This is a genomic window from Vicingus serpentipes, from assembly GCF_007993035.1.
GTDB classification, from domain to species: Bacteria; Bacteroidota; Bacteroidia; order Flavobacteriales_E; family Vicingaceae; genus Vicingus; species Vicingus serpentipes.
In genome coordinates, this window is sequence record NZ_VOOS01000003.1 from 27,501 (window position 1) to 85,171 (window position 57,671).

General features: G+C 32.6%; 49 protein-coding genes, 2 tRNA genes and 5 rRNA genes (2 of these 56 cut by a window edge). 32 read left to right on the top strand and 24 right to left on the bottom strand.

Going from position 1 to position 57,671, the window contains the following annotated elements:
• The 8 genes from FRY74_RS06580 to FRY74_RS06615 all read left to right on the top strand — a co-directional run.
• Nucleotides 1-24: ribosomal RNA gene (locus FRY74_RS06580) — 23S ribosomal RNA — on the top strand; it begins 2,849 nt to the left of the window's first position.
• 58 nt (nucleotides 25-82) lie between these two features.
• Nucleotides 83-194 (top strand): 5S ribosomal RNA (gene rrf / locus FRY74_RS06585).
• Between the two features lie 514 nt (nucleotides 195-708).
• Nucleotides 709-2,234 (top strand): 16S ribosomal RNA (locus tag FRY74_RS06590).
• Between the two features lie 122 nt (nucleotides 2,235-2,356).
• Nucleotides 2,357-2,430, top strand: a tRNA-Ile gene (locus FRY74_RS06595).
• 11 nt (nucleotides 2,431-2,441) lie between these two features.
• Nucleotides 2,442-2,515 (top strand) — tRNA-Ala (locus FRY74_RS06600).
• A gap of 72 nt (nucleotides 2,516-2,587) precedes the next feature.
• Nucleotides 2,588-5,460: ribosomal RNA gene (locus FRY74_RS06605) — 23S ribosomal RNA — on the top strand.
• Between the two features lie 58 nt (nucleotides 5,461-5,518).
• Nucleotides 5,519-5,630: ribosomal RNA gene (gene rrf / locus FRY74_RS06610) — 5S ribosomal RNA — on the top strand.
• Together the 16S, 23S and 5S rRNA genes with 2 tRNA genes alongside form the textbook arrangement of a ribosomal RNA operon.
• 56 nt (nucleotides 5,631-5,686) lie before the next feature.
• Entirely contained in the window at nucleotides 5,687-7,468 is a 1,782-nt protein-coding gene (locus FRY74_RS06615) for a putative porin (protein ID WP_147099832.1), read from the top strand.
• On the opposite strand, the gene FRY74_RS06620 is transcribed toward FRY74_RS06615, so the two are convergent.
• Entirely contained in the window at nucleotides 7,465-8,733 is a 1,269-nt protein-coding gene (locus tag FRY74_RS06620; protein ID WP_147099834.1) for an asparagine synthetase B, read from the bottom strand. The genes FRY74_RS06615 and FRY74_RS06620 overlap by 4 nt on opposite strands.
• Before the next feature lie 17 nt (nucleotides 8,734-8,750).
• Complete coding sequence (gene dnaB, locus FRY74_RS06625; RefSeq protein WP_189765259.1) at nucleotides 8,751-10,307, bottom strand: replicative DNA helicase; 1,557 nt, start codon at nucleotides 10,305-10,307, stop codon at nucleotides 8,751-8,753.
• A gap of 184 nt (nucleotides 10,308-10,491) precedes the next feature.
• Between dnaB and FRY74_RS06630 the strand changes: the two genes are divergently transcribed.
• Nucleotides 10,492-11,784 carry an Ig-like domain-containing protein gene (locus FRY74_RS06630; RefSeq protein ID WP_147099837.1) on the top strand — a complete coding sequence of 431 codons (1,293 nt, stop codon included), beginning with the start codon at nucleotides 10,492-10,494 and terminating at the stop codon, nucleotides 11,782-11,784.
• Nucleotides 11,785-11,789: 5 nt separating this feature from the next.
• On the opposite strand, the gene FRY74_RS06635 is transcribed toward FRY74_RS06630, so the two are convergent.
• Entirely contained in the window at nucleotides 11,790-12,746 is a 957-nt protein-coding gene (locus FRY74_RS06635) for an acetyl-CoA carboxylase carboxyltransferase subunit alpha (protein ID WP_147099838.1), read from the bottom strand.
• A gap of 111 nt (nucleotides 12,747-12,857) precedes the next feature.
• Between FRY74_RS06635 and ispE the strand changes: the two genes are divergently transcribed.
• Complete coding sequence (gene ispE, locus FRY74_RS06640) at nucleotides 12,858-13,622, top strand: 4-(cytidine 5'-diphospho)-2-C-methyl-D-erythritol kinase (protein ID WP_147099840.1); 765 nt, start codon at nucleotides 12,858-12,860, stop codon at nucleotides 13,620-13,622.
• Nucleotides 13,623-13,624: 2 nt separating this feature from the next.
• On the opposite strand, the gene FRY74_RS06645 is transcribed toward ispE, so the two are convergent.
• On the bottom strand, nucleotides 13,625-14,701 hold the full coding sequence (locus tag FRY74_RS06645; RefSeq protein ID WP_147099842.1) for an LptF/LptG family permease: 1,077 nt from the start codon (nucleotides 14,699-14,701) through the stop codon (nucleotides 13,625-13,627).
• 1 nt (nucleotide 14,702) lies between these two features.
• Nucleotides 14,703-15,833 (bottom strand): tRNA guanosine(34) transglycosylase Tgt, encoded by a 1,131-nt coding sequence (gene tgt, locus FRY74_RS06650; RefSeq protein WP_147099843.1) that lies wholly within the window; start codon nucleotides 15,831-15,833, stop codon nucleotides 14,703-14,705.
• A 148-nt stretch (nucleotides 15,834-15,981) separates the two neighbouring features.
• On the opposite strand from tgt, the gene FRY74_RS06655 reads away from it, so the two are divergent.
• Genes FRY74_RS06655 through rsmG form a run of 3 tightly spaced genes read left to right on the top strand, consistent with a single transcriptional unit; the run spans nucleotide 15,982 to nucleotide 18,384 of the window.
• Nucleotides 15,982-17,133, top strand: coding sequence for a glycosyltransferase (locus FRY74_RS06655; protein WP_147099845.1), 1,152 nt, complete (start codon nucleotides 15,982-15,984; stop codon nucleotides 17,131-17,133).
• Nucleotides 17,124-17,732, top strand: a complete 609-nt coding sequence (locus tag FRY74_RS06660) for an RNA polymerase sigma factor (protein ID WP_147099846.1) — start codon at nucleotides 17,124-17,126, stop codon at nucleotides 17,730-17,732. The genes FRY74_RS06655 and FRY74_RS06660 overlap by 10 nt, the downstream gene beginning before the upstream one ends.
• A 13-nt stretch (nucleotides 17,733-17,745) precedes the next feature.
• Nucleotides 17,746-18,384, top strand: a complete 639-nt coding sequence (gene rsmG, locus FRY74_RS06665; RefSeq protein WP_147099848.1) for a 16S rRNA (guanine(527)-N(7))-methyltransferase RsmG — start codon at nucleotides 17,746-17,748, stop codon at nucleotides 18,382-18,384.
• A gap of 4 nt (nucleotides 18,385-18,388) precedes the next feature.
• Here the strand turns inward: rsmG and FRY74_RS06670 are convergent, their stop codons facing one another.
• Both FRY74_RS06670 and hemH read right to left on the bottom strand, forming a co-directional pair.
• On the bottom strand, nucleotides 18,389-19,153 hold the full coding sequence (locus FRY74_RS06670) for a YdcF family protein (protein ID WP_147099850.1): 765 nt from the start codon (nucleotides 19,151-19,153) through the stop codon (nucleotides 18,389-18,391).
• Nucleotides 19,153-20,175, bottom strand: coding sequence for a ferrochelatase (gene hemH, locus FRY74_RS06675; RefSeq protein ID WP_147099852.1), 1,023 nt, complete (start codon nucleotides 20,173-20,175; stop codon nucleotides 19,153-19,155). The genes FRY74_RS06670 and hemH overlap by 1 nt, the downstream gene beginning before the upstream one ends.
• 60 nt (nucleotides 20,176-20,235) lie before the next feature.
• Between hemH and FRY74_RS06680 the strand changes: the two genes are divergently transcribed.
• Nucleotides 20,236-20,796, top strand: a complete 561-nt coding sequence (locus FRY74_RS06680; protein ID WP_147099854.1) for a CopD family protein — start codon at nucleotides 20,236-20,238, stop codon at nucleotides 20,794-20,796.
• Here FRY74_RS06680 and FRY74_RS06685 read toward each other — a convergent pair.
• From FRY74_RS06685 to FRY74_RS06700, 4 genes are read right to left on the bottom strand one after another with little or no spacing between them, the layout of a single operon-like run.
• Nucleotides 20,793-21,674, bottom strand: a complete 882-nt coding sequence (locus FRY74_RS06685; protein ID WP_223265841.1) for a UbiA family prenyltransferase — start codon at nucleotides 21,672-21,674, stop codon at nucleotides 20,793-20,795. The genes FRY74_RS06680 and FRY74_RS06685 overlap by 4 nt on opposite strands.
• 11 nt (nucleotides 21,675-21,685) lie before the next feature.
• The gene (locus FRY74_RS06690; RefSeq protein ID WP_170227971.1) at nucleotides 21,686-22,369 is read right to left on the bottom strand and encodes a hypothetical protein; all 684 of its coding nucleotides are present in this window, start codon (nucleotides 22,367-22,369) and stop codon (nucleotides 21,686-21,688) included.
• Entirely contained in the window at nucleotides 22,357-22,989 is a 633-nt protein-coding gene (locus FRY74_RS06695; RefSeq protein ID WP_147099860.1) for a leucine-rich repeat domain-containing protein, read from the bottom strand. The genes FRY74_RS06690 and FRY74_RS06695 overlap by 13 nt, the downstream gene beginning before the upstream one ends.
• A complete protein-coding gene (locus FRY74_RS06700; protein ID WP_147099861.1) occupies nucleotides 22,949-23,875 on the bottom strand; it encodes a bifunctional riboflavin kinase/FAD synthetase in 927 nt (308 codons plus the stop codon). Before FRY74_RS06700 ends, FRY74_RS06695 begins: the two co-directional genes overlap by 41 nt.
• Nucleotides 23,876-24,060: 185 nt before the next feature.
• Between FRY74_RS06700 and atpD the strand changes: the two genes are divergently transcribed.
• Nucleotides 24,061-25,563 carry a F0F1 ATP synthase subunit beta gene (gene atpD / locus FRY74_RS06705; protein ID WP_147099863.1) on the top strand — a complete coding sequence of 501 codons (1,503 nt, stop codon included), beginning with the start codon at nucleotides 24,061-24,063 and terminating at the stop codon, nucleotides 25,561-25,563.
• 28 nt (nucleotides 25,564-25,591) lie between these two features.
• Nucleotides 25,592-25,828 carry an ATP synthase F1 subunit epsilon gene (gene atpC / locus FRY74_RS06710; protein ID WP_147099865.1) on the top strand — a complete coding sequence of 79 codons (237 nt, stop codon included), beginning with the start codon at nucleotides 25,592-25,594 and terminating at the stop codon, nucleotides 25,826-25,828.
• Nucleotides 25,829-25,882: 54 nt separating this feature from the next.
• On the opposite strand, the gene FRY74_RS06715 is transcribed toward atpC, so the two are convergent.
• Entirely contained in the window at nucleotides 25,883-26,308 is a 426-nt protein-coding gene (locus FRY74_RS06715; RefSeq protein WP_147099866.1) for a hypothetical protein, read from the bottom strand.
• Nucleotides 26,309-26,396: 88 nt separating this feature from the next.
• On the opposite strand from FRY74_RS06715, the gene mfd reads away from it, so the two are divergent.
• From mfd to FRY74_RS06730, 3 genes are all read left to right on the top strand, one after another.
• The gene (mfd, locus tag FRY74_RS06720) at nucleotides 26,397-29,750 is read left to right on the top strand and encodes a transcription-repair coupling factor (protein ID WP_147099868.1); all 3,354 of its coding nucleotides are present in this window, start codon (nucleotides 26,397-26,399) and stop codon (nucleotides 29,748-29,750) included.
• Between the two features lie 224 nt (nucleotides 29,751-29,974).
• Complete coding sequence (locus FRY74_RS06725) at nucleotides 29,975-30,301, top strand: hypothetical protein (RefSeq protein ID WP_223265842.1); 327 nt, start codon at nucleotides 29,975-29,977, stop codon at nucleotides 30,299-30,301.
• Complete coding sequence (locus tag FRY74_RS06730) at nucleotides 30,298-30,498, top strand: helix-turn-helix transcriptional regulator (RefSeq protein ID WP_147099873.1); 201 nt, start codon at nucleotides 30,298-30,300, stop codon at nucleotides 30,496-30,498. The genes FRY74_RS06725 and FRY74_RS06730 overlap by 4 nt, the downstream gene beginning before the upstream one ends.
• A 7-nt stretch (nucleotides 30,499-30,505) precedes the next feature.
• Here FRY74_RS06730 and FRY74_RS06735 read toward each other — a convergent pair whose 3' ends face one another.
• From FRY74_RS06735 to FRY74_RS06745, 3 genes are all read right to left on the bottom strand, one after another.
• Nucleotides 30,506-31,435, bottom strand: coding sequence for an alpha/beta fold hydrolase (locus FRY74_RS06735; RefSeq protein ID WP_147099874.1), 930 nt, complete (start codon nucleotides 31,433-31,435; stop codon nucleotides 30,506-30,508).
• 12 nt (nucleotides 31,436-31,447) lie between these two features.
• A complete protein-coding gene (locus FRY74_RS06740) occupies nucleotides 31,448-32,134 on the bottom strand; it encodes a spondin domain-containing protein (RefSeq protein ID WP_147099876.1) in 687 nt (228 codons plus the stop codon).
• Nucleotides 32,135-32,238: 104 nt separating this feature from the next.
• On the bottom strand, nucleotides 32,239-32,430 hold the full coding sequence (locus FRY74_RS06745) for a cold-shock protein (protein WP_147099878.1): 192 nt from the start codon (nucleotides 32,428-32,430) through the stop codon (nucleotides 32,239-32,241).
• 177 nt (nucleotides 32,431-32,607) lie between these two features.
• Here FRY74_RS06745 and FRY74_RS06750 point away from each other — a divergent pair, with 177 nt between their 5' ends.
• Nucleotides 32,608-33,873, top strand: coding sequence for a cation:proton antiporter domain-containing protein (locus FRY74_RS06750; RefSeq protein WP_147099879.1), 1,266 nt, complete (start codon nucleotides 32,608-32,610; stop codon nucleotides 33,871-33,873).
• 52 nt (nucleotides 33,874-33,925) lie between these two features.
• Here FRY74_RS06750 and mscL read toward each other — a convergent pair whose 3' ends face one another.
• Nucleotides 33,926-34,363, bottom strand: coding sequence for a large-conductance mechanosensitive channel protein MscL (gene mscL, locus FRY74_RS06755; protein WP_147099880.1), 438 nt, complete (start codon nucleotides 34,361-34,363; stop codon nucleotides 33,926-33,928).
• A gap of 107 nt (nucleotides 34,364-34,470) precedes the next feature.
• On the opposite strand from mscL, the gene FRY74_RS06760 reads away from it, so the two are divergent.
• From FRY74_RS06760 to FRY74_RS06795, 8 genes are all read left to right on the top strand, one after another.
• Nucleotides 34,471-35,760: an aminopeptidase P family protein gene (locus FRY74_RS06760; RefSeq protein ID WP_147099881.1), complete on the top strand. Its 1,290-nt coding sequence runs from the start codon at nucleotides 34,471-34,473 to the stop codon at nucleotides 35,758-35,760.
• A gap of 3 nt (nucleotides 35,761-35,763) precedes the next feature.
• The gene (locus tag FRY74_RS06765) at nucleotides 35,764-36,552 is read left to right on the top strand and encodes an alpha/beta fold hydrolase (RefSeq protein ID WP_147099882.1); all 789 of its coding nucleotides are present in this window, start codon (nucleotides 35,764-35,766) and stop codon (nucleotides 36,550-36,552) included.
• A gap of 47 nt (nucleotides 36,553-36,599) precedes the next feature.
• A complete protein-coding gene (gene pcaF / locus FRY74_RS06770) occupies nucleotides 36,600-37,808 on the top strand; it encodes a 3-oxoadipyl-CoA thiolase (protein WP_147099883.1) in 1,209 nt (402 codons plus the stop codon).
• A 4-nt stretch (nucleotides 37,809-37,812) separates the two neighbouring features.
• Nucleotides 37,813-40,014, top strand: a complete 2,202-nt coding sequence (locus FRY74_RS06775) for a RelA/SpoT family protein (RefSeq protein WP_147099884.1) — start codon at nucleotides 37,813-37,815, stop codon at nucleotides 40,012-40,014.
• 76 nt (nucleotides 40,015-40,090) lie between these two features.
• Complete coding sequence (locus FRY74_RS06780; protein WP_147099885.1) at nucleotides 40,091-40,534, top strand: Fur family transcriptional regulator; 444 nt, start codon at nucleotides 40,091-40,093, stop codon at nucleotides 40,532-40,534.
• Entirely contained in the window at nucleotides 40,535-40,894 is a 360-nt protein-coding gene (locus FRY74_RS06785) for an STAS domain-containing protein (protein WP_147099886.1), read from the top strand.
• Nucleotides 40,884-42,170: an adenylosuccinate synthase gene (locus FRY74_RS06790; protein WP_147099887.1), complete on the top strand. Its 1,287-nt coding sequence runs from the start codon at nucleotides 40,884-40,886 to the stop codon at nucleotides 42,168-42,170. Before FRY74_RS06785 ends, FRY74_RS06790 begins: the two co-directional genes overlap by 11 nt.
• A 17-nt stretch (nucleotides 42,171-42,187) precedes the next feature.
• A complete protein-coding gene (locus FRY74_RS06795) occupies nucleotides 42,188-43,771 on the top strand; it encodes an OstA-like protein (RefSeq protein WP_147099888.1) in 1,584 nt (527 codons plus the stop codon).
• A 132-nt stretch (nucleotides 43,772-43,903) separates the two neighbouring features.
• Here FRY74_RS06795 and FRY74_RS06800 read toward each other — a convergent pair whose 3' ends face one another.
• The 4 genes from FRY74_RS06800 to FRY74_RS06815 form a co-directional block, all read right to left on the bottom strand.
• Nucleotides 43,904-45,229 (bottom strand): hypothetical protein, encoded by a 1,326-nt coding sequence (locus tag FRY74_RS06800; RefSeq protein WP_147099889.1) that lies wholly within the window; start codon nucleotides 45,227-45,229, stop codon nucleotides 43,904-43,906.
• 201 nt (nucleotides 45,230-45,430) lie between these two features.
• Nucleotides 45,431-46,438 carry a LamG-like jellyroll fold domain-containing protein gene (locus FRY74_RS06805; protein ID WP_147099891.1) on the bottom strand — a complete coding sequence of 336 codons (1,008 nt, stop codon included), beginning with the start codon at nucleotides 46,436-46,438 and terminating at the stop codon, nucleotides 45,431-45,433.
• Nucleotides 46,439-46,542: 104 nt separating this feature from the next.
• The gene (locus FRY74_RS06810; protein ID WP_147099893.1) at nucleotides 46,543-47,289 is read right to left on the bottom strand and encodes a LytR/AlgR family response regulator transcription factor; all 747 of its coding nucleotides are present in this window, start codon (nucleotides 47,287-47,289) and stop codon (nucleotides 46,543-46,545) included.
• An 85-nt stretch (nucleotides 47,290-47,374) separates the two neighbouring features.
• Nucleotides 47,375-50,254, bottom strand: coding sequence for a sensor histidine kinase (locus FRY74_RS06815; RefSeq protein WP_147099895.1), 2,880 nt, complete (start codon nucleotides 50,252-50,254; stop codon nucleotides 47,375-47,377).
• Nucleotides 50,255-50,310: 56 nt separating this feature from the next.
• Here FRY74_RS06815 and FRY74_RS06820 point away from each other — a divergent pair, with 56 nt between their 5' ends.
• The 4 genes from FRY74_RS06820 (at nucleotide 50,311) to FRY74_RS06835 (ending at nucleotide 54,303) form a co-directional block, all read left to right on the top strand.
• Complete coding sequence (locus FRY74_RS06820) at nucleotides 50,311-50,907, top strand: acyltransferase (protein WP_147099897.1); 597 nt, start codon at nucleotides 50,311-50,313, stop codon at nucleotides 50,905-50,907.
• Nucleotides 50,904-51,725, top strand: a complete 822-nt coding sequence (locus FRY74_RS06825; RefSeq protein ID WP_147099898.1) for a PorV/PorQ family protein — start codon at nucleotides 50,904-50,906, stop codon at nucleotides 51,723-51,725. Before FRY74_RS06820 ends, FRY74_RS06825 begins: the two co-directional genes overlap by 4 nt.
• 72 nt (nucleotides 51,726-51,797) lie before the next feature.
• The gene (locus tag FRY74_RS06830) at nucleotides 51,798-53,858 is read left to right on the top strand and encodes a helix-hairpin-helix domain-containing protein (protein WP_170227972.1); all 2,061 of its coding nucleotides are present in this window, start codon (nucleotides 51,798-51,800) and stop codon (nucleotides 53,856-53,858) included.
• Nucleotides 53,859-53,913: 55 nt separating this feature from the next.
• A complete protein-coding gene (locus tag FRY74_RS06835) occupies nucleotides 53,914-54,303 on the top strand; it encodes a Spy/CpxP family protein refolding chaperone (RefSeq protein WP_147099902.1) in 390 nt (129 codons plus the stop codon).
• A gap of 35 nt (nucleotides 54,304-54,338) precedes the next feature.
• Here FRY74_RS06835 and pth read toward each other — a convergent pair whose 3' ends face one another.
• The 4 genes from pth to FRY74_RS06855 all read right to left on the bottom strand — a co-directional run.
• Nucleotides 54,339-54,902, bottom strand: coding sequence for an aminoacyl-tRNA hydrolase (pth, locus tag FRY74_RS06840; RefSeq protein WP_147099904.1), 564 nt, complete (start codon nucleotides 54,900-54,902; stop codon nucleotides 54,339-54,341).
• 8 nt (nucleotides 54,903-54,910) lie between these two features.
• Complete coding sequence (locus FRY74_RS06845; RefSeq protein WP_147099906.1) at nucleotides 54,911-55,537, bottom strand: 50S ribosomal protein L25/general stress protein Ctc; 627 nt, start codon at nucleotides 55,535-55,537, stop codon at nucleotides 54,911-54,913.
• Between the two features lie 20 nt (nucleotides 55,538-55,557).
• Complete coding sequence (locus FRY74_RS06850; protein ID WP_189765253.1) at nucleotides 55,558-56,493, bottom strand: ribose-phosphate pyrophosphokinase; 936 nt, start codon at nucleotides 56,491-56,493, stop codon at nucleotides 55,558-55,560.
• Between the two features lie 122 nt (nucleotides 56,494-56,615).
• Nucleotides 56,616-57,671 carry the 3' portion of a hypothetical protein gene (locus tag FRY74_RS06855; RefSeq protein ID WP_147099910.1) on the bottom strand. 579 nt of this gene lie beyond the right edge of the window, so 1,056 of the gene's 1,635 nt are visible here — the last part of the coding sequence; its start codon lies beyond the right edge, outside the window; it ends in the stop codon at nucleotides 56,616-56,618.

Genomic DNA, 57,671 nt, shown 5'->3' on the forward strand with positions numbered 1-57,671 from the left:
CTAATTACCCGTGAGCTTTCTAACACTCTAATAAATTTTACTTATAATTTCTTTCAATTTTTGTCATCTCATATTTATGATTTATGGTGATTATAGCGGCGGGGATCACCTCTTCCCATTCCGAACAGAGCAGTTAAGCCCGCTAGCGCAGATGGTACTAAGGTAACACTTGGGAGAGTATGTCGTCGCCAATTTTTAATTAAGCCCCTTTCAACTAGATTGGGGCTTTTTTGCATTACAAGTCTACAGGTTTTATTCAATAAAATTTTGGTAGTATATAAAAGGTGATTAGTTTTGCCGACCCTTTCAGAACAGTGGTTTTGGGTTGTATAAAGGGAATGAAATGATGAAGCGTTAGTAGGATTAAAAAACTTTTAAAATTTATGTAAATAAGTTTGGAGGTTGAATAAATAGTTCTACTTTTGCATCCGCTTTTGAGACAATGGTTTTGGTGTTAGAAATAAAGTTTAAAAATAATTTAGATTTTATTTGGAGAGATTAAAAATAATTGTACATTTGCACCCCTCTAAAGAGAAAATGTTCTCGATAAGAGTTTAAAAAGATAGATTAAAATATAGTTCTCTATATTATATATAGTGTTCTTTGAAAAAATTGAAGTAAGATAAATTAAAAAAAAAGGTAAGTATCCTTGAGTAGAATAATTTCTATCCAATGTGAAGCAATTTTTAACAACATTAAAAATTAATTACAACGGAGAGTTTGATCCTGGCTCAGGATGAACGCTAGCGGCAGGCCTAACACATGCAAGTCGAACGGTAACAGAGAAGAGCTTGCTCTTTTGCTGACGAGTGGCGCACGGGTGCGTAACGCGTATGCAACTTACCCCTAACTGGAGGATAGCCTTTCGAAAGGAAGAATAATACTCCATAATATTTCTCTATGGCATCATAGAGTTCTTAAAGCTTTGGCGGTTAGGGATAGGCATGCGTTCTATTAGTTAGTTGGTGAGGTAACGGCTCACCAAGACCTCGATAGATAGGGGGCCTGAGAGGGTTATCCCCCACACTGGTACTGAGACACGGACCAGACTCCTACGGGAGGCAGCAGTGAGGAATATTGGTCAATGGACGAAAGTCTGAACCAGCCATGCCGCGTGCAGGATGACGGCCCTATGGGTTGTAAACTGCTTTTATATAGGAAGAAACCCCTCTACGTGTAGAGGGCTGACGGTACTATACGAATAAGGACCGGCTAACTCCGTGCCAGCAGCCGCGGTAATACGGAGGGTCCAAGCGTTATCCGGATTCATTGGGTTTAAAGGGTCCGCAGGCGGGAAGATAAGTCAGTGGTGAAAGCCTACAGCTCAACTGTAGAACTGCCATTGATACTGTTTTTCTTGAATATAGATGAAGTGGGCGGAATGTGTCATGTAGCGGTGAAATGCATAGATATGACACAGAACACCGATTGCGAAGGCAGCTCACTAAACTATTATTGACGCTCATGGACGAAAGCGTGGGGAGCGAACAGGATTAGATACCCTGGTAGTCCACGCCGTAAACGATGATTACTCGGTGCTAGCGATATACTGTTAGTGCCTAAGCGAAAGTGATAAGTAATCCACCTGGGGAGTACGGTCGCAAGATTGAAACTCAAAGGAATTGACGGGGGCCCGCACAAGCGGTGGAGCATGTGGTTTAATTCGATGATACGCGAGGAACCTTACCTGGGCTTAAATGTATTTTGACAGATCTGGAAACAGATTTTTCTTCGGACAATTTACAAGGTGCTGCATGGTTGTCGTCAGCTCGTGCTGTGAGGTGTCGGGTTAAGTCCCATAACGAGCGCAACCCCTATCTTTAGTTGCCAGCGAGTAATGTCGGGGACTCTAAAGAAACTGCCGGTGCAAACCGTGAGGAAGGTGGGGATGACGTCAAATCATCACGGCCCTTACGTCCAGGGCTACACACGTGCTACAATGGTGCATACAAAGGGCAGCTATCTGGTGACAGAATGCTAATCTCTAAAGTGCATCTCAGTTCGGATCGAAGTCTGCAACTCGACTTCGTGAAGCTGGAATCGCTAGTAATCGCGTATCAGCCATGACGCGGTGAATACGTTCCCGGGCCTTGTACACACCGCCCGTCAAGCCATGGAAGCTGGGGGTGCCTGAAGTCGGTAACCGCAAGGAGCTGCCTAGGGTAAAACTAGTAACTGGGGCTAAGTCGTAACAAGGTAGCCGTACCGGAAGGTGCGGCTGGAACACCTCCTTTTTAGAGAAGGTTGTTTCAATCTCAATTTATTGAGATGGTACTTATCTTTTTTTTATCTTCTTCATTTTTTTACCCAAAACAAGCTCAGTTAGGGCTTTTAGCCTACAAGCTTAGATTTTTATAGTCCTATAGCTCAGTTGGTTAGAGCGCTACACTGATAATGTAGAGGTCCGCAGTTCAAATCTGCGTGGGACTACAACTTGTATTGGGGGATTAGCTCAGCTGGCTAGAGCGCCTGCCTTGCACGCAGGAGGTCATCGGTTCGACTCCGATATTCTCCACATTCCTAAATTGTTAGGAAATGTTCTTTGACATCTTGAAAGAAATTATAATTAAAATTTATTAAATTAGTTAAGAAAGTAACTAAGAGCGTACGGCGGATGCCTTGGCTCTCAGAGGCGATGAAGGACGTGATAAGCTGCGATAAGCTACGATTAGGTGCAAATAACCTTTAAGTCGTAGATTTCCGAATGGGGCAACCCAGCTGGTTGAAGACCAGTTATCCCGCAAGGGAAGCTAACCCGGAGAACTGAAACATCTAAGTACCCGGAGGAATAGAAAACAATAGTGATTCCCCTAGTAGCGGCGAGCGAACGGGGATTAGCCCAAACCATTAATGTTTCGGCATTAGTGGGGTTGTAGGACTGCAACGTGGACTTTAAAATGATAGTAGAATCTTCTGGAAAGTTGAACGATACAGGGTGATAGTCCCGTAAACGAAATCATTTTAATACCTAGCAGTATCCTGAGTAGCACGGAGCACGTGAAATTCTGTGTGAATCTGCCAGAACCATCTGGTAAGGCTAAATACTCCTGAGAGACCGATAGTGAACTAGTACCGTGAGGGAAAGGTGAAAAGTACCCTGAACAAGGGAGTGAAATAGATCCTGAAACCGTACGCTTACAAGCGGAGGGAGCGCAAGTGACCTCGTGCCTTTTGCATAATGATCCTACGAGTTACTCCTCACTAGCAAGGTTAAGGACTTCAGGTCCGCAGCCGAAGCGAAAGCAAGTCTGAATAGGGCGTTTAGTTAGTGGGGGTAGACGCGAAACTTGGTGATCTACCCATGAGCAGGTTGAAGTTGCAGTAACATGCAATGGAGGACCGAACCAATATACGTTGAAAAGTGTTTGGATGACTTGTGGGTAGGGGTGAAAGGCCAATCAAACTGAGAGATAGCTCGTACTCCCCGAAATGCATTTAGGTGCAGCGTTGTAATTTATAGTCATAGAGGTAGAGCTACTGATTGGGCTAGGGGGCTTCACCGCCTACCAACCCCTAATAAACTCCGAATGCTATGACTTTTATACAGCAGTGAGGGCATGGGTGCTAAGGTCCATGTCCGAGAGGGAAAGAACCCAGACCATCAGCTAAGGTCCCTAAATATATGCTAAGTTGACCTAACGTGGTCCGATTGCTTTGACAGCTAGGATGTTGGCTTGGAAGCAGCCATTCATTTAAAGAGTGCGTAACAGCTCACTAGTCGAGCGATTGGGCGTGGATAATAATCGGGCATAAGCATATTACCGAAGCTATGGACTTGCAGTTTACTGCAATTGGTAGGGGAGCATTCTAGTTGCACTGAAGGTGTATCGTAAGGTATGCTGGAGCGGCTAGAAAAGAAAATGTAGGAATAAGTAACGATAAAGCAGGCGAGAAACCTGCTCGCCGATAGACTAAGGTTTCCTGATCAACGCTAATCGGATCAGGGTTAGTCGGGACCTAACGCGAACCCGAAAGGGGTAGTGGATGGATAACTGGTTAATATTCCAGTACTAGCATATATTGCGATGGGGTGACGGAGTAGTGAAAGGACTGCGAACTGACGGAATAGTTCGTTAAAGAGTGTAGGTATTGGGACTGTAGGAAAATCCGCAGACCTAGCTGAACTTGATAGTACCAAGAGCTTTCGAGCAATTGGATAATGTCCCTAATCAGACTTCCTAGAAAAACCTCTAAGCTTCAGATATATGCTACTCGTACCATAAACCGACACAGGTGGTCAAGATGAGTATTCTAAGGCGCTCGAGTGATTCATGGTTAAGGAACTAGGCAAAATCGCCTCGTAACTTCGGGAGAAGAGGCGCCCTCAGCAATGAGGGCCGCAGTGAAAAGGCCCAGGCAACTGTTTATCAAAAACACATGGCTTTGCTAAATCGAAAGATGACGTATAAGGCCTGACACCTGCCCGGTGCTGGAAGGTTAAAAGGAGGTGTTATCTTCGGAGAAGCACTGAATTGAAGCCCCAGTAAACGGCGGCCGTAACTATAACGGTCCTAAGGTAGCGAAATTCCTTGTCGGGTAAGTTCCGACCTGCACGAATGGTGTAATGATCTGGGCACTGTCTCAACCATGAGCTCGGTGAAATTGTAGTCTCGGTGAAGATGCCGGGTACCCGCAACGGGACGAAAAGACCCCGTGAACCTTTACTATAGCTTCGCATTGACTTTGGGTAAATGATGTGTAGGATAGGTGGGAGACTTTGAAGCAGCATCGCCAGGTGTTGTGGAGTCATCCTTGAAATACCACCCTTTATTTGCTTGGAGTCTAACATATTCGTATGAACAGTGCGTGGTGGGTAGTTTGACTGGGGTGGTCGCCTCCAAAAGAGTAACGGAGGCTTCTAAAGGTGTCCTCAGTACGCTTGGTAACCGTACGTAGAGTGCAATAGCATAAGGACGCTTGACTGTGAGACAGACAAGTCGAGCAGGGACGAAAGTCGAGTATAGTGATCCGGTGGTTCCGTATGGAAGGGCCATCGCTCAAAGGATAAAAGGTACTCCGGGGATAACAGGCTGATGATTCCCAAGAGCTCATATCGACGGAATCGTTTGGCACCTCGATGTCGGCTCGTCACATCCTGGGGCTGGAGAAGGTCCCAAGGGTTGGGCTGTTCGCCCATTAAAGTGGCACGCGAGCTGGGTTCAGAACGTCGTGAGACAGTTCGGTCTCTATCTGTTGTGGGCGTTGGAAATTTGAGAGGATTTGACTCTAGTACGAGAGGACCGAGTTGAACGAACCTCTGGTTTATCTGTTGTGGCGCCAGCTGCATTGCAGAGTAGCTACGTTCGGATTGGATAAGCACTGAAAGCATATAAGTGCGAAGCCAGCCTCAAGATGAGATTTCCCTTAAGGGTCGTTAAAGATGATGACGTTGATAGGTTGCAGGTGTAAAGGCAGTAATGTCATAGCCGAGCAATACTAATTACCCGTGAGCTTTCTAACACTCTAATAAATTTTACTTATAATTTCTTTCAATTTTTGTCATCTCATATTTATGATTTATGGTGATTATAGCGGCGGGGATCACCTCTTCCCATTCCGAACAGAGCAGTTAAGCCCGCTAGCGCAGATGGTACTAAGGTAACACTTGGGAGAGTATGTCGTCGCCAATTTTTAATTAAGCCCCTTTCAACTAGATTGGGGCTTTTTTATTACTTTCGTTTTCCTAATGAAACAATACTTTTTTATATTATTCATATTTAATCTTTTTACTGTTAATGCACAACAGGAGACCGATTCTCTTGCTCAAACTAATAAAGAATATGAAACTGTATTGTTTAATGATAATAATTTTCTAGACATTCTTTTTTACAAACATTTTAATAATACACCTATTTCAAATCTAGGGACATACGGTTCTTCGTTTTATTTTCCTACTACATATAATCTTGATAATCAAAAAAATGTTTTTGCTCCCACTTCGGTAAAAGATAAACTATTTAAGCTTGAAGGGTTTAAACCCTTTACCAACTTAACGTGGATTAATGCAGGACGAAGAGAACAAATATTATCCTTAAACCATATACAGAAATTTGGAAAGTTAGCTTCACTGCATTTTAATTATAAAAGAGTTAGTTCCCCAGGTATTTATATTAATCAAGAAGCAAATCAAAATTTATTTACAGGAGATTTTCGTTTCAATACGGATAATAATTTATATCAATTAAGACTAGCTGCAGAAATTGATAGAATAGAAAATCAAGAAAATGGAGGTTTAGCAGATATCACTGATTTTGAAAAAGATAGTTTAGGCAGAAGAAGTTTATATACAGTAAATAATGAACAATCGTATTATACGTTGAAACAAACGAATGTTGAAGTTAGTCAACGATTAAATTTTATAAACTCAAAAATTGATTCAATACGTAGTAATAAAGTTTATGTTGGTTTAGAAAATGAGTATAATACAAAACGTAGAAGTTATTTTGATTACGATATCAGTTCTCCGATTTACGCCGAAACTTATTTAGATTCTACTTCTAAATTTTGGGTTGACTCTACCTTTGCTAAGTATTTTAGAAATACGATTAACTTGGGGTTTGATAACGGAAAATTTAGTGTTCAAGGAAGTTTTGATTATTACCAACATGAATATAATCAGTTTATGGGTATAGACTCTAATTTTAATTCTTTTTATGCTGGATTAATGATTGGTTATAAAACTAATAAGACAATAACAAATGCAAACTTTAGCTATGGATTAAATGGATATAATGCTGATGATGTGAATTCTTCTATTCATGTTAAGTATAAGCCAACAGAAATTCTTACAATTGGTTTAGAAGGAAGTTATAAATTAATTGAACCAGAGTTGTATTATAAAAACTTTATATCAAACCATTTTAAATGGATAAATGATAGTTTAGAAAAAGAGCAAACAATATATTTTGGAGCTAAAGTTAAACTTGAAAAATATAGATTAACTCTTTTTGCAAATGCCAAGTTGAGAGATAATTTTATGTATTTCGATACATTGGTAAACTTGATACAACATGATTTTGCAACTAACAATATTTCTTTGGGAGTTGAAAAAGATTACCGTATTTATAAATTTCATTTTAAAACAGCCTTAATTTATCAAATAACTTCTGATGATGTTATTATGCCTTTACCAAATATAGTAGCAAGGCAAGTAGTGTATTATGAGAATAAGCTTTTTAAAAGAAGCTTAAAAGTTAGAGTTGGTGCTAATGCTAGTTTTACTTCTGATTATTACGCTTATGAATTTATGCCAAGTATTTCTCAATTTTATGCGCAAAACAAAAATGAAATAGGAGCTTATCCTTATGTTGATTTTTTTATTAGTACGCATTTAAAAAGAGCACAAGTATTTTTTAAGTGGGAACATATTAATGCAGGTATGTCAGGATATTCTTATTTGCTAACCCCAACAACTCCTGCACACGATAGGTCGTTTAAATTTGGAGTAAGTTGGAATATGTTTGATTAAGTCTTTTGCTTCTTTTTCTTAGCTGCAGGAAATAATACATTGTTTAGGATTAAACGATAAGCTGCCGAATTTGGATGCAAGTTTAAATCGGTAGGAGGGTCACCAACCATGTGGCGGTAATCAGCAGGGTCATGACCACCATAAAAAGTCCAAGTACCTTTCCCCATTTCTCCATGTATGTATTTAGCAGCGTTTAAACTTTTGTTTTCACCCATTACAAGTGTGCTTGATTTTAAAAATTGCTTATTGTACGAGGTTGTTTGACCAAAAAAGCCTTTAATTAATGTTTCATGGTTTTGGCATAACATGGTTGGAACAGGGTCCCATTTTGCTGAAAAATCAAATAAGGTAAAATTGTCTAATTTTTCAGGTGTTTTAGCATGTGTTTCGGTAGCGTCTATATTAGAAAATTCATATTCTAAAGGATTAGTTTTTAGCGTAAAATCCTTGAAAGCAAAAGTTTTACTGTAATCTAATTTAGAATTATAATCAGGAGTCGTTCCATCGCCATCAAACATGGCTTCACAAATATCTATATTCTCAGCTGCTAAAGCAATATCAAGAGCATCTGTTCCGGAGCACATAGCAAATAAGAAACCTCCACCCATGGTAAATTCTTTTATTTTTTTTGCGACACCTAATTTTAGTTCCGAAACTTTACTAAAACCTAGTTTGCTTGCTGTTTCTTCGTTGTATCTTACTTGTTCTTTGTACCATGCTGCACTTCTATATCTTGCATAAAACTTTCCATATTGCCCCGTAAAATCTTCGTGATGCAAGTGTAACCAATCATAAAGCGGTAATTTGTCCTGAATTATTTCATCATCATAAATTACATCGTAAGGAATTTCAGCATAGGTTAAAACTAGAGTTACAGCATCATCCCAAGGTTGTTTGTTTTTTGGTGAATAAACAGCAACTTTTGGAACTTTTTCTAATTTCACGACATCCATATTTACCTCAGGATCGGCAATTTGTTGTAAAATAGCTGTTGACTTAACATCAGCAATTACTTCAAATGTTACACCTCTAATTATTAATTCTTCTTCTATGGCTTTAATGTGTTTTATCATAAAACTTCCACCTCGGTAATTTAATAACCAATTGATATCTACTTGATTTTCTAAAATCCAAAAAGCTACGCCATAAGCTTTTAAATGATTTTTTTGAACATTATCCATAGGGATAAGCAAATAGGTAGCGTTTGCTTTAAATGAAAGAAACACTAGTATTAGCAGGGTAATTAATTTGTTCTTAAAATGCATTTTTTTGTTTTAACCCCTTAAAAAGGTGCATCATTATCATCATTATCGAAATCAAAATCATCGTTATCATTCATTCGTGAAGCACGTGTGATTGTCCCTTGATTTTCAAAATCAGTGCCAACAGGCATTGTAGCAAAATTTCCGTCGTCTAAATCATTGTTGTAAAATGCACTTTTATCAAGGTCTTCAAATTTTGCTAATTCGTTAATGAATCTTAATTGTACATCACAAACCGCACCATTTCTATGCTTGGCAATAATAATATTGGCAATACCAACAGTAGAGTTTCCATCTTCATCCTCTGTTATTCCATAATAATCCGGGCGGTGAAGAAACTGAACCATATCAGCATCTTGCTCAATAGAACCAGATTCCCTTAAATCTGAAAGCATAGGTTTTTTATCTCCACCTCTAGTTTCTACGGCTCTACTTAATTGAGATAAGGCTAAAACAGGAATGTTCAATTCTTTTGCAATACTTTTTAATGATCGAGAAATTGTACTAATTTCTTGCTCACGGTTTCCACCTTTGTGGTCTCCTCCAGCAGTCATTAATTGTAAATAATCAATTATTAATAATTGTATATTATGTTGAGCTTTTAGTCTTCGTGCTTTTGCTCTAAGTTCAAATACTGATAAACCAGCTGTGTCATCAATAAAAATAGGAGCCTCTGCTAATCCAGTAATTCTACTGTGAATTTGTTGTATTTCGTCATTTCTTAAGTTTCCACTTCTTAGCTTTTCAGAAGAAATTTCTGATTCAGCAGAAATTAAACGTGTAACCAATTGAACAGAAGACATCTCTAGTGAAAAAAAGGCAACAGGCATTTTAAAATCTACAGCTGCATTTCTCATTAACGAAAGCACAAAAGATGTTTTTCCCATTGCAGGTCGAGCTGCAATAATTACTAAATCTGAAGGTTGCCAACCAGAAGTAACTCTGTCTAAAGCGGTAAATCCAGAAGCAACACCAATAACTCCTTCTTCTTGATTTTTTGCAGTTTCTATCTTTTTAATCGATTCACGAATTAAATCAGACATGCTGTCGTAACTTTTATTTAAGTTACCTTCTGCAACAGCAAATAAATTACTTTCAGCTTTATCTAACAATGTAAAAACATCGGTAGTTTCATCGTAAGCTTCTGTAATAATGTTTGATGATATTCTTATTAACTCTCGTTGTATATATTTTTGTGCAATAACACGAGCATGAAATTCAATATTAGCAGCAGAGGCTACGCGGTTTGTTAATTGAGTTATGTAATATGCTCCACCAACTATATCAAGCTCGCCTTTTTGTTTTAAATCTTGTGTTACGGTTAATATATCTATAGGCTCAGATCTAGTAAATAAATCTTGAATACAAGCAAATATTTTTTGATGAGCATCTTTATAAAAACTTTTAGCTTGTAAAATATCTATAGCCGTATTTACAGCTTCTTTTTCAAGCATTAAAGCTCCCAATACAGCTTCTTCTAAATCAACTGCCTGTGGAGGTAATTTTCCATGTGTATTAGGAATATTACTTGTTGACGAAGCTGGCTTCGTTCTTTTCCTTCCTGATGTTTTATCCATTTCGCTCATAACTCAAAGATACTTATTTACATTGTTATTGTTTAAATGAAACGAGATTTTAAAACTCATATTTTGCCAACTTATTAGCTTGCTTTATAATAAAGAAGAAAGTAGTCTTTTTAACTCGTTATAAACAGCTTTTCAACAAGTTGTTAAGTGTAGATTAAAAGGTTAATTTTATACCATGAGAAACACACTAAATTGGATTTTTGCGTTATTACTTGTTGTTTTTAATTCATGCAATAAGGATTTGAGTGATGAATCAATTCCAACAATTTACATTGCTTCTCCATCTCAAGGACAATATTTTTCAGTAGGAGATACCATTTATATTCAGGGAAATGTTAGTGACAATAATAGTTTAACTAATATAAGTATTTCGTTAAATGATGATAATAATATTTCTACTGGAAACAGTATTAATTTGAATTTAAATTCGGGAAATTATGTATTGAATGAAAAACTAATTTTAGATAATCCTCAAATGGCTTCAGGAAAGTATAGCTTAGCAATTACTGTAAATGATGGCATTAACTCTACTTCTAAGTTTGTTGAACTAAATATTAATGAATTTCCTAAAAGAAGAAATGGATTTGTTTTGTTTAGTAATAATGGAACTTCAACAAATATTGTTAAACTAGATAGTTTGAATAATGCCTCAATGCTATATAATGTAAATGGTGATTTTTTAAATGGAGTAGTAAACTCGATTAATCAAGAAGTAATTAGTTCTGGAAATTTATCGGGCAATTTAACTGCTTATAACTTAAGCACAGGTATGATTTCATGGAGTTTAAATAATAATGCAAGTGGTTTTGCTCATTTTACAGGACTGGCAGCTAATGAAAATCAGACTTTTGTAGGATATTTCAATCAAAATATACAAAGTTACTTGAAGTCAGGTATTCCTAATTTTAGTGCTCAAGCATTAACTAATTTTTATACTGAACAGCTTTCTGTTCACAATGGAAGTCTGTTAGTTACTGAGCAAAAGCACAAGACTATTGCTGAGATTCGTTTAGTAGCTTATTATTTAGCAACCGGATTAGAAAAGCAAAACACAATAATTAATGAAGATGTTATTGATATGTATTCCTTATCAAATAACGAGCTAGTTGTTTTTACTAATAATGCAATTAATGGTAAAATTCAAGTTTTTGATATTGCTCAAAATTCAATATGGCAACCATTTCTTTTAAATGCAGGACTTATTGAAGATTGTACAGAGATTAGTTTAGGGAAATATTTAATTATTCAGAATGGAGATTTGATTCTAGTTAATTATAACAATTTTACTAAAACAATTTATTTAAGTGGAATAAATGCTCAAAAAGTGAAGTACGATTATTTAACTAATCAACTTGGAGTAATAAGTGGTTCCGAATTATCGGTTTATGATTATTCCTCTAAAATAAAAATGACCTCTTATATTAATTCAGAGGCCATTTCAGATTTTGATATTTGGTATAATAAATAAGTTAATTATTCACCAACAGCGCCCATTGCGCAGAATTTTTTAATTCGAGAAGCAACTAATTTATCCTTATCAGTTTCTTTTAATTTCGCTAAATGCTTTAAGATTTCCTTTTTAACTATTTCAAAAGTTTTATCTGGATTAGTGTGAGCTCCACCGATTGGTTCTTTAATAATGCCATCAATAAGTTTATTTTCTAGCATGTCATTTGCTGTTAATTTTAATGCTTCGGCAGCTCTTTCTTTAAAATCCCAGCTTCTCCATAAAATAGAAGAACAAGATTCTGGAGATATTACTGAATACCATGTATTTTCAAGCATTAAAACTTTGTCGCCAATACCAATTCCTAACGCACCACCAGATGCTCCTTCACCAATAACAATAACAATAATAGGAACCTCTAATTGAGACATTTCTAATAAGTTTCTTGCAATTGCCTCTCCTTGCCCTCTTTCTTCAGCTTCTAATCCAGGAAAAGCACCAGGGGTATCAACCAAACAAACTACAGGTTTATTAAACTTCTCAGCCATTTTCATTAACCTTAAGGCCTTTCTGTAGCCTTCAGGATTTGGCATTCCAAAGTTTCTGTACTGACGCATCTTGGTATTGATTCCTTTTTGTTGACCAATAAACATCACTGTTTGACCGTCAATACTACCAAAACCACCAACCATGGCCTTGTCATCTTTTACCGTTCTATCGCCATGTAACTCAATAAATTCACCATCAGTAATGGCTTTAATATATGCTAAAGTGTATGGTCTTTCTGGGTGTCTAGATACTTGAACTTTTTGCCAAGGAGTAAGATTACTATAAATTTCTTTTCTAGTTTCAACTAGTTTTTTTTCAATCTCGTTGATAATTTTAGAAGTGTCAACCCCTTTATCTACTTGTAGTTTTACATTTTCAGCTAACTGATCTTCTAAAACTTTTATTGGTTCTTCAAAATCTAAATATACTGCCATCTTTTTCCAATAATTAATAATAGGCTAAATTACAAAATTAGTTTACTTTCCATTATTGTTATTTGTATTTTTGGATTAAAACAGAAGAATAATCGATAAATAAAGAGTAGAATGGTCTTGTTTCCAAATGCAAAAATTAATATTGGGTTAAATGTTACTGAGAAGCGTAATGATGGTTTTCATAACATTGAGAGTATATTTTATCCTGTTTTTGAATTATATGATGTGCTCGAAATTGTAAAATGTGAAGAGCTAAAATTTACAAGTACAGGAATTGAAATACCAGGAAGCAAAAAAGACAATTTATGTTTAAAAGCTTATCAATTATTAAAGCAAGATTTTAATATTTCCCCTGTACACATTTACTTACTAAAAGTTATTCCTATTGGAGCTGGATTGGGTGGAGGTTCTGCTGATGCAGCATTTACTCTAAAAGGATTAAATGACTTATTTGATTTAAAATTAACTGATGAACAATTAATTTCTTATGCCCAAAAATTAGGGAGTGATTGTGCTTTTTTTATAAAAAACAAACCAGTTTTTGCTTTTAATAAAGGGGATGAATTTAAGGATATAGAATTAGATTTATTAACTTTTGAAATAAAAATAGAATATCCAAACATACATATCGGCACAGCTGAAGCTTATGCAGGAATTCACCCAAAAGAACCCGTTAAAAACATTAAATCATTAATAGCAGTAGCACCTATTGAAAACTGGAAAGAAACGATTAAAAATGATTTTGAAGAGTCTATTTTTCCGAATCATCCTGAAATTAAAGAATTGAAAGAAAAAATGTATAAAAATGGTGCCGTATACGCTTCAATGACAGGAAGTGGGTCTGCTGTTTATGGTGTTTTTGAAAGAAGTGAATAACCTTACTTTGGAGCTTTTTTCAATAAGTATAAAGCCAACACACTGTATAATACATTAGGAATCCAGACGGCAATCATGGCTGGCATACCTGCATTTTTAGCAAAAGTAGCGGATACTTGCATAAATAAGATGTAAGAAAAACTTATTAATAATCCTATCCCAATATGTAACCCAATTCCGCCTCTTACTTTACGGCTCGATAATGAAACACCTATAACTGTGAGCACAAAAGTTGCGAATGGATAAGCCATTCGTTTTTGCTTTTCAATTTCACAATCTACAGCAAAACGAGAGCCTTTAAATTTTTCTTCTTCGATGAGTTTGTTTAGAGCAAAAAAGTCTTTAGTTTCAATAAAGTTATCCCTTCTTCTAAATTCTTCGGGTTTAAAATTAAGTATGGTGTCTTTTGTGTATCCTTTATTTATAGTTTCATTTAACCCGTTAATATGACGTTCTACATAATTAGAAATTTGCCACTGATTAGAAACACTATCCCACCTTACATTATCAGAAAGTAATTTGTAAGATAATTCTCCATCTTTAAAAGATTCGATTGAAAAATTAATCCCTAAGTTTAAATCCACATTATAATTAGTCATATAAATATAAGTGCTCGAATCAATTTGTAAATGGATGTTATGAGCATTGTTTCTAAATTTATTTCGATAGTAAACTTCCTCGAATGCTAAACGTTCTTTATTCGCATCTGGAATTAAAAAATTATTTAAATAAAAAGAAAGAATTGCCAGCACACCGGCAGATAATAAGAAGGGGCGAAGTAACCTTTTAAAACTAACTCCACCACTAAGTATTGCAACAATTTCAGAGTTGCTTGCCATTTTTGAAGTAAAGAAAATTACTGCAATAAAAATAAAAAGGGGGCTAAACTGATTTACCAAATAGGGTACAAAATTGAAGTAATAATCAACTATAATTGCTTTTACAGGAGCTTTACGCTCTATAAAATCTCTCATTTTTTCTGATAAATCGAATACAACGATTACAGGAATTATAAGAATTAATGAGAAGAAGAATGTCCCCAAAAACTTTTTGATGATATATAGGTCAATTTTTTTCAACTTATAGTTTTTGGCCTAATTGTTTAACCATTTTCGCTTTCCAGTCATAAAATGTTCCAGCTAAAATTTGTTCTCTAGCTTCAGTTACTAGCCACAAATAAAAAGCTAAATTGTGTATCGTAGCAATTTGAGCACCTAAAATTTCTTTCGAAATAATTAAATGACGTAAATAAGCTTTGCTGTAAAAGCTGTCAACATAACTTGTGCCATCTGGGTCTATAGGACTAAGATCATTTTCCCATTTTTTATTTTTAATGTTAATGGTACCTTGACTGGTAAATAACATCCCATTTCTAGCATTTCGGGTAGGCATTACACAATCAAACATGTCAATTCCTAAAGCAATGTTTTCTAATAAATTAATAGGTGTTCCAACTCCCATTAAGTAGCGAGGTTTGTCTTCAGGTAAAATGTTGGTAACCACTTCACACATTTCATACATTTCATCATCAGGTTCACCAACAGATAGCCCACCAATAGCATTTCCTTCTCGTTCAAAACTTGCAATTTTTTCAGCAGACTGCTTTCTTAAATCTTTGTAGGTACTACCTTGAACAATAGGAAACAACGTTTGGTCATAACCATATAGTGGCTCTGTTGAATCAAAACGCTCACAACAACGCTTTAACCAACGATGGGTCATGTGCATTGAGTTTTTAGCGTATTTGTAATCGCAAGGATAAGGAGTGCACTCATCAAAAGCCATAATTATATCAGCGCCAATAGTTCGCTGAATATCCATCACATATTCTGGAGTAAATAAATGTTTTGAGCCATCAATATGTGAAGAAAATGTTGCGCCTTCTTCTTTAATTTTTCTTCTGCCCGAAAGTGAATAAACTTGGTAGCCACCACTGTCTGTTAAAATTGGTTTGTCCCAGTTTATAAATTTATGTAGCCCTCCAGCCGATTTTAATATGTCTAACTTTGGACGTAGATACAAATGGTAAGTATTGCCTAATATTATTTGCGCCTTAATATCGTCTTTAATTTCATGTTGATGAACCCCCTTAACAGTTCCTGCTGTTCCAACAGGCATAAAAATGGGTGTTTTTATTTCTCCATGAGCAGTTGTGATTGTTCCCGCACGAGCTTTACTATTAATATCTTTTTTTTCTAATTTAAAATCCATGTTGTTTGGTTGCCAATTGATTAAAGCTTTTTTAGGGCGAAAAATCAATTGTTATTAACTAATTGTGTTTAAAAACTTGGCCAAAGATAATTATTTAGCCAATAGTAAGAGGTTACTTTTGAAGCAGTAATTAATTTGAAAAGAAATAATGTTTAACAACCTTTCCGATAACTTCTTATTCATTGAGTTTAATGATGTTTTTGATTATTTAGTTTTGGGGTTTTTAATTATTGCTTTTATCCAATTAATGATTTATTTATTCATTTTTTCTCGCTTGGCATTTTTCAAAAATAAAAATGAAACTTCAAATAAAAGTGAGCCTATATCTGTAATTATTTGTGCTAAAAATGAGAGAGATAATTTATTAAAATTTTTACCAGACTTTTTAAATCAAGATTATCCAAATTTTGAAGTAATTGTTGTTAACGACCACTCTGTAGATGATACCGAAGATGTATTGAAGGCCTATACAATGCAGTTTAAGCATTTAAAAGTTGTTAATGTTCCAGACAATGACCGCTTTTATGGGAGCAAGAAATTTGCATTAACCTTAGGGATAAAAGCTGCTCAATACGATAATGTTTTGTTAACTGATGCTGATTGCAAGCCTGCTTCAAAAAAATGGATTCAATTGATGTCAGAATATGCTGCCAATAAAAAAATTATACTAGGTTTTGGCGCTTATGAAAAGCAAAAAGGTTTATTAAATAAATTGATTCGTTTTGATACCCTTTTTACGGCAACTCAATATTTATCTTTTGCACTTTTAAAATTGCCATATATGGGGGTTGGAAGAAATTTAGCTTATAACAAGGAGTTGTTTTTTTCAGTTAAAGGCTTCTCTTCTCATCAGCATATTTTATCCGGAGATGATGACTTGTTTGTAAATGAAGTTGCTAACTCTAAAAACACTCAAATTGTAATTGAAGAAGAAGCCCATACAGTATCGGTACCAAAAGCAACATTTAAATTATGGCTAAGGCAAAAAAAACGTCATTTTTCTACTGGAAAATATTACAAATTTGGACATAAGTTGATGTTAAGCATTTATCCACTTACGTTATTAATTTTTGTCTTGTTATTTATTAGCTTGGTCATTCAACAAATTTCTATTCATCTAATAGTTGGGGTATTCCTGCTTAGATTATTAATACAATTGCTTATATTTATAAAAATAGAAAAAAGGTTGGGTAGCAAAGATTTATGGTTTTTAGCTCCAATTTTAGAATTGTTTTTCATGTTTTTTAATCCTTTATTATTAATTTCAAACTTTATAAAAAAGAACACTAAATGGAGTTAAACTCAAATTTATCACCTAAAGCTCAAATAGATTTTGATTTGGTTGTTAGAGCTCGTGAATCTCAAGATGAGAGAGCTTATGCTGAGTTAATGACAAAGTATAGAGATGCTATCTTTTTTATGATGTTGAAAATGGTTAAGAACAATGACGATGCTGATGATTTAACAATTGAGGCATTTGGAAAGGCTTTTAATCGATTACATCAATACACTCCTAACTATGCTTTTAGTACATGGTTGTTTCGTATTGCAACCAATAATTGTATCGATTTTATCAGAAAAAAGAAAATGGTAACATTTTCTATTGATAAAGAATTTGGAGATGAAGAAGGTGGTGGAGTAACTTTTGAAATAAGAGATGAGCGTTTAGATCCTGAAGAACGATTTATTAGAAAGCAGAAGATTAGAATTATGCGTGAAATTGTGGAACACTTAAAACCACGTTATAAGAATTTAATTGTATTGCGTTATTTTAGAGAGTTGTCGTATGATGAAATTGCTGAAGAAACAGAATTGCCTATAGGAACTGTTAAAGCTCAATTGTTTAGAGCAAGAGAGCAGCTATACAACTTAATTCAGCATAAAAAAGGAAATTTTTAAGATTATCTCTTTTATGAGTTCATCAATTAAAAACATCACAAAATATTTTCCAGATTTATCTGAAGTGCAAATTGCTCAATTTGAAAAACTAGAGGAATTATATAAGTTTTGGAATGCTCAAATTAATGTTGTTTCTAGAAAAGATATTGATGAACTTTATGTGAAGCATGTACTACATTCATTAGCCATTTCCAAAGTAGTGAACTTTAAAAAAGGGACTAAAATTTTAGATGTAGGCACGGGTGGAGGGTTTCCAGGTATTCCATTAGCAATATTGTATCCAGAGTGCGATTTTTTGTTAGTTGACTCTATCGGTAAAAAGATTAAAGTAGTAAATGAAGTTGCTTTAGGACTTGGGTTAACGAATGTAAAAGGAAAACATGCCAGAGCAGAAGAAATAAAAGACCAATTTGATTTTGTAGTAACCCGAGCCGTAACTCGAATAAATAATTTTATTCCTTGGGTAAAAGGAAAGTTAAGTCCCGAAAGTTTTAATGATATTAAAAATGGAATACTCTTTTTAAAAGGAGGAGACTTGGCGGAGGAAATTGCTGAAAGTGGTAAAAAAGTGGAGTTATATCCAATACCTAATTATTTTTCAGAAGATTTTTTTGAAACAAAAGTGGTAGTTTACACTCGCGTAAAGAAGTGATTTTTTAGCAGTAGCCCATTATTTTATAAGTCGTAAACCCAATCCATTCTTTAATTAGCATTTGCCATCTTCTTAGACTATCTGAGTCAGGTATAAACAAATGATCAAATAGAAATTTGCGGGGACCAGATTGGTGGTCAACACTAAATGGGGTGATAGATAATCCAACTTTTGTAAAACAACTTTTAGCTCTAGGCATGTGGAAAGCAGATGTTACTAACAGGTAATTCCCATTTTTATATTCGTTGTTTAAAATTTTAGCACTGTATACAGCATTTTCTCTGGTGTTTATCGATTCACTTTCAATAATTAAATCTTTTTCAGGTATGCCAATATCTAATAAATAAGATTTAATGAATAAAGCTTCTTTTTCGTTGGGGTTCATTAGTTGTCCAGAACCACTGCTTATCATTATTTTTTTTGCTTTACCAGTTTTATAAAGTTTTATTCCTGCCATTAACCTATCTGTTGCTGAATGAAATTGTATTAAGTTTTGTTTTGAATCAAAATTGCTAAATCCTCCTAGAACAATTACTACATCGTAGGTTTTAGTTATATCGCTATAAGTTATACTTCTATCTTCATAAGCTCTTACAAATTCATCTGCAATAAAAGCATTTGAAAAAAAGTAAAAGCAAATTAATGAAGCCCAAAGTAGCCTTTTTTTAAGGATGTCTTTTTTTGTTAGAATTCCCCATAATAACAATCCAAAAATCCATACAATGGGAGTAGTTAGAAAAAATAATATCTTAGATAAGAAGAAAAACATTACTTGGTAGCTAGTTGCTCCAAAGCTTCAATCCATAATGGGCTTTCGTTTAAACTTTCTACCAATTGCCAGTTTTCGCCACCATTCTCATGGAAAATTTCTTTAAACTCTTCGCCAACTTCAATAGTTGTTTCAAGGCAGTCAGCAATAAATGAAGGAGAAAAAGCTAAAACGCTCTTGATACCGTTTTTTGGAAAATCTGCAGTTACAATATCAGAGTATGGTTTTAACCATGGATCACGTGCGCGAGTTTCTAAACGAGATTGAAAAGCTGTTTGATACTCTCCTTCTTTTAAATTCATTGCCTTGGCAATTAAGCGAGTCGTTTCATAACATTGAGCTCTATAGCATAATGTGTTTTTAGTAGAGTATATTGAACAACAATTATCATCTAATTTACAATGTCCATTATCACAGTCTTTTAAAATGTGGCGTTCAGGTATCCCATGATAACTAAATAATACCTTGTCATATTTTCCAGTACTCCAGTGTTTTAGTCCGTTTTCAGCAAAAGCTTCAATAAATTTAGGATTTGAAACAAAATTTTCAACAAATCTAACTTTTGTGTTAAAGTTTATTTTTTTCAATTCTTCTTTTACTTTTTCAATACTTGATTTAGTACTTGATGAAGCATATTGAGGATATAGAGGTATAACGACTAAATCTGTAATGTTTTGAGATTTTAATTTTTTTAGCACACTATTAATAGATGGGCTTTGGTAACGCATTGCAAGTTCAACAGTATAATCGTTTCCTAATTTATTTTGCAATAAACCTTTAACTTTCTTTCCGTAATGAAATAAAGGTGAGCCGTTTTCCGTCCATAATTCTTGGTATATTTTAGCAGATTTAGGGCCTCTAAATGGCGAGATAATTAAATGAATTAATAACCAACGAGCAATGTATGGTAAATCAATTACATATTTATCCATTAAAAATTCACGTAAATATTTTCTTACATCACTAACAGATGGACTGTCAGGTGTTCCAAGATTGACTAGTAAAACTCCTTTTTTTTGCATTTCACAAAAGTACTTACAATTGCACTTTTATGTATAAATTCGTTGAGTAAATATTTACTTATGGACTATTTTTATTTAAAAGCATTACACATCATTTTTGTAGTTACCTGGTTTGCAGGCCTTTTTTACATAGTTAGACTATTTGTATATCATGTGGAAGCCGAAGGAGAAGAGGAGAATGCTAAGGTTGTTTTACAAAAGCAATATAAGTTAATGAGTAAGCGTTTGTGGTATGGAATTACTTGGCCATCAGCAATTATTACTGCAATTTTTGCCTTTTGGTTGCTGTTTGGAACAGAAGTAGGTAAGTCATATCTTTTAAGTCCATGGATGCATATTAAACTAACTTTTGTTGTAGCTCTTTATGTGTATCATTTTTTATGTCATCGAATATTTGTACAGCTTCAAAATAATCAAATTAAATATTCATCATTTAAACTTCGAATATGGAATGAAGTTGCTACTGTTTTGCTTTTTGCAATTGTGTTTTTGGTGGTTTTAAAAAATAATATTGGCTGGGTTTGGGGAGTTGTAGGTTTGTTGTTGTTTTCTGTTTTATTAATGATGGGTATTAAAATTTACAAAAAGAAACGAGAAAAGACACAAGAAAAAATAGACTAGTATTCAAATATTAATACAGCTAGATACATCAATACCATTGTCCCTTCAATTAGTCCAGAAAAGAATAATTCTGGTCGTTTTGGTGAAGAAAACGCTATCAATATTCCTGTAATAAAAAGGGCAATACTTGTGGCTGTAAATTGCTCGTAAGAAATATGATTTAAATTTAATTGGTAGTATTTTAAAATCATAAACACAACTAATAAAAGCTCAGAAAGTACAATTGTTTTTTTTACGCCAATTTTAGCAGGAATTGTTTTAACATTTGCAGCTAAATCATATCTTAAATCTCTGATGTCAAATGGCAATGTAATCGCAAGAATAAAAAGAAACTGTTCGGTAATTAATAATATAAAATTTTGATTGTAATCAAACATATCATTACTGTGGTTTAAAAAGGGGAGAGCGGTTGTAACAAAAGACCAAACGATAGCAATTATTATTATTTTAATGTAAGGGTAGTTTCTCAAAGCAATTTTTTTTCCATTAAGGTTAAAAAACGGAACAACATAAAAAATAGATAAAAATGCTAACGGAGCTATAAATTTTAATAGTTGAAAGGACAAGAAGAATAGCATTATTATGCATGTTATACTTGCTAAAATAGATGTTAGGAGCAGGATTTTTCTGTTGCGTACTATCCAACTTAATCTTATCCCAATCTGTTTACCTAAAAGCTCACTGTAATTTATTCGTAAAATTCGTTGAATATTATATGTGAAATAAGTTGCGCAAAAAACAAATATTAGTAGGAAGTATTTATTTTTTTGAGGTAATTCTAATAATATATATGATTGATGAGTAAGAAGTGTTACGCATAATGAAACAAAGATGTTGCTATATATTACAGAACGAATTAAAAAAATTAAAGCTCTCAAAAATAAAGTTGCTAGTTAATAATTAATCCAACTAAGAAGCCAGCAGCAGTTCCAATTATACTGCTTTTTAGTGCGTTTTGAGTTCGTTTGCTTCTCGCTACCCTTTCGTAGCCTCTTAAGTATTCATCATCTTTAATGTGATCGGTATTAGTTAGTTTTTTTTGTTTTAACCGAGTAGGAAAAGGAAGGGTAAGTGTTGTGTAAACTAATGGAGCAGTAACATAAATAAAGGATTGATCTTTTTGCATTAAATATCCGGCAGCGCCACCAATAATTAATCCAGTAATGTTGGCTACGGGTGAAGAAAATGATTCGTAGGCTCCACGCTCACCATAAACAAACATTTTCATATCTTCAACTTTTAAAAAATTTCCTTCTAAAGTGTCAAATTTGTAGATTACATTTTCGGTATTGTTTTGGTTGTAAGAAAATAAGCGATAAGTGTCAACTGTAAATTCTTTGTTTTTGGTGTCTTTAAAAGTAAGTTCGTAATTGTTTTTAGAAAGTATTGAGCCTTCAACTTCTTTGCCATTTAAGAATAATAATTTATCTTGAGCTTGAAGGTTTTCACCTAAAAGCATAGCAATTAAAAGTGTTAAAATTAGATAGGTTTTGTTCATCAATTCAATATACGGAATAAGACCTTTTTTAGTTGGTTTTGCACAAATGTAATTATATAGTTTTAGAAACCACAATTACACGATTTCGAAAAATGAATTTTTGTTTCGGGCAATAATTCTTTAATTTTTTTATGCTCTTCAGGACTCATTAAGATAACCCTCATGTCAATTTCTTTAAGCGATCCGCTTAATAGTTCAATTTCTGCAGGTAAAAAACCAATATCATTTCCCCAAACATCTAAAAAAGTTAATTTTTTTAAATTACTAATTTCTGAAGGTAAAGAGGTTAGTTCATTTTGGTTAAGAATTAGTGTTTTTAATTCAGTTAACAGTCCTAATTCTTCAGGTATTGAAGGGATTTTGTTGTTAGAGAAATTTAATTCTTGAAGATGTGGAAAGATTGAAATTTTACGAGGAAAATAAATCAATTTATTTCGACTAGCATCTAAGGCTTGTAAATTTTTAAAATTATAGATTTCTTCAGGCAATTCATTTAGCTTCATTTTTTTTAAAGAAAGCTTATAAACTTTTAAAGGGTCTATTTTTAAAGCTTGTTCTAATGTGAGTTCTTTAATTGTATCTAAAGCTTCTTTTTCAAAAGCTTGGGCATTAACCTCTAAGCTAATAGAAATAAAAATAAAAGCAGGTAAAATTTTAGCTAAGAAGCTGTACAGAAGTTTTTTTGTCAATTTCAAGTTGTTGTTTTAATTCATCAAGTTTATCAAATTTCTGTTCATCTCTAATACGATCAATAAACTCAATTCTAATTTCATTATTATATATGTTAGCATTAAAGTTAAAAATATTTACCTCAATAGTAATGTCGTTGCCGTTTAAAGTAGGACGATTACCAATATTAAGCATTCCGTTGTATTTTATCTTGTTAAGAATAATGTTTACAGCATAAACACCGTTTGCAGGAATAAGCTTATACCATTCTTTAACTTTAATATTTGCAGTAGGAAATCCGATTTCTCTACCAATTTTTTCTCCTTCAACAACCGTACCCTTTATAAAATAATGGTACCCTAAAAACTGATTAGCAGCTTTAATATTTCCATTGTTTAAGGAGTTTCTAACTTTAGTAGAGCTAATGTTTATTTGCTCAATATCTTGAGCTGGAATTTCTTCAACTTCAAATCCGTATAAAGGACCAAATTCTTTTAAATGTATAAAAGAACCTTCTCTGTTTCGTCCAAAGTGGTGGTCGTAACCAATAACTAATTTGTGAGTATTTAATTTAGAAACAAGAATATCTCTAACAAACTCAATAGAACTTAATCGAGAAAATTCTTTCGAAAAAGGATGGATGATTAAATGATCAATACCTGATTTTTTTAATAATTCAATTCGTTCGTCAATTGTGTTTAATAATCTTAAATCGGTGTTTTCTGGTTGTAAAACCATTCTTGGATGAGGAAAAAAAGTTAAGAGAACTGTTTCACCTCCAAAATTTTGAGCAGCTTGTTTTAGTTTGTTTAAAATAACATTGTGTCCAAGATGAACGCCATCAAATGTTCCAGTAGTAGTTACCGATTTATTTGTAGCTTTAAATTCGTCAATGTTGTAATAAATTTTCACTTGAAAATAAGTGTGTTTAAAAATTATAAATTCAATTACTTTAAGGGCTACAAATATCTATATTTAATTCAACTCAACATAGAAAAAAATATATTAATAAAACCTTTGTTTTTTATCGATAAATTATACTACTTTTGCAGCCGATAAAAAGACATTAAAATACTTAAATATAAAATCTTAAAAAGATGTCAAACAAGACCGGAAAAATAACTCAAATAATCGGGCCAGTAATCGACGTTAGTTTTGAAAACGCTGATCAACTACCTGATATTTTAGATGCGTTGATTATAACGAAAGATAACGGACAAAAAATTGTTCTTGAATGTCAACAACATGTTGGAGAAGATGTGGTAAGAGCCATAGCAATGGATGCTAGTGATGGATTAAGAAGGGGGATGGATGTAATTGCTACAGGAGAGCCAATTATTATGCCTAAAGGAGATCAAATTAGAGGTCGTTTATTCAATGTAATCGGAGAGGCTATTGACGGTATTGGAGAGGTTTCTAAAGAAGGTGGTTACGCTATTCACAGAGATCCACCTAAGTTTGAAGACTTAACAACTTCTACTGAAGTTTTATTTACAGGTATTAAAGTAATCGATTTAATTGAGCCTTATTCTAAAGGTGGTAAAATTGGTTTGTTTGGTGGTGCTGGTGTTGGTAAAACGGTATTAATTATGGAATTAATTAATAACATTGCTAAAGGTCACTCAGGATTATCTGTATTTGCTGGAGTAGGAGAGAGAACAAGAGAAGGGAATGACTTGTTGAGAGAGATGATTGAGTCTGGTGTAATTAAATATGGTAAAGAATTTGAAGAATCGATGTCACAAGGTGGATGGGATTTATCTAAAGTAGATAAAGAAGGTCTATCAGAATCGATGGCAACATTAGTTTTCGGACAAATGAATGAGCCTCCAGGAGCAAGAGCAAGAGTTGCTTTATCTGGATTAACATTAGCTGAATATTTTAGAGATGGTGAAGGAGATGGTAAAGGGAAAGATATCTTATTCTTTATTGATAATATCTTTAGATTTACACAAGCAGGTTCTGAAGTATCAGCATTATTAGGGCGTATGCCTTCTGCGGTAGGTTACCAACCTACATTAGCTTCTGAAATGGGAGCAATGCAAGAGCGTATTACTTCAACTAAATCTGGTTCAATTACATCTGTACAAGCAGTATATGTTCCTGCGGATGATTTAACGGATCCAGCTCCAGCTACAACGTTTGCTCACTTAGATGCCACGACTGTACTTTCTCGTAAAATTGCAGAGTTAGGTATTTATCCAGCGGTTGATCCATTGGATTCTACTTCAAGAATTTTATCTCCAGATGTAGTTGGTCATGAACATTATGATACAGCTCAAAGAGTTAAAGAAACTTTACAACGATACAAAGAGTTACAAGACATTATTGCAATTTTAGGTATGGATGAATTATCTGAAGAAGATAAATTGACTGTACATAGAGCAAGACGTGTTCAACGTTTCTTATCACAACCTTTCCACGTAGCTGAGCAGTTTACTGGATTAAAAGGTGTGTTAGTATCAATTGAAGATACAATTAAAGGGTTTAACATGATTATGGATGGAGAAGTTGATCAATATCCTGAGGCAGCATTTAACTTAGTAGGTTCTATTGAAGAAGCTATTGAGAAAGGACAAAAAATGCTTGCTGAAGTTTAATATCCTTTTAATTTAAAAAATTTATACAATGCAATTAGAAATAATAACACCAGAAAAGAAAATTTACAGTGGAGATGTAACTGCGGTAAACTTACCTGGTTCTGATGGTTCATTTGGTTTGTTAGAAAATCACGCTCCAATAATTTCAACATTAAAAGTTGGAACAATTAAAGTGTTTGAAAAAGACAATAGTGAAAAGTCATTTGATGTGAAAGGTGGCGTTATTGAAATGAATAACAATAAAATTATTGTTTTAGCAGAGTAAATTAATTTTTATAGATAGTAAGTAAAAAAGCCAAACTTATATGTTTGGCTTTTTTTATTCATAATTATACTGTTCGTAGGTTATCGATTTTGTTACTTTTTTCCTGAGTCCTTTTGGTAATTCTCCTGTATTTCGATATTCGGTTAACACATTTACTAATTTCTTTTTTCTATACTTAATTAATGTATAAGAGCCATGTAAAAACATAGGAATGCTAACAACTGATAGCCCAGCTCCAATTACAGGAAAAATTAAAAAGACACCAGCAGTAATGGGTAAAAATGACATTTCACCTTTTGCATTATTATCTTTTTTATCAAAAAAGATTTCGATAACAGCAGCAGAAGTATCGTTTATAGAATATTTTCCTAAAAAATCGGAATAAGTTAATTTCCTAGCTTTAACCTCGGTACTGTCAGACCCAGCGAAGCTTTTTATTGCAATAAGGCATAGCAGTAAAATAAGAAGGAATTTATTCATTAAGTAATTTTTTAGCTAAAGTAGAAACTTAAATTAAAATATCCATAACTCATTTCATACAAACTGATTAAATATTAATTTCGCTGTAATGAATATTCCTGAGTTAAAAGCACTTTTTAATAAAGCAAAGCACACCGAATTAATTGTTAGTCAACTTCAAAATAATGAGTTGTCGCATATTCACTTGCAAGGAATGGTTGGTTCTTCTCCTGCTTTTGTAGGTAATGCTTTATATCATAATTTCCCAGTCAATCAATTATTCATTTTAAATGATAAAGAAGAAGCGGCTTATTTTTATAATGATTTAGAGCATATTGTTGGAGAGGAAAAGGTGTTATTTTTTCCGGCATCATATAAGGTAGCCTATCAAATAGAAGAAACGGATAATGCCAATATTTTATTAAGAGCTGAGGTTTTAAATGCTTTAACCAAGAAAAGTAGCACTAAAATCATAGTGACATTTCCTGATGCGTTATCGGAAAAAGTAGTAACTAAAAAGAATTTAGAACAAAATACGTTTAGAATTAACGAGGGAGATGAACTTTCGATTGAGTTTATAAATGATGTATTATTTGAATACGGTTTTGAACGAGAAGATTTTGTGGTTGAACCTGGTCAATTTGCCATTCGAGGTGGAATAGTAGATGTTTTCTCGTTTAGTAATGATAATCCTTATCGAATAGAGTTTTTTGGAGATGAGGTGGAATCAATAAGAACTTTCGATCCAGTTTCTCAATTAAGTATTCAAACTTATAAGCGATTAGCGATTATTCCAAATGTTCAAACTACATTATTAAAAGAAAGTAGAGAAAGCTTTTTGGATTTTATGCCTAAAAATACGGTGTTGTGGTGTAAAGATATTCAACTAACGGCTAACCAAATTCAAAAAGACTTTGATAAAGCTTTAACCGCTTATAAAGAAGTTGAAAATTCTCCTTTACAACATTTAAAACCTGAAGAAATATTTTCTGATAAAGAAAGTTTTTTAAGGGAGATAGTACAAAAAAATATTATTGAATTTGGAACGCAGTTTTATACCAAATCAGATTTAACGATTGTATATCATCAAAAACCACAACCAAGTTTTAATAAAAACTTTACCTTGCTTCACGATGATATTCAAGCAAAAAAAGAAGATGGTTTTACAAACATCATCTTATCTGATAATACTAAACAAGTTGAGCGTTTAGAAGCAATATTCGAAGACATAGGCAAAGAGCTAGCTGTAAGTTCTATTTTGCTACCCTTGCATGAAGGTTTTTTAGATGAGGATTTAAAACTTAGTTGTTATACCGATCACCAAATATTTAATCGTTATCAACGATTTAAATTAAAAGATGCTTACAATAAAAAGAATGAAGCACTTACATTAAAAGAACTTCATGGCTTGTCGCCTGGCGATTTTATAACACACATCGATCACGGTGTTGGACGATTTTCGGGATTAGAGAAAATTGATGTGAATGGAAAAATGCAAGAAGCCATTCGTATTATCTATTCTGATAACGATTTGCTTTATGTAAATATTCATTCATTACATAAAATAACCAAGTTTGTTGGTAAGGATGGAACACCACCTAAAGTACATCGACTAGGTTCTAATACATGGCAAAAAACGAAGCAAAAAGCAAAATCTAAAATTAAAGAAGTAGCTTTTGATTTAATAAAATTATATGCCAAGCGTAAAGCAAACAAAGGCTTTCAGTTTTCTCCTGATACATACCTACAAAATGAATTAGAGGCTTCATTTGTATATGAGGATACACCAGACCAACTTTCAGCAACTATAGATGTGAAAAAAGACATGGAAGCTGAATCGCCAATGGATAGGTTGGTGTGTGGAGATGTTGGTTTTGGTAAAACAGAAATAGCAATACGAGCTGCATTTAAAGCTGTAGCAGACAGTAAGCAAGTAGCTATTTTAGTTCCTACAACTATTTTAGCTTTACAGCATTATAAAACCTTTAAAAAGCGTTTAAAAGATTTTCCTTGTACGGTAGATTATATTAATCGTTTTAAAACTCCAAAACAGCAAAAAGAAACCATAGCCAAAGTAGCAAATGGTGAGGTAGATATTTTAATTGGAACACATCGAATAGTTGGGAAAGATGTTAAGTTTTTAGATTTAGGTTTGTTAATTATAGATGAAGAACAGAAGTTTGGCGTAGCAGTAAAAGATAAACTAAAATTGTTAAAAGCTAATGTTGATACATTAACGTTAACAGCAACACCAATACCAAGAACGCTTCAGTTTTCGTTAATGGCTGCTAGAGATTTATCAAACATTACTACACCACCACCAAACAGACAACCAGTAGAAACTCGTTTGCAGGTGTTTAATGAAGAGGTTATACGTGATGCTATAAGTTATGAAGTAAGTAGAGGTGGACAAGTGTTTTTTATCAATAATCGAGTAGAAAACATACAAGAAGTTGCAGGAATGATTTCAAGACTTTGCCCAGATGTGAGTGTATTAATTGCTCACGGACAAATGAAAGGAGATGAGTTAGAGCAAAAAATGATGGCTTTTGTAGATGGGGAGTATGATGTGCTAGTTGCAACAACTATTATAGAATCGGGCTTAGATATACCTAATGCAAATACGATTATAATAAACAATGCCAATCATTTTGGATTAAGCGATTTACACCAAATGAGAGGTAGAGTTGGGCGTTCGAACAAAAAAGCATTTTGTTATTTAATGGCACCTAGTATGCACGAGTTAACTCCAGAAGCTAGAAAAAGATTAACAGCAATTGAGCAATTTTCTGATTTAGGTAGTGGTTTTCAAATTGCTTTGCGTGATTTAGATATCCGTGGAGCTGGTAATTTATTAGGTGGAGAACAAAGTGGGTTTATTTCGGATATTGGTTTTGATATGTATCAGAAAATATTGCAAGAAGCAATTGATGAACTGAAAGAAAATGAGTTTAAAGATTTGTATGCTGAGGAATTAGCAACTAAAGATTTTGTGAAAGATTGTCAGTTAGAAACCGATTTAGAAATTTTAATACCAGATAGTTATTTAACCAACATTGCCGAACGCTTAAATGTTTACCGAAACATAGATGCTTTAGCTACCGAAGAAGCTTTAGAAACCTATAAAAAACACTTGGTTGACCGTTTTGGCGAATTGCCAAAAGAAACAGAAGATTTATTTGAAGCCATTCGTTTACGATGGATTGCCCAAAAAATTGGATTTGAAAAGTTGGTGTTGAAACAGAAAAAACTAATCGGTTATTTTATTATTAATCAAGATTCGCTTTATTACCAATCAGCAGTATTTACTAACGTTTTAAAACACGTACAAAGCAATCCTCACGTTTGTAAAATGAAAGAAAAAAACAACAAGTTGAGTTTGGTTTTTGAAAATGTAAATGGAATTAAAGCTGCAATAAGTTTGTTGCAACCGATTACAGAAGTAAGTGCAGTAGCTAATTAACCCCTTGAACTTTCCTGAATATAACTGAAAACATCAAAAAAGAATGGTTTACTTGATAAAAAGTAAAGTTTATTTGTCATTTTGAAAAATAGGTGTATATTTGTGTCAAATAAACTTTACAAACAATCAAATACAGTTGATAAATGAAAAACGAAAAATGTAGCGATAAAATAAAAAAAGCGACTAAAAATTTAGCGCTTTGGACCCTATTATGGGTAAGCTCTATGGCATTCGCCACTTTTGGACCTAAATTCCTTTGGGAGCTAAACACTACTTGGAGTATGCTTGCCATTTTACTAAATACGGCTTTGGGAGCTGGAATGATTTGGGCAAATATCAAACATATTAGTGTATTGGATGAGCTTCAACAAAAAATTCAATTGGATGCAATGGGGATTGCATTGGGTGTAGGAATTGTGGGAGGGCTGAGTTATTCGACTATGGATAATGCCAATGTGATTTCGGGAGATGCGGAAATTGGTTTTTTAGTGATTTTAATTAGTGTTTCGTATATGATTGCTTTAGTAGTTGGTAAAAAACGTTACGCATGAAAAACAAACTAAAAGTACTTCGTGCAGAAAGAGACATGACGCAGGCAGATTTGGCAGATTCATTGATGGTTTCTCGGCAAACGATAAATGCCATAGAAAAGGGCAAGTTCGACCCTAGCTTACCCTTGGCATTTAAAATATCGAAATTGTTTGAATTGCCCATTGAGCAAATATTCGATGACTCAGAAATAGACTAATTGGAAACTATTTTAACCAGTCTTTTAATGCTTCAATAAATAAAGATTGTTGGTCAATAAAAACACTGTGCGAGCAATTGTCTAAATATTGGAGTTTATTTGTACCAATCAATTCTTTTAAATTAGCTACTTGCTCAGCAGAATATAAGCCATCGTCTTTACCATAGATGCCATAAATGTTAAATCCTTTTTCTAACAATAATTTTAGACTGGGTTTTAAATCTATGGTTGTATAATTTTCGTTTTGCCAAAAACCTTGCGGAGCTTCATAACCCATTTGTGAACCGTATTTTTTTAATTCTTCATTGGTTCCAAATTCAGCATAAATATTTTTGGCTTCATCACTTATTTCTTTAGGCGTATAAAAACCATTTTGCATGGCATGCATAAAACTATAAGAACTGTATTCTATTGAGGTTGTATCCATATTTTCAAGCATGGAAATGTAGTTAAGGTTTACATTGTCGTTTTTAGCAGTGTAAATTTCTTTGCTGGTTTTAATAATCGTTTTAAAGGTATTTTGCAAAGAAACAGGAGCTCCAACTAAGATAATATTAGCTACATTTTTTGCTTGTTTTTTAGCATATAAAGTTGCTACTATTCCGCCAAAACTATGACCAATAAGTGTGGCTTGTTTAATTTCGTATTTTTTGTACAAACTGCTGAGGTCGTCAAATGTTTCCTGAAAAGTGTATTTGGCTTTAGGGTCAACCGAGCGACCTTCGCCTCTTCTGTCGTAAGTAATTACATAAAAACCAGCATCGGCTAATTGCTGTGCAGTAGTAAATTCGAAAGTAGAGCTATTATAACCAGGACCGCCATGCAAAAATATTACAGCTTTGTTCTCGGGATTTCCAAATGCTTTAGAATAAATGGTTTGAGCATTTGTTGTAAGTGTTAAAACAATGAAAAGGATAGCGGTTGAAAATAATTTCATAAAAGCTGTAAGTTATAATTTAGTAAAAGTTACCCTAGCTATAGCAGGAGAAACGGTAGTTCCGTTTCCAATGGGAGCATCTACAAATAATGCGATAGGTTGTTTTGGTGAACTATCAGAATTAGGAGATGAATAAGTTGTTCCATCATCTGTTCCAGCATCATAAATTAAACCATCTACAGTTTTTTGAGCTACAAAACCTCCATCTTTAAGAAGGTTGATGTCAATCACTCCTAAATACCAATCTGGGCTAGGAGCTAACATAGTAACAAGTGTGACAGCTGAAAATTCCTTAGTAACTTCTATGGTTTGAGATATGGTTCCAACACCAGAACTTAAGTTTTCGCCAATGTAATAGGCAAGGCCTTCTTTGTTAGCTATTTTAGTTGCTAAATCATTGTCAAGTGGAGTTGTTGCTCCTAGTTCTGCCATGTCTTCAATACCCTGAGAAGCAATTGTTCCAACTTTAAAAAAATTGTTATTGGGTATATGACTCCAACCAATTAGTTTAGAAAAATGATCATTGCTAGGATAGTCAGTAGGGAAGTCTTGGCTGTTCCAATTAATTTGAAAAGTTACATTGTAGCGATGAACTTTATTTTCGACTACATTAGTTTTTAACTCTTCAACATCTTTTTTGCAACTGTTTAGTGTTGTAAAAACACTTAGTAATAAAATTAAATGAGTTATTTTTTTCATAGTTAAGTAAACGCTGTAATTAATAAACTATTATAAAAATATGAAATAAAAAAAAGCCTCAACTAAGTTGAGGCTTTTTGCAAATAAGTTATAAAAAGCGAATATTAAATTACTTTAACATTTACTGCATTTAATCCTTTTTTACCTTCTTGTAATTCAAACTCAACTGCGTCACCTTCTCTAATTTCATCAATTAATCCTGAGATGTGTACGAAATGTTCTTTGTTGTTGTCGTCTTCTGTAATGAAACCAAAACCTTTAGTGTCATTAAAGAACTTTACTGTTCCTTTGTTCATTTTAAAAAATTTATTTAATTATAATATTCTACAAATGTAGGCTAAATAAATCGAGTTATCAGTATTTATCAAGTTTATTTCGATTATTGGCAAATTATGGTTAGATTATAAAGAAATAATCTATAAGCTAAAGTTGGCTAAATAAAACTTTATTTTGTACAAACTCATTTTAAAATAATGGAAAACCCATACGTAATTGTAATATTATCAAGCTTACTAATTGTATTTTCATATCTGTTTACGCAAATATCAAAATGGACTAAAATTCCATCGGTCATTTTTCTGATAGGGACAGGCGTTGCAATTCAATTTTTATTAAAGTCCGTAGGTGTAAATATTCCAGATTTAAGTCAATATTTAAGTCTTCTTGGAGTTGTTGGGTTAATGATGATTGTGCTAGAGGGAGCTTTAGATATAAAACTCCATCGTAATAAAATTAGAACAATACTAGCTGCTTTTGCTACTTCAGTATTAATCTTAGGAATTACTAATTCTTTAATATCAGGAATAATTTTTTTCTTTTTGGAAGTCGATTTTATAGATGCATTTTTATATGCAATTCCTTTATCTGTTGTTAGTAGTGCGATTGTTATTCCAAGTGTACATACGTTAATACCAGCTAAAAAAGAGTTTATGATATTGGAGGCTACTTTGTCTGATATTTTTGGAATTATGCTATTTGCTTTTTGGATAAAAGAACCTCAATCAGGACAGTCTTATTTTGAAGCTATTTCATGGAACATTGTAATATCTGTTGGAGTTTCAATATTGATGAGTTATATATTGGTTTATGTATTTCATAAGATAAAAACTGAGATTAAATTTTTCTTGTTTTTATCAATTTTGGCATTGCTTTATTCTGTTGGTGAATACTTTCATTACTCCGCTTTGCTTATTATTTTGATTTTTGGATTAGTTTTAAATAATACTCATGCTTTTTTTAGATGGAAATTGAAAGGCTTCGTTAATCATGAAAAAGTAAAAGAGGTGAGGCAAGAGTTTGTAATCATTACAAATGAAACTTCGTTTTTAATTCGAACATTTTTCTTTGTGGTTTTTGGATTAACTATGAACTTAAAAGGGTTGTTTCATTATGAAGCAATAGTTATTTCTGCGTTAATAATGGGAGTGATTTTTTTTACAAGAGCTTTAAATTTAAAAGTGTTTTTAAAAAGTACTATTTTCCCACAGATGTTAATTGCACCTAGAGGTTTGGTAACTATATTGTTGTTTAATAAAATTGTTGAGCATTATGATGTTGTACCTTTTGATGAAGCCATTTTAGCGTGGGTGATTATAGGTACTAATTTAGTGATGATGTTGGGCTTGATATTTAGTGGTAGCACTGAAGATGATATTTTAAGGATAAATGTTGGGGATGCTTCATCAACAGAGTTAGACCATAAATTTTATGTAGATATAGATGAAAACGAAGATGCTTAGAATAAAAAAAGAGCTACTCAATGAGTAGCTCTTTTTTTATTTTCTTGAGAATTTATTTTTTCAATAAATCTCTAATTTCAGTTAACAATACTTCTTCTTTAGACGGAGCAGGAGGAGCCGCTGGAGCTTCCTCTTCTTTCTTCTCCATTTTTTCTTTCATTTTATTGTAAGCTTTAACTACCATAAAAATACAAAAGGCAACAATTATAAAAGTTATTATTGTGTTGATAAAATTACCATACATAATTGCAACTTCAGCCACAGCTTCTGTTACTGTATTTTCACCATCCATTACAGCAGGTACTGCATCTTGAATAACTAATTTTAGTTCAGCAAAATCAACTCCACCCATTACTTTACCAAGTGGTGGCATTAAGATGTCATTTACCAAAGATTTAATAATAGCACCAAAGTAAGTAGCCATAATTAAACCTACAGCCATTTCCATTACATTACCTTTGCTAATAAATTGTTTGAATTCTTTAAGCATTGTTTATCGTTTTAGTTAGGCGCTTAAATTAAATATTTTATTTTTAATGCTTCAATTCTAAAACCTATAAGGATTAATTACATTTGTTTGACCAAAATAAAAATATCATGAAGTATACACCAATCGATCAATCACTATACATTAAAAATAGAGCTAATTTTGTAAAATATTTAAAGCCAAAATCTGTTGCAGTCTTTAATTCTAACGATTTAATGCCTACAAATGCTGATGGTTTGATGCCTTTTCGTCAAAATAATGATTTATTGTATTTAAGCGGAGTTGATCAAGAAGAGTCTATTTTAGTCATATTCCCTGATGCGGTAAACCCAAAGCATAGAGAGATATTATTTGTTAAAGAAACAAGTGAATTAATTGCAATTTGGGAAGGCGCAAAATTAACGAAGGAGCAAGCTACCAATCAATCAGGGATTCAAACTATTTATTGGACTTCTCAGTTCGATCAAGTATTTCATTCTTTAATGACTGAAGCAGAGCATGTTTATTTAAATCAAAATGAACATTTAAGAGCTATTACTACTGTTGAAACTCGTGATGATCGATTTAGAAAATCATGTAAAACAAAATACCCTTTGCATGAATACGAAAGATTAGCTCCTATAATGAGAAAGTTAAGACCAATTAAATCGCAATTAGAAATTGATACGATACAACATGCTTGTAACATTACAGAAAAAGGATTTAGAAGGTTGTTAGGGTTTGTTAAACCTGGAGTAATGGAGTACGAAATTGAGGCTGAATTAGCTCACGAGTTTTTAATGAACCGATCAAGAGGTTATGCTTATGAACCGATTATAGCATCTGGAGCAAGTGCATGTGTGTTGCATTATGTTGAAAATAATAAAGAATGTAAAGCAGGAGATGTAATTCTTTTAGATGTGGGTGCTGAATATGGGAACTATGCTTCTGATATGACAAGATGTGTTCCAGTTAGTGGTAAATTTACAGCTAGACAAAAAGATGTTTATAATGCAGTTTTAAGAGTAATGAAAGCTGCAACAGCTATGCTGGTTCCAGGAACTTTACATGAAGAGTATCATGCAGAAGTTGGGAAGTTAATGGAAAAAGAATTGATCGGGTTAGGCTTGTTGGATGCTACGGCAGTTGCTAATCAAGACCCAAATAATCCACTTTATAAAAAATATTTTATGCACGGAACGTCACATCATATGGGATTAGATGTGCATGATGTTGAAGAGCGTAATCGTCCTTTTGAGGTTGGTATGGTTTTAACAGTTGAGCCAGGAATTTACATTCCAGAAGAAAATTTAGGAATAAGATTAGAAAATGATGTGTTAATTACCAATAATGGCCCACATGATTTAATGGCTAACATTCCTTTAGAAGCTGATGAAATAGAAGCTTTAATGAGTAGATAGTAAGTGAAGCAAGAAAGCATACAATTTAAAAATATTAACATCAGCTTTACGGATAATGGAAAAGGTAAGGCTGTTGTTTTTTTACATGGGTTTTTAGAAGATAAGTCCATTTGGAAGTCTTGTGTAAAGCAGTTAGCAAATTCAACAACCAGAGTTATTACTATTGATTTATTAGGTCATGGAGCTACCGACTGTTTGAGCTACGTGCATACAATGGAAGAAATGGCAGAAGCAGTTGATGCCGTTTTAAAACATTTAAAAATTCGAAAAGCTTATTTTGTAGGTCATTCGCTTGGGGGGTATGTAAGTTTAGCTTACGCTGAAAAAAATCCCGATAATTTAAAAGGGTTATGTATGTTTCATTCTTCTGCACGAGCAGACAGTGATGAAAAAAAGAAAGATAGGGATAGGGCTATAAAAGTGGTGAAGAAAAATAAAAACTTGTTTGTAAATGAAGCAATACCTAATTTGTTCAATACTAACTACAAGCCTTTTAAAAGAGGAATTTCTCAAATAAAAAAAATAGCTCTAGCAACATCAAAACAAGGCGTAGTAGCTGCTTTAGAAGGAATGAAAGTGAGATTGGATAGAGAGATAATTTTAAATTTTGCACCATATCCTGTTCTTTATATTATTGGTAAACACGACAATATTTTACCATACGAAGATTTAATTGCACAAGCTAATTTGCCAGAAAAAGGGAGTTATGTCTTATTTGAAAATGTTGGGCACGCTGGTTTTTACGAAGATGAAGAGGCAACGATAAAAGCTTTAAAAGCGTTTGTTTCTTGAGTGATTTTCTTACCTTTGATTAACAACAATATCTCAAAATAAAAGAAATGAAAGAAGCCTTTATCATAGATGCGATTAGAACACCAATAGGAAGTTTTGGAGGAACATTATCAGCAGTAAGAACAGACGATTTAGCAGCAATTCCTATACAAGAATTGATAAAAAGAAATCCGAGTTTGGTTACTGAAGAAATTGAAGATGTAATTTTTGGTTGTGCCAACCAAGCTGGAGAAGACAATAGAAACATTGCTCGTATGGCAGGTTTATTAGCAGGCTTGCCTTGGCAAGTAGGTGGCGAAACCGTAAATCGTTTATGTTCTTCTGGTATGGCTTCTGCAATTAATGCTTCTAGAGCAATAATGTTGGGTGATGGAGATATCTATGTTACTGGTGGTGTTGAAAATATGTCGAGAGGACCTTATGTAATTTCTAAGTCTGCAAAGCCATTTGGAACAGATGCTAAAATGTACGATTCAAGTTTTGGATGGCGTTTTATTAATCCTAAAATGAAAGAAATGTACGGTGTGCATGGAATGGGTGAAACAGCTGAGAATTTAGTAGAAATGTATGGTATAAGCAGAGAAGATCAGGATCAATTTTCGTTTTGGAGCCAAATGAAAGCAACGGAAGCACAAAAAAAAGGAAGGTTAGGAGAGGAGATTGTTCCAGTTCATATTCCACAGCGTAAAAAAGACGATTTAATCTTTGATAAAGATGAGTTTATAAAACCAACTACAACAATAGATATTTTACAAAAACTTCGTCCTGCTTTTAAAGCAGAAGGAGGGAGTGTGACTGCTGGAAATGCCTCAGGTTTAAATGATGGAGCTGCAGCAATGTTAATTGCATCTGGCGAAGCTGCAAGTCGTTATAATTTAACACCAATTGCAAAAATAGTTTCGAGTGCAATTGCTGGAGTTGAGCCTCGTATTATGGGAATTGGGCCTGTTTATGCTTCAGAAAAGGCATTAAAAAGAGCAGGCTTAACATTAGATGATATGGATGTAATTGAGCTGAACGAAGCTTTTGCAGCGCAAGCGTTGGCATGTACTCGTAAAATGGGCTTGGCTGATAATGACCCAAGAATAAACCCTAATGGTGGAGCAATTGCTATTGGGCACCCACTTGGAATGACTGGATCAAGAATTTTGCAAAGTGCAGCAATAGAATTGCAAAAACAAAATAAAAAATACGCCTTAGTAACTATGTGTATTGGTGTAGGACAAGGATATGCTACAATTATAGAAAGAGTATAGAAATATGTCGATAGACTTAGAAAAAGAAAAGCAAGAAATAGAAAAAGCTTACGAAAATATGTTGGCGATGTCGCCTCATTGTAAGAAAGACGAAGAGACTTTAGATAGGGTTCGTAAAGCTTTTACTGTTGCTTCTGATGCTCATAAAGATGTTAGGAGAAAATCAGGTGAGCCTTATATTTTTCATCCTATTGCAGTAGCGCAAATTTGTGGTGAAGAAATAGGCTTGGGTGCAACTTCAATTATCTGTGCACTTTTGCATGATACTGTAGAAGATACTGACATTACTTTAGAAGATATTGAAACAATGTTTGGAGCTAAGGAAGCTCAAATAATTGATGGGTTAACCAAAATTTCAGACGTTGTTGATTATAATGTTTCAATTCAAGCTGAAAATTTTCGTAAAATATTATTAACCCTTTCAGAAGATGTAAGGGTGATTTTAATAAAATTAGCTGATAGGTTGCATAATATGCGAACTCTTGGCTCAATGAAAAGAGAAAAGCAGCTAAAGATTGCTTCTGAAACACTCTTTTTATATGCTCCAATGGCTCATCGATTAGGGTTACATGCTATAAAAACAGAGTTAGAAGACTTATGTCTAAAAATAAAAGAACCTGAAGCTTACGAAGAAATTGTTAGCAAGCTTGAGAAAACACAAGAAGTTAGAACAAGATTTATCAATAAATTTTCTTTACCAATAAAAAACGCTCTAGAACAAATAGGGATGAATTTTGAGGTGAAAGGTCGTCCAAAGTCTATTTATTCTATATGGAATAAAATGCACTCTAAAAATGTTCCTTTTGAGGAGGTTTATGACTTATTTGCTATTAGAATAATAATTGATACTGAACAACAAAACGAAAAAACAGATTGTTGGAGGGCATACTCAGTAGTTACCGATTTTTACCAACCTAACATAGATAGGCTTCGTGATTGGGTTTCGGCACCAAAAGCAAACGGTTATGAGTCTTTGCATACAACAGTAATGAGCCCTACAGGGAAATGGGTTGAGGTGCAAATTCGTACCAAAAGAATGGATGAAATTGCAGAAAAAGGATTTGCAGCTCATTGGAAATATAAAGAGGGAGGAAAAGAAAGTCAATTTGATATTTGGATTAATCAGATTAGAGAATTGTTAGAAAATCATGATGCAGATGCATTAGACTTTATTGATGATTTTAAATTAAACTTATACGACGAAGAAATTTTTGCTTTTACTCCTAATGGCGATATGAAAAGTTTGCCACATGGAGCGAGTGCACTTGATTTTGCTTTTGCTGTGCACACAAAGGTCGGTGAGCATTGTTTAGGAGCCAAGGTAAATAATAAGTTGGTTCCATTAAGTCACCCTCTTAAAAGTGGTGATCAAGTGGAGATTTTAACTTCAAAAAATCAAAAACCTAAAGAAGATTGGCTTACTTATGTGAAAACACATAAAGCTAAATCTAAAATAAAATCGTTGTTAAAAGATGAGCAACGAATTGTTGCTGAAGAAGGGAAGTTACTTTTAGAAAAAGAGTTTAAACGCCTTAAAATTTCTTACGAAAACATAAGTATAAATGAATTGCAGGTTTATTTTAAAGCTAACTCTTCGTTAGATTTATACTATAAAATAGCTAAAGGAGAGATTAATCTAAATCATTTAAAAGCTTTTGAAGTTAAGAATGGGGTGCTTCGTCCTAAAAAGTCTATTCGAAACAGGGTAACTAGTTATTTTGGTCAAAAAACGACTAAAAAAGAGAAGAAAAAAGACGACATGTTGGTGATTGGTGACAACATGGAAAAATTAGATTATACGTTAGCGTCTTGTTGTAATCCAATACCTGGAGATGAGGTTTTTGGTTTTGTTACTATTAATGATGGAATAAAAATACATAAAACCAAGTGTCCGAATGCAATTCAAATGCTTTCTAATTATGCTTATCGTGTAATAAAAGCTCGTTGGATTGATCAGCAACAAATTGCATTTTTAGCTGGAATTAATATCACAGGAATTGATGATGTTGGTATTGTAAATACGATTACTCAAATTATTTCTAATGAGCTTCATGTAAATATGCGATCAATTAGTTTTGATAGCCATGATGGTGTTTTTGAAGGGGTTGTTATGGTTTACGTTCAAGATACTCAGCATTTAGATAATTTGTTAGACAAATTAATTAAGGTTAAAGGAGTAAAGACGGTTAGTCGAGTTGATGGATAAATATTTTTTCAACAAAGAGTTAACATTCGTTTAATGTATATGATTAATTAATACTTTTACTCTTTAACACTCCAACATGAGTACAACTGAAGAACTTCAAGAAAAAGTAAGAAGTATTTTTTCTGATTATCTAGAAGAAAACGGTCACAGGAAAACTCCCGAACGATTCGCTATACTCCAAGAAATTTACTCTAATAATGATCATTTTGATGTAGAAGAATTGTACATCTCTATGAAAAATAAAAAATATAGAGTAAGTAGAGCAACGTTGTACAATACAATAGAATTGTTGTTGGCATCAAACTTAGTTCGTAAGCATCAGTTTGGTTCAAATATAGCTCAGTTTGAGCGTTCTTACGGTTCAAAGCAACACGACCATATTATTTTAAGTAATGGTGAAGTTATTGAGTTTTGTGATCCTCGAATTCAGAATATAAAAGCAACTCTAGAAGAAATGTTTGATTTAAAAATATTACATCATTCATTAAATTTTTACGGCGTTAAAAATGAAGAAAAATAAATGAGTTTTTCTTATTTAATAGAGCGGCAAGACGAGTTAATGATTGTTTCATTAAAGGGTAGCTTAATTGCTAAACATCAAGTGGATGGATTGTTTATTGACATAGAAAATGAAATGATTGAAGGTGGAAAAAATCTAATGATTGATCTTACCGATATGGAATACATGAATAGTTCGGGCTTAAATGTTTTAATTAATCTTTTAACCCAAACAAGAAATAAAGGTGGCGACGTTGTTATTGTAAATGTGCCCGAAAAAATTAATAAATTATTAGTAATAACGAAGTTAAATAGCGTGTTTAATATTAAAGAAAATAGAGCACTAGCTAAAACAGAATTGACCAAAGCAAATGAAAGTTGATGTATTATTAGGTCTTCAATGGGGAGACGAAGGAAAAGGTAAAATTGTTGATGTTTTAACACCTCAATATAATATTATCGGAAGATTTCAAGGAGGACCAAATGCTGGTCATACTTTAGAGTTTGATGGTATTAAACATGTTTTACATACTATACCTTCAGGTATTTTTCATGATGATGTTATTAATGTTGTAGGTAATGGAGTGGTTATAGATCCTGTCATTTTAAAAGTTGAGATTGACAAGTTAATAGCAATGGGTGTTGATGTAAACAAGAAAATGTACATCTCTAAAAAGGCACATTTAATTTTGCCAACTCACCGATTAATTGATGCAGCATCTGAAGCATCAAAAGGAAAAGAAAAAATTGGTTCTACTTTAAAAGGAATTGGACCAACTTACATGGATAAAACGGGTAGAAACGGATTGAGAGTTGGAGATATTTTTGAAGCTAATTTCAAAGAAAAATATACTGCTTTAGTAGAGAAGCATAAGCAAATTTTAAAGTTTCATAATTACGATTATGATTTAGCAGAATTAGAACCAGCATTTTATGAAGGAGTTAACACAATTAAACAGTTAACTTGTATTGATAGCGAACACTATTTAAACAATAATTTAGTTGCTGGTAAAAAGATATTAGCAGAAGGTGCTCAAGGAACTTTGTTAGATGTAGATTTTGGGTCTTATCCATTTGTAACATCATCAAATACAACTACTGCTGGAACTTGTACAGGTTTAGGTATTGCTCCAAATAAAATAGGAGAAGTATATGGTATTTTTAAAGCTTATTGTACTCGTGTAGGTAGTGGACCTTTCCCAACAGAATTAGATGATGAGGTTGGGGAAAAAATTAGAACTGCAGGCTTTGAGTTTGGAGCAACTACAGGAAGAAAAAGAAGATGTGGGTGGATTGATTTGCCAGCGTTGAAATATGCAATAATGATTAACGGAGTTACTCAATTGTGTATGATGAAAGCTGATGTATTGGATGATTTTGATACAATTAAAGTTTGTACACATTATAAGTATAAAGATACACAAGAGGTAATTGATTTTATGCCTTACGATTTAGTCTCAAGAGAAGTTGAACCAGTTTATGTTGATCGCAAAGCATGGAAAACAGATTTGACTAAATTGTCTTCAATTGAGGAAATTCCAACTGAATTAAATGATTACATCGAATACTTAGAAAAAGAATTAAACGTTCCTATTACTATCGTGTCTGTTGGACCAGACAGGAAACAAACATTAATAAGAGAAAACGTATTGGTATAAGTACGTTACTTTATATAATGAATTTAAGGTTAAATATTAATTTAAAAGTCCCTGCAATTACTGCGGGGTCTTTTGCTATTATATTAATGCTTTTTATTCCTTTTACTTTGTTTGCTCAAGGTGGTTCTAAAATAGAAATTATCAACGCTAATAGTTTGGAGTATGACGAAAGCTTAGGCAAAAATGCAAAGCGTTTAATTGGCGATGTTCAATTTAAACATGAAGATGCATTAATGTTTTGTGATAGTGCATACTTCTATTCTGAATCGAATAGTATGGATGCTTACGGGCATGTTCGTATTGCGCAAGGCGATTCTTTACGATTGTTTGGCGATTCTTTAAACTATAATGGAACAACAAAAAAAGCATTGCTAAGAGGTCATATCAGGTTAGAGAATAGAGATATTACCTTAACCACCAATTATTTAGATTACGATAGAACATTAAATATGGCTTACTATTTTGGTGGAGGTACTGTTGTGAGCCAGAAAGAAAATAATACGCTGGTTAGTGAGTTAGGCTATTATTATACCGAGAGTAAATCGTTTAACTTTAAGAAAAATGTGGTGTTGACTAATCCAGAATATACAATTGAAGGAGATACGTTACAATATGGATCGCAGAGTAAAATTGTAAACTTTTTAGGACCAACAACCATTACCAGTAAAAATGATTTTATTTATTGTGAAAATGGATGGTACAACACCAATGCAAACACCTCTAAATTTTTTAAAAACTCATATTTATACTCTGACAATAAAATAATAACAGGTGATACTATTTATTACGAAAGAGAAACAGGGTATGGAAGGATAGATTGTAATGGAGCAATAAACGATACTATTGAAGGTCTTATTTTAGAAGGGAATGTAATCGAATTGTTTCAGGATAGAGATAGTGTAATGATTACGAATGAAGCTTTAATGATGCAGTTGTTTGATGTTGATACATTATTCCTGCATGCCGATACTTTTAAAGTATCAACCCAATATCTTAAAATAGATAGCTTACCAAATCAAACAGATACAATCAGAAATTTGTTTGCTTACAATCATGCAAAATTTTATAAAACAGATATGCAAGGTAAAGCAGATTCTATTGTGTATAATTTTTCTGATTCAACAGTAAATTTTTATCATGATCCAGTATTATGGTCGGAAACCAACCAGCTAACATCTGATTTTACTTATTTGCAAATGAAAAAAGGTAAAATTGATGCCGTTTACTTAAACGAAAATGCTTTTATTATTTCTAAAGCCGACTCGTTGTTCGATAATTTTAACCAAATTAAAGGCATTAATATGATTGGGCACTTTAATGATAGCAACCAAATACGAAAAATTGAGGTGCTAGAAGATGCGGAAACTATTTATTATGGTAGAGACGAAGCTGGTGATTATATTGGCGTAAATAAAGCAGAAGGGACCAATATGTTAGTGTTTTTAGACAATAACGAGTTAAGCTCACTTACCTTTATAAAAGACCCCGAAGCAGTTTTATACCCGATTAAAGAGCCATCGCCAAAAGATGTATTGTTAAAAGGGTTTAATTGGAGAGTTAACCAGCGACCTAAAAATAGGTTCGATATTTTTGTTTGGTAACATCCGAATAAAAGTAATGGTACGTTTATTCGCAATAACTATAACCAAATATATAACTAATAATGGTTTAAAACAAAAAGCCGATTTCAATCTAATGAAACCGGCCTTTTCGTGAACTTTAAACTAAACTATTTATTTTGCATGTTCGCAATTCAATTTAATCTGTCCAGGTGTAATACCTGCAGTATAAACCTTATTGTATTTGCTTCCATCATATTCTTGTGCAAATACTGCATAATGGAAACTACACATTCCATCAGGTCTCGACATTACAATTACCCCTCTAATTTCTCTTCTTAAAATTATACCAGTTAATTTATGTCTAACAATATACCAATCAGCACCAGTAAAGTATGCTTTAGTTACTGTTTCAACCCATTTCCAGCTAGCAGCCCAAGCTTGTGCAGCAGCTAATGTTTCTGCTTTTAAGTTGTTGTCAACCATACCCTCTTTAGGTAAACGTTGGTTAGCAATTTTATCTGCAGTTTCAGCAGCTCTTCTTTTGTCTTCTACATCTTTAATTGTTTTACTCCAATTGGCAACTTTTGCATCTATTTCTTTTTGTTTTGCTTCACTAGCTATAATGCCTCTAACAACTTGTTTGTCCATTGCATAAACATTGTAGTAATCATATTTTTCCCAAAGCTGATTTCCTAATCCACCATGTTTGTATTGCGCCCAGATTAAAACTCCCGGTTTGTCAACAAAAATATACTGATTAAGATGACTTCTGCTGTTAGCATATATTTCAGTACCAATTAATTTACTAAACTCAGGCATATGCATATAAGTGTCAGTGCTTACATCTTTTCCACTTTTTATTAATTTAATAATGATGTTTTTTACAGCACCTTCTTCAAATGTAACTTCCATTTCTTCGTAAGCATTTCCTGCAAATTTAATTGGAGTAGCTGCTGAGTAAGTTCCATTTCCACCTTTAGAAGGCCCAGATGCAGATGGCGCCATTATTTGTTTCGATAAATCACTAGCATAAGCTTCAACCTTTGCTTTAGTCATCGTTTTTACTTTTGCTGCATCAGAACTATAGAAGTTACTAAACATAAACTTAGTAAACTCTCCTTTACCCAATTGTTTGTCAGGCATTACAGATACCCAGCTATTAGCATCATACTCCATTACATAAAGACCAGCAGTAGAAAAGTATATTTTTTTACCTAGAGTAGCACTTGGTTCGTCTTGCCAAGTATACATTGCACCATTTATAGCTAAAATTTTTCTTCCGTTATTTTCCCCTTCTTCTAGTTGAAGCTTAGTATTACCTCTCTCAGCTTCCATTAAGTGAATTGTTGTTCCACCTTTTACTGCTCCAGCTGCATTTCCTCCTGGTTTAGATGCTGCTGCTGCTTTTGCTTTTAGTTTATCTTTAAATGATTGTCCGTAGCAATTACTACCTACAAATGTTACAGCAACTAATGCTATAATTAATGTTTTTCTCATAGTTTTTTGTTTTGTTAAATTTTGCTACGAATGTAGGTTATAGTGCATGTTTTTTCAGTTAATCTTTATTAACGGACAATATGTTTTAGCAATGGATTTTTTAAAGAAAGAACTCTTTTGTCAACAGTATTTTATAGTGATTATATGATAAAAAAAAGCCCAATTTGTTCAAATTGGGCTTTTAAAAAATAGTTTATCATGCTATTCTTTTATAAACTTTTCCTTGTAAACTCCTTTTTCTGAATTAATCAATAAAAAGTACATTCCTTTTTTAAGGCTTGAAATATCAATTTGATTGTTATTTAACATTTCTTTTTTAATTAAAGATCCGCCAATACTGTAAATAAATAGTTCGTTAATAGCTTCATTTGAGCTGATAGTTAAAACGTCTTGCGCTGGATTAGGGTAGATACTCATTTCTATATTTTTTTCAACTTCATTAACACTAACAGTAGCATTTGCACAATAGTAAGCTCCACCTGTAAAGCTATTTGTGTCATACTGAATAAAAGTTCCATCATTTCCATTCATAGTTTTATCTATTAAAGAGTTGGTAGAAATACTTTCAAAATTGTACCATGCTAACAAATCAATTTCATTACCATAAAAACACCCTGACATTTGAGCTTGAATTTCAGCCTCGGTTTTGGCTTTGTTCCAAATTTTAACTTCATCCATAATTGTTTCTCCTCTGGTAAAAGGAGAATCCCCTCTAGTTCCTATCCTTAATACGCTGTTAAGGTTAAGGGTAGTTAGCGAAGTGCTAATAGTTCCATCTAATTGCCCGTTTACATAAACTTTTAATTCTTGAGTTGTTTCATTTAAAGTAGCAGCAATATGATTCCATACACCTAAATTTAAAGCAGTAGCTCCAGTTACAATAGATAAGTTTGTTGAAGGATTTGTAATTTGGAGTGCTCTTAGTTTGTTATTGATTAATCTAATAGCAAAGCCACCAGTATTTCCACTTGAATAGGTTTCAATTAAATTTATTTCTGCATTGGTATTTAAAATGTTAATCCATGCTTCAATTGTCCAATCTCCAGTTAATCTTAAATTCGATCCTGAACCAGTAGGAATGTTAGCGTACATGTCGTTGTTGGTAGGAGAGTAAGCGTCATTAGCAGCAATAAATGCAGTACTATCCTGTGCATTTGTTTGGGTTGATAGCACTACAATTGTTAAAATACTTAGTAATAATTTTTTCATAAAGATTTTTTTAGTTTGTTAAAATTTTTAGCAAACATAGATGCTAAAAAAAAACAACTTTCGATTTTCTTTAGGAATGGATTGAATTATTTAGGAATAGTATTCTATGCCAGAATTGCTTGTTCAAATTCAGCAATTCTGTATTTAGATAGTTTTGCAACAATACCCGATTGTAATTCAATTTCAAATTTTGATTTTGAATATGATTTTAGGTGGCAGAGATTTACCAACCATGATTTATGCGTTCTAAAAAATGATTTGTTTTCAGCCAAGAGCGATTCATAATGCTTTAGATTTTTACTCATCATATATTTATTGCTTATTGTATGAATACAACTGTATGATTCTTGAGCTTCAATAGCAATAATGGAATTGATATCTACAATTTCTTGGTCGCCATTTTGTCGAACAATAATTTTAGTAAGATTTTCTTTTTTCAAGTTGTCTTTTAATGCCTCTAAATTTTTAGCATTATTTTTTAATTCACGAATAGATTCTAATTTACTAACAGCCAATTTTAATCGGTCAATTTCAATTGGTTTTAATAAATAGTCAACTGCCGAAATTTCGAAAGCTTTTAGTGCAAACTTGTCGTAAGCCGTAATAAAAATAATATCGAAATTAACTTCTTCAAAAAATGAGACTAATTCATAACCAGCATAATTGGGCATTTCAATATCTAAAAAAACAACATCTGGTTGGTTTTTTTTAATAGACTCGACAGCATCTAATACATTTGTACATTTATCCACAACTTCAATCTGAGGACAAAATCTTAGTAATAAATTTGAAAGTACATTACGTGCACTTTCTTCGTCATCTACAAGTATGGCTTTTAACTTTATTCTCATAACTCAAATATAGAATCCTAAATTCATTTATGGAATTTAAATTTAGGAATAGCACTTTTTTTTAGGAATGACGGATTGTTTTTGTTTAATAATTTTGCTTAAAAGGAATAGTTATGATAACCTTTGTACCAATTGGTTCTTCATTATCTTTTAAATCAACATACAAAACTCCAAGATTTTGTTTGTAATGATTTTTCATTATATCGAATCTTATTTTAGTAGCATTTACTGAAAATGATTGATGATTTTTTTGTTGTCGTAATTTAATTTCTTGGGCTTTTGATCTTCCTACACCATTGTCGGTTACAGTGCAATGTAATGTGTCATTCATTTTAAATGAAATACATACTTTTTTAAGTCCATCCTTATGTAATAATCCATGCTTAATTGCATTTTCAACAAATGGTTGAATAAGCATTGGTGGTACTTTAATATCTTCAGCATTATTTATATCAATCGAAAATTCAAAGTCATCTTTAAAACGGAGTTTTTCTAATTGCAAGTAGGTTTCTAATAATTCTATTTCTTCCTCAATATCAATAAACTCTTTGTCTGAAAAATTTAAAGTTTGTCGAACCAATTTTGAAAATTTAATGATATAGTTATACGAATTATCAATATCTCCTTTTAGTATTAAATCTTGAATAGAGGTAATTGCATTAAAGATAAAATGAGGATTCATTTGTGATTGAATTGCTATTAACTTAGAAGCATTCAATTCGTTTTGCAATTCAATTTTTCGGCGTTGTTTTTTTAACTCAAAGCGGTAGATGATTAAAGTAACACCGATAAAAAGACATATCCAAAAGGTGTAGAACCACCATGTTTGCCAGAATGGAGGTTTGATTATAAAATTGTAAGAAATAGGTAAACTTTCTATTCCATTTTCATTAATAGATTTAATAGTAAATGAATAATCTCCTGGTTGGAGAGAAATAAAATCAACTGAATTATCTTTAAATTTTTTATACTGCCAGTTATCGGTATCCCCATTTATTTTATAAGCATATTTTAATAACCCTTGATGATGGTAAGTGGTTGTTAAAAAACGAATTTCAATTTTATTTTCATCGTAATTAAAATAACTAGTTTCGTCTATATCAAATTTTAGTGGTTTTTTATTTACCAATACTTCACTAATAATGATGTTTGGAGGAGTTAAGTTTTTATCTATTTCATTGTAATTAAAAAATTGGATTCCTTTATTGGTAACAACCCAAACAATATCATTTTGAATGGTGAAATCAGTTATTCTATTGCTAAACAAACCATCTGTATTATTAAAAAATATAGATTTAGATGTGTTTAAATTATAAACTTGAATTCCTTTTTCGTGTGAGATAAACAATTGATTTTTGTAGGCTATTATTTTGTAAACAACATCGGATGCTAAATGATTTTTTGTTGATAAATGCTGTGCTAGTGTATCATTTTTAAATTCGTAAATACCTTGGTCTTTTGTGGCTACCCATATAGAATTATTGTTTTGAATTACACTCGTTGAAAAGATATTATTGAAAATTTTTGGTTCTTCAGTTTTTGAGAATATCATTAAGCCTTTTAAGGTACTTAACCATATTTTCTCTTTATTTTTTTGGTAAAAAACGGAAGAAGTTCTTCCAATATTTTTAGGTAGATTAAAATAAGAAGGTATAGTTTTATTTTTCTGTTGGTTATAAAAAATTAGATTTTTATTTGTAGCTAAAAGAATTGTAGAATCATTTATAAAGTCTATCTCTTTTAGAGATCCTATCTCAGAAAAAGGTTTAATTTTTTTGGTTGCTAGATTAAAAATGTAAGGTAAGTTAGGACCATTTAGTATTAAATTTTCATTTTTTTGATCAAGTTTTAATACGTTAATTTTTGTTTCATTTTGCTCATAGATTAGTGAGAATTGATTGTTATAATATTCATAAATTTTCCCACTTTGAGTTGATGCCCAAATTTTATTATCAGTAGAAATTATCCTTGTAAAAACTTCATCTTCAATTTCAATAAGGTTCCTAAAACTCAATATTTTCGTGTTTGGAATAAATAGAATTCCTTTGCCTAAAGTTCCTAGCCACAAATTATTCTCGGCATCCTGTAAGTATGATGAAATATAAAATTTATGAAATAATAGCCTTTTGTGGTAAGGTTTTAAATTATTAATATTTATAGCTACAGCGCTCCCTTTTCTAGTGGTTTGCCACAAAGTAGAGTCTAGAGCTAAATAGCTTACATTTGAGTATTCTTGAGTAATTGTTTTCGGAAAATTAAAATCTCTAAATATCGTTGTGTCTTCTTTGATGTCATAATAATTAAATTTGTCTCTTTCTTTTATAATTGTATACCCGGTTTGGTTTTGTATTATGTAATTTGGACTTTGACTAGGAGTATTAAATTTTAAAGGGTTAGAATTTCCATTGGTGTCAATAGCTTCTACACTAAATCCATCTGAATTTTGTTTACTGAAATATATTTTATCTATAGTTGTTTTAACAGAAGGGATAAAAGCATAATTATTTTTTTTAAAATAAAAATTAGTGTTGTTTTTTTTGTCTATCCAAAAAGGATTTCTATTGGCAATAATTAAGTTGTTTTCCTGATCAAATCCTAATTCATAATAACTAGAAAGCAAACTGTCTGGTATTTGATAGAATATATTAATGGAGTCGTCTTCTATCTTCAAAACTTGTCCACTAAGATTAAAGCCATATAGTTCGCCATTGTTATCTTTAACTAATCCGAATACGGATTTTGACTTCAAATTTTTGTTAAAATATTTATTAAAATTATAACCATCATACTTGTAAATGCCATTTTCTGTACCTAACCATATGTAATTATTTTTGTCTTGTGCTAAAGTATAGATGTCTAAACCAGCTAATTCATTCTCTCCAATTATAGAGTAAGATGGTTCTTGAGCTTTAAGAAAAAAGCCAATTTTTAAAAGAAGAGTTAATATGAATAAATACTTCCTCAATTTTTATTGATAGCGAAAATAGAAACCATTATATTTACATTTTAAGCGACAAATATATGGCTATTTACGAGTTTAATGGATTTAAGCCTGTTATTGATGAATCATCTTTTATTCATCCGTTAGCAGCAGTTACAGGTAACGTTATTATTGGAAAGAATGTTTATGTCGGGCCAGGGGCAGCAATAAGAGGTGATTGGGGTAAGATAATAATAGAAGACGGTTGTAATATCCAAGAGAATTGTACGGTACACATGTTTCCAGGAACAACAACTATCCTTAAAAAAGGTGCGCATATTGGTCATGGAGCTATAATTCATGGAGGTGTTATTGGAGAAAACTGTTTAATAGGAATGAATAGTGTTGTGATGGATGATGTTGTTATGGGAGCTGAATGCATAGTGGGAGCATTGACTTTTGTTCCAGCAAAAATGGAAATTCCAGACAGAAGTTTATTAGTTGGTAATCCCGCAAAGATTATTAAACAAGTTAGTGATGAAATGATTGAATGGAAAACAAAAGGGACTCAACTATATCAAGCACTTCCTAAGGAATGTTTTGATGGCCTTAAAGAGTGTGAACCTTTAAGAAAAGAAGAGCTAAATCGTCCTAAGCAAGAATCTATGTATTCAACTTGGAATAGTATAAAAGGATGAAAGAATTAATAATATTTCTCGCTTTAATATTGGGAGTTATTCCTGATCTTTTTTCAACAAACGGTAATGATGTAATTGGTGCTCGATCACTTTCTTTAGGAGGGTTTTCTACAACCTTATCAGATGTTTGGTCAGTAAATAATAATCAAGCTGGATTAGGTTTTGTGGATCAAATTTCTGGAGCAATTTCTTATGAAAGCCGATTTCTATTAAAAGAAACTGCATATAAATCAGGAGCTTTTGCCCTGCCAACAAAATTAGGTGCTTTTGGTTTATCTGTTACTTCTTTTGGTTATTCAGCTTATAATGAAACTAAAGCAGGATTGTCTTATGGACAAAAACTAAACGATAAAATTGCATTAGGAGTGCAATTAAATTATACAAATGTAAAAATAGGACAAGAGTATGGCCAGAAATCTGCTTTAACTGGAGCTATTGGTTTAATCGCTAATTTATCAAAAGAAATAGCTTTAGGTGTTCACGTTTATAACCCAACAAGAACAAAATTTGTTGATTATAACAATGAAAGATTGCCAACAATAATGAAGTTAGGGTTGGATTATAAGTTTTCAGAAAAGGTTTTTTTAGCTGTAGAAACAGAAAAAGATATCGATTTTGGAGCAATAGCTAGAGTAGGAATCGAATATAATCCAATCGATATTTTATATTTAAGAGGAGGAATATCAACGAATCCAACATTAAGTTCTTTTGGCTTTGGTTTAAAGTTAAAAGACTTCAAATTAGACCTGTCTACGTCGTTTCATCAAACACTTGGAATTACTCCAGGTATTTCTATTATTTACACAGCAGGTAAGTAAGTGAAGCGCTTTAATTTCAATATAAAATGTGTTGAATTTAGCTTGCATAAATGTTTGCTATATTTCTTTTTAGTGGGGGCATTTTATTCTTTTGGACAAACAGATGTAGATCAAAAAAATGAGATTATAGAACAGCGTGTTGAGTATTTGGTTGATAATGCAGAAGAAAGTGATGTGGATTATACTACAATTTTTGAGCAGTTGTCTTTCTTTTATGATAGGCCTTTAAATTTAAATAGAGCAAAACTAATAGAGTTAAAAGAACTGTCTTTACTTACCGATTTTCAAATTAACAATTTATTAAGTCATATTGAGGAGAATGGCAAATTAATGACTTTAGAAGAATTGCAAACCATTGATGGTTTTGATAAATCAACTATTCAATTTATTTTGCCATTTGTAAAAGTTACTTCAAATGTTGATAGTCCGCAGTTAAGTTTTAATGAATTATTAAATAATGGGACAAACCAATTGTTTGTGAGATATCAGCAAATTATTGAAGAGAAAAAAGGGTTTAGTGATATTACAGATTCTGCATTAACGGCTAGTCCTAATTCAAGATATTTTGGAAATGAAGCTAGAATTTTTACTCGATATAAATACAATTATGGCAATTATTTAAGTTTTGGTGTTACTGCCGAAAAGGATCCTGGAGAGGATTTTTTTAATGGAACTCAAAAAAATGGATTTGATTTTTATTCAGCACATTTCTTTCTTAAAAATCAGGGTAAAATAAAGCAATTAGCGATTGGTGATTATCAAGCTCAATTTGGTCAAGGATTAACTTTCTGGTCTGGATTAGCCTTTGGTAAGTCTGCCGATATTATGTCTGTAAAAAGAAGTGCTATAGGTTTAAAACCGTACACCTCAGTAGATGAAAATTTATTTATGAGGGGTGCAGGTTTAGCGTTAAAATTTGACAAGATAGAAGTAACAACTTTTTATTCTCGAAACAAAGTCGATGCTAATATTGATTATTCAGATTCTACTCTTGTACAAGATGAGGTGTTATCTATTACTTCTATTCAGCAAACTGGTTTTCATAGAACTGTAAATGAGTTGGAAGATAAAGATGCGATAACAAAGCAAACAATTGGTGGGCATTTGGCTTTTATGACACGTAAGTTAAATATAGGTTTTACGGGAGTTTTTAATGAAATTAATGCTCAATTTAATCCCAATTTACAAGTTTATAACCAATTTAGAAACACTAAAAGTGAACAAACTAATTTGGGTATTGATTACAATTGGATTTATAAAAACTTCAATTTCTTTGGAGAGTTCGCACAAAGTATAGAGGCAGGAAAAGCTATTGTTGCTGGTGCATTAATAAATTTAGATACTCGTTTAGCGTTATCTGTTTTATATAGAAATTATGATAGGGATTTTTCTCCAATAGCAAGTGCAGGTATTGGAGAAAACTCGGTTAATGAAAATGAAAAAGGATTATACTTTGGAATTGTAGCTAAACCACTAAACAAATTTACGGTTTCAGCTTATTACGACCAATTTGTTTTTCCATGGCTAAAATATCAAATTAACGCTCCAAGTAATGGTTACCAATATCTGGCACAATTAACCTATAAGCCTTCAAAGAAATTGGAAATGTATTTGCGTATAAAAGAGCGACGAAAAGGAGAAAATACAGATATAGATTTAACTGAAGGTATTGATTATACTGTTTACCGTAAACAAACAAATTATAGGTATAATTTAAGCTATCAAGTTTCACCATCTATAAAACTGAAAAGTAGAGTTGAGTTGATTAATTCTCATTTAGAAGAAACACCAACAGAAGTTGGTTATTTAATTTATCAAGATGTTGTTTACCAATCCTTAAAAAGTCCATTTTCTTTTTCTTTCCGTTATGGGATATTTGATACTGACTCTTACAATGCTCGTATTTATGCTTATGAAAATGATGTTCTTTATGCCTTTTCTATTCCAGCGTATTATAACCGTGGAACACGAACCTATTTAACAGTACGTTATAAAATAAGAAGAGGCTTAGATGTTTGGTTGCGTTATGGTTTAACTTATTATGATAATGTTGATGTTATAAGTTCTGGGTTAGAAGAAATTCAAGGGAATACAAAAAGTGAAATTAAAGCACAGATTAGATTTAAGTTTTAATTCTTTGGCATAGTTTTAGCTCACATTAATTTATTATTCATTAAACTATTAAACCATGAAAAATTTAAAAATCGTAGCAATCGTTGCTTTATTTGCAATTGCAACTGGAGTAAGTGCTCAAGATAAAATGGAGAGACCAATGAAGCTTCAAGTTAATGAAAATCATAATCAAGATGAAGATGATGATCAAATTGAAAGATTTAAAGATCAATTAAATCTTACAGAGGAGCAAAAAGCTCAAATTAAAGAAATTAGGGGTAAGAGAGCAGCAGAAAAAAAAGAGTTAAAAACTAAATTAAAGGATATTAGAGTAGCTGAGAGAGTGGAGATAAATCAAATTTTGACTGAAGAACAACGTGCTTTAATAAAAGAGAAAAAGCAGATGAAGCATGAGAAATTTAAAGGAAGAAAAGAATTTCATAGAGAGAAAATGAAACAACAATAACAAAATTAAAAAAAGCCGAAATTTATTTCGGCTTTTTATTTTCCATTAAAATCACTCATTGTTCTGCCTAGTCCAATAGTTGTAAATGCTTTTATGGCTTGGGTTGCTTTTTCCAGTCTCTCAGGAAGAGCAGATTGTTCTTCGGGAGCAAAGTCTCCCAATACATAATTAATTTGTTTGCCTTGCACAAAATCACTTCCAACACCAAATCTCAAACGAGGATAGTTGGCATTTCCAAGACATTCAAAAATATTTTTTAGTCCGTTGTGACCTCCATCACTACCTTTACCTTTAAGTCTTATAGTGCCAAAAGGTAGGGCAATATCATCAGTAATAACTAATAAATTTTCTTGCTTTATTTTTTCTTGTTGGAGGTAATAGTTTACTGCTTTACCACTTAGGTTCATGTAAGTAGAAGGCTTTACTAATATTAAGGTTCTACCCTTAAATTTAAGAGTAGCAGTGGAGCCAAGCTTATTAGGTTCAAAAAAAATATTGGATGCACTTGCTAGTGCATCCAATATTTTAAAACCTATGTTATGTCTAGTATTTTCGTATTCAGAGCCTATATTGCCCAATCCTACAATTAAATACTTCATAATTCAATTTATTCTGCAGAAGCTTCAGCTGCATCTGAAGTAGCTGCTTCAGCACCTTCTTCATCTTCATCTTCATCTTCATCAGCAGTAGATACTCTACTTCTTTTAACAGCAACAACAACTGCATTAGCTGCATCTAATAATCTTAAACCGTCAACTTGGATGTCACCAACTTTAATAGATTGGCCAATTCTTAAGTTTGTAATGTCAATTGTAATAAATTCAGGTAAAGTTTCTGCTAAACCATTTACTTTTAATCTTCTCGTTACAGTTCTTAATTTACCTCCATTTAATACACCTCTAGAGTTACCAGTTAACTTAATTGGCATATTTACAGTGATAGCTTTACCTTCAACAACTTCTAGAAAGTCGATATGTAAAACTCTATCTGTTACTGGATGAAATTGAACATCTTTAATTATTGCTCTATGAGTAGAACCATCAATGTCAAGATTAATAAAATATACATTAGGTGAGTGAATGATTTTTCCAAATTGAATTTCATTAACTGTAAAGTGTGTATTTTCTTTTCCGCCATATAATACAGCTGGAATTTTTTCTGCGCTTCTTAATGCTTTAGCATCAGTAGTTCCTCTGTCAGCTCTTTTGTTTCCTTGTAATGCTATTGATTTCATTATAATAGTGTGTTAATTAATTAGCAAATAAATGTGTTACTTATTGATTCGTGATTGAATACTTTATTAATAATATCTGAGAATAAATCTGCAACCGAAAGAACTCTTATTTTATCGCTCTTTTGAGTAAGAGGAATTGTATCGGTTACTATTAATTCTGTCAATTTTGAATTTTCTATACGTTCGTATGCTTTTCCTGATAAGATAGCATGGCTAGCAATTGCTCTAACGCTTGTTGCTCCATTTTCCATCATAATGTCAGCAGCTTTACATAATGTTCCTGCGGTATCAACCATGTCGTCAACAATAACAACATCTCTCCCTGCAACTTCTCCAATTAAAAACATATCTTCAATTACATTTGCTTTTTTTCGTTGTTTGTAACAAACAGCTACTTCGGCTTGTAAAAACTTAGCGTAAGCATTTGCTCTTTTGGTTCCTCCCATATCAGGAGAAGCCATTGTTAAATTAGGGAGGTTTAAGCTTTTAATATATGGTATAAAAATAGTTGAGCCAAAAATATGGTCAACTGGTACTTCAAAAAATCCTTGAATTTGATCAGCATGTAAATCCATAGTCATGACTCTGGTTACACCTGCTGCCGCTAACATGTTAGCTACTAATTTAGCACCTATTGGCACTCTTGGTTTGTCTTTTCTGTCTTGACGAGCTAAACCAAAGTATGGCATAATTGCTACAATACGTCTAGCAGAAGCTCTTTTTGCAGCATCAATCATCATTAACAATTCCATCAAATTATCTGCTGGCGGAAAAGTAGATTGAACAATAAAAACATCAGCACCTCTAACTGACTCCTCAAAAGAAGGTTGAAATTCACCATCGCTAAATGTATTGATGATAATGTTGCCTAAAGGAATACCGTAGCTTTTAGCTATTTTATTAGCTAAATCTTCTGATGCTCTTCCTGCAAATAATTTTACCTTTGGTTCGTACATTTTTATTCCTTGTCAATTAAAGGGGTGCAAATTTATTAATTTTTTAATAGGAAGACAAATAAATAGCAAAAACAATTCAAAACAATTTTTTAATCTAAATAAAAGATAATCAGTTAAGTAAATTAATTGATTTGTTTAATTAGCATACCAGGGTAATACTTTCCACTTCCTTTAAATATAGAGTATTGTTGCTCAGGTAATTTTCCTTGTTTTTTTAATTCTTCTTCTTCTTCAGGTGAATAACTATTATCCCATACAGTTGCAACAGTTATAATTCCAACTCTCTTGTAAATAGTTTTTCCCTCGGGAGTTTCTATTTGGTTAATTACTTCATATTTGTCACCTTTCTCTAAACCTTCTTTAGTACCAATTTTAGCTGCTAATGGCTCGATTGATATTAAAGGAGTTTTTGTTCTAAATTCTTCATACTTTTTTTCAAGTTTAGCAATGGCTCTATCAGTTGCTTTTACAGTTGCCATACGAATTAAGTCTTCCTCACTTTTATTTGTAAATATTGATGATTGAACATCTGCTCCAGCTGTTTGAGAACCAATTAATTTTAATTTAAAATTATTGGCATTATTAAAAGCTTCAACTTTTGATAGGTCAAAATTATTTACATCAGTCCAATAGTTGTTGTAAAAAATTGCAGCAGCTTCTTCATCCCAAACTAAACGATAAAGATATGAAGTTGTTCTTACCCAGTATCCTTTTCCTGCAACAGTTGCAGCAGCTTCTGCAGCAGTAATTCCTTTTTGAATTGCAGCACCTGCTCCAGGTATATAGCCTGCAGCCATTTTTGCAAATCCAGATGCTTTTTTACCCTTAGCAACAGCTTCTTCTTTATTCGTAAATTTATAATCATTAACAATTACAAATGTGTTTCCAATTAGTTCTTCTCCAGCATCAGCTAACAATGCGCTTCCTCTCTCACTAGCATTAGCAACTACCTTGTCCATTGCAGTTGCATCATACATACCTCTTGATGAAATTAAATCCATATTAAACTTTCCATCGTTACTTCTGTTAAACCATTTTGCAACCAAATCTTTAGCTACATTATTATTAGTTAAGTATGTTGTTATTACTTGTGTTTGATCATCAGAATTTGCTACTCCATTAACTAGGTAAGGTCCAATATTATGGTCATTAAATTTTTGAGGAACTGTAGAGTTACC

Excerpts from the sequence above, each read along its gene's own strand:
- FRY74_RS06845 (WP_147099906.1), bottom strand. The coding sequence starts at position 55,537 with ATGAAATCAATAGCATTACAAGGAAACAAAAGAGCTGACAGAGGAACT.
- FRY74_RS06670 (WP_147099850.1), bottom strand. The coding sequence starts at position 19,153 with ATGTTTTTCTTCTTATCTAAGATATTATTTTTTCTAACTACTCCCATT.
- FRY74_RS06735 (WP_147099874.1), bottom strand. The coding sequence starts at position 31,435 with ATGAAATTATTTTCAACCGCTATCCTTTTCATTGTTTTAACACTTACA.
- FRY74_RS06775 (WP_147099884.1), top strand. The coding sequence starts at position 37,813 with ATGTCGATAGACTTAGAAAAAGAAAAGCAAGAAATAGAAAAAGCTTAC.
- FRY74_RS06820 (WP_147099897.1), top strand. The coding sequence starts at position 50,311 with ATGGCTATTTACGAGTTTAATGGATTTAAGCCTGTTATTGATGAATCA.
- mfd (WP_147099868.1), top strand. The coding sequence starts at position 26,397 with ATGAATATTCCTGAGTTAAAAGCACTTTTTAATAAAGCAAAGCACACC.
- hemH (WP_147099852.1), bottom strand. The coding sequence starts at position 20,175 with ATGCAAAAAAAAGGAGTTTTACTAGTCAATCTTGGAACACCTGACAGT.
- FRY74_RS06800 (WP_147099889.1), bottom strand. The coding sequence starts at position 45,229 with ATGAGAAAAACATTAATTATAGCATTAGTTGCTGTAACATTTGTAGGT.
- pcaF (WP_147099883.1), top strand. The coding sequence starts at position 36,600 with ATGAAAGAAGCCTTTATCATAGATGCGATTAGAACACCAATAGGAAGT.
- FRY74_RS06635 (WP_147099838.1), bottom strand. The coding sequence starts at position 12,746 with ATGGCAGTATATTTAGATTTTGAAGAACCAATAAAAGTTTTAGAAGAT.
- FRY74_RS06850 (WP_189765253.1), bottom strand. The coding sequence starts at position 56,493 with ATGTACGAACCAAAGGTAAAATTATTTGCAGGAAGAGCATCAGAAGAT.
- atpD (WP_147099863.1), top strand. The coding sequence starts at position 24,061 with ATGTCAAACAAGACCGGAAAAATAACTCAAATAATCGGGCCAGTAATC.
- FRY74_RS06660 (WP_147099846.1), top strand. The coding sequence starts at position 17,124 with ATGGAGTTAAACTCAAATTTATCACCTAAAGCTCAAATAGATTTTGAT.
- dnaB (WP_189765259.1), bottom strand. The coding sequence starts at position 10,307 with ATGGATAAAACATCAGGAAGGAAAAGAACGAAGCCAGCTTCGTCAACA.
- tgt (WP_147099843.1), bottom strand. The coding sequence starts at position 15,833 with ATGGATTTTAAATTAGAAAAAAAAGATATTAATAGTAAAGCTCGTGCG.
- FRY74_RS06835 (WP_147099902.1), top strand. The coding sequence starts at position 53,914 with ATGAAAAATTTAAAAATCGTAGCAATCGTTGCTTTATTTGCAATTGCA.
- FRY74_RS06680 (WP_147099854.1), top strand. The coding sequence starts at position 20,236 with ATGGACTATTTTTATTTAAAAGCATTACACATCATTTTTGTAGTTACC.
- FRY74_RS06805 (WP_147099891.1), bottom strand. The coding sequence starts at position 46,438 with ATGAAAAAATTATTACTAAGTATTTTAACAATTGTAGTGCTATCAACC.
- FRY74_RS06785 (WP_147099886.1), top strand. The coding sequence starts at position 40,535 with ATGAGTTTTTCTTATTTAATAGAGCGGCAAGACGAGTTAATGATTGTT.
- FRY74_RS06715 (WP_147099866.1), bottom strand. The coding sequence starts at position 26,308 with ATGAATAAATTCCTTCTTATTTTACTGCTATGCCTTATTGCAATAAAA.
- rsmG (WP_147099848.1), top strand. The coding sequence starts at position 17,746 with ATGAGTTCATCAATTAAAAACATCACAAAATATTTTCCAGATTTATCT.
- FRY74_RS06750 (WP_147099879.1), top strand. The coding sequence starts at position 32,608 with ATGGAAAACCCATACGTAATTGTAATATTATCAAGCTTACTAATTGTA.
- FRY74_RS06630 (WP_147099837.1), top strand. The coding sequence starts at position 10,492 with ATGAGAAACACACTAAATTGGATTTTTGCGTTATTACTTGTTGTTTTT.
- FRY74_RS06760 (WP_147099881.1), top strand. The coding sequence starts at position 34,471 with ATGAAGTATACACCAATCGATCAATCACTATACATTAAAAATAGAGCT.
- FRY74_RS06655 (WP_147099845.1), top strand. The coding sequence starts at position 15,982 with ATGTTTAACAACCTTTCCGATAACTTCTTATTCATTGAGTTTAATGAT.
- ispE (WP_147099840.1), top strand. The coding sequence starts at position 12,858 with ATGGTCTTGTTTCCAAATGCAAAAATTAATATTGGGTTAAATGTTACT.
- FRY74_RS06780 (WP_147099885.1), top strand. The coding sequence starts at position 40,091 with ATGAGTACAACTGAAGAACTTCAAGAAAAAGTAAGAAGTATTTTTTCT.
- pth (WP_147099904.1), bottom strand. The coding sequence starts at position 54,902 with ATGAAGTATTTAATTGTAGGATTGGGCAATATAGGCTCTGAATACGAA.
- FRY74_RS06725 (WP_223265842.1), top strand. The coding sequence starts at position 29,975 with ATGGCATTCGCCACTTTTGGACCTAAATTCCTTTGGGAGCTAAACACT.
- FRY74_RS06615 (WP_147099832.1), top strand. The coding sequence starts at position 5,687 with ATGAAACAATACTTTTTTATATTATTCATATTTAATCTTTTTACTGTT.
- FRY74_RS06790 (WP_147099887.1), top strand. The coding sequence starts at position 40,884 with ATGAAAGTTGATGTATTATTAGGTCTTCAATGGGGAGACGAAGGAAAA.
- FRY74_RS06740 (WP_147099876.1), bottom strand. The coding sequence starts at position 32,134 with ATGAAAAAAATAACTCATTTAATTTTATTACTAAGTGTTTTTACAACA.
- FRY74_RS06825 (WP_147099898.1), top strand. The coding sequence starts at position 50,904 with ATGAAAGAATTAATAATATTTCTCGCTTTAATATTGGGAGTTATTCCT.
- FRY74_RS06745 (WP_147099878.1), bottom strand. The coding sequence starts at position 32,430 with ATGAACAAAGGAACAGTAAAGTTCTTTAATGACACTAAAGGTTTTGGT.
- FRY74_RS06810 (WP_147099893.1), bottom strand. The coding sequence starts at position 47,289 with ATGAGAATAAAGTTAAAAGCCATACTTGTAGATGACGAAGAAAGTGCA.
- FRY74_RS06795 (WP_147099888.1), top strand. The coding sequence starts at position 42,188 with ATGAATTTAAGGTTAAATATTAATTTAAAAGTCCCTGCAATTACTGCG.
- mscL (WP_147099880.1), bottom strand. The coding sequence starts at position 34,363 with ATGCTTAAAGAATTCAAACAATTTATTAGCAAAGGTAATGTAATGGAA.
- atpC (WP_147099865.1), top strand. The coding sequence starts at position 25,592 with ATGCAATTAGAAATAATAACACCAGAAAAGAAAATTTACAGTGGAGAT.
- FRY74_RS06620 (WP_147099834.1), bottom strand. The coding sequence starts at position 8,733 with ATGCATTTTAAGAACAAATTAATTACCCTGCTAATACTAGTGTTTCTT.
- FRY74_RS06730 (WP_147099873.1), top strand. The coding sequence starts at position 30,298 with ATGAAAAACAAACTAAAAGTACTTCGTGCAGAAAGAGACATGACGCAG.